Origin of the sequence: Ideonella sp. A 288, assembly GCF_002198735.1 — a bacterium.
Classification (GTDB): Bacteria; Pseudomonadota; Gammaproteobacteria; order Burkholderiales; family Burkholderiaceae_C; genus Pseudaquabacterium.
In genome coordinates, this window is record NZ_MWLO01000105.1 from 1 (window position 1) to 56891 (window position 56891).

The following is a 56891-nucleotide window of genomic DNA, read 5'->3' on the forward strand; positions in this document are numbered from 1 at the left end:
GCACTGGCGGCGGCGGCGGTGGTGGCCGCGGCGGCCGCCGGCGCGGCGGTCGCTGAGCCGGTCGTCCGAGCCGGGCTCTGCGCATCGAGACATCACACGGCCCGGCTAGAATGCCGGGTTTCACTTTTTCGAGTCTTTAGACCTCAGGAGAATTTCATGGCCATTGAACGCACGCTGTCGATCATCAAGCCCGATGCGGTTGCCAAGAACGTGATCGGACAGATCTATGCGCGCTTCGAGGGCGCCGGTCTCAAGATCATTGCAGCCAAGATGGCGCACCTGTCGCGCGGCGAGGCCGAGGCCTTCTACGCCGTCCACAAGGCCCGTCCGTTCTTCAAGGACCTGGTCGAGTTCATGATCTCCGGCCCGGTCATGATCCAGGCGCTCGAAGGTGAGGGCGCCATCGCCAAGAACCGCGAACTGATGGGCGCCACCGACCCGAAGAAGGCCGAGAAGGGCACCATCCGCGCCGATTTCGCCGACAGCATCGACGCCAACGCCGTGCACGGTTCGGACGCTCCCGAGACGGCCGCCGTCGAGGTGAGCTTCTTCTTCCCCGGCATGAACGTTTACAGCCGCTGACCGGCCGGGCTCCCGGAGTGGTCGTGGAGCGCCTCAACCTGCTCGACGTCGATCTCGACGGGCTCGTGGCGTTCTGCGGCGGGCTCGGCGAGAAGCGCTTCCGGGCCGTCCAACTGTTCCGCTGGATCCACCAGAAGGGCGAGCTCGAGTTCGATCGCATGACCGATCTCGCGCGTTCACTGCGCGAGAAACTGGTCGAGGTGGCCGAGGTGAGGCCCCTCACGGTCATCAGCGAGCACGTGTCGGCCGATGGCACGGTCAAGTGGCTGTTCGACGTCGGCCAGGGCAATGCGATCGAAACCGTCTTCATCCCCGAAGACGACCGCGGCACGCTGTGCGTGTCGTCGCAGGCCGGCTGCGCGGTGGGCTGCCGTTTCTGCTCCACCGGCCACCAGGGCTTCAGCCGCAACCTGAGCACCGGCGAGATCGTCGCGCAGTTGTGGCACGCCGAGCACCACCTGCGCGTGCGGCTGGGCCTGAAGGACGGCGAACGCGCCATCGACAACGTGGTGATGATGGGCATGGGCGAGCCGCTGCAGAACTATGCGGCGCTGGTGCCGGCGTTGCGCACCATGCTGGATGACCATGGCTACGGCCTGTCGCGCCGCCGGGTGACGGTGTCCACCTCGGGCATGGTCGGCATGATCGACAAGCTGCGCGACGATTGCCCCGTGGCCTTGGCCGTGTCGCTGCATGCGCCTGACGATGCCCTGCGCGACCAACTCGTTCCACTGAACCGCAAGGATGGCATTGCCGCGCTGATGCAGGCCTGCGTGCGCTACCTCGAGCGCGCGCCGCGCGACTTCATCACCTTCGAGTACTGCATGCTCGACGGCGTGAACGATTCGCCCGAGCAGGCGCGGCAGCTCGTGGATCTGGTGCAGGGCCGCGGGATGGCCGACGCGCCGCGCGTGTCCTGCAAGCTCAACGTCATTCCGTTCAACCCTTTCCCGGCGTCCGGCCTGAAGCGATCGCCGCGCGAGCAGGTGACGGCCTTCGCCAAGGTGCTGCAGGAAGCCGGCATCGTGACCACCATCCGCAAGACCCGCGGCGACGACATCGACGCCGCCTGCGGTCAACTGGCGGGCGAGGTGCAGGACCGCACCCAGGTCCAGGTGCGCATGATGCGTTCGCCCGTGCCCTCGCCACGCAGCCCGCGTGCGGTGCCATGATGCGCGTGCACCGTCGAAACCCTGCCCTGGTCGTGGTCACGGCCTTGCTGGCGGCATTGGCCGGCTGCGCCGCACCCGGACCGGACGGACAAGCGGTCGGTCGCGAGACGGTCACGGCATCCGAGCAAACCGATGCCGACCGCCGCGCACGGGTGCGCCTCGAATTGGCCACGGCCTACTTCTCGCGCGGCCAGCTCGAGACTGCGCTGGACGAACTCAAGCTGTCGCTGGCCGTCAAGCCCGATCAGGCCGAGGCCTACAACCTGCGCGGGCTGGTCTATGCCGCGCTCGGCGATGCCGCGGTGGCCGAGGCCAGTTTCCGCCGGGCGCTGCAGATCAATCCGCGCGATGCCGATGCGATGCACAACTATGGTTGGTTCCTGTGCCAGCAGCAGCGCTTCCCCGAATCGGTGGCGCAGTTCGGTCAGGCGCTCGAGCAGCCGCAGTACCGCGGCGCTGCCCGCACCCTCACGGCCCGTGGCCTGTGCCAGGCGAGGGCCGGCCAGTGGATGGAGGCCGAGGGCTCGCTGATGCGGTCATACGAGCTCGATCCGTCCAATCCGGCCACGGCCATGAACCTGACCGAAGTGCTGTACCGCCGAGCCGAGTACGAGCGCGCGCGGTTCTACATCGGCCGCGTCAACAGCCAGGCGAGCAGCGCCAATGCCCAGACGCTGTGGCTGGCCGCCCGCATCGAGCGCAAGCTGGGCGACATCCCGCGCATGCGCACGCTCGGCGACCAGCTCCGCGCGCGTTTCCCGCAATCGCCGGAAGCGCAGGCCTACGAACGTGGACAGTTCGATGAGTGAACCCGCTGCCACCGCCGACCGCCCCGCCGCTGCCAGAGTGGGCGCGGGTGCCATGCTCCGCTCGGCCCGCCAGGCGCAGGGTTTGCACATTGCGGCCCTGGCGGCATCGATCAAGGTGCCGCAGGCCAAGCTCGAGGCCCTCGAGGCAGAGCGCTATCAGGACCTGCCCGACGCCACCTTCGCGCGGGCCCTCGCCCAGACCGTTTGCCGCGCGCTCAAGATCGACCCGGGGCCTGTGCTTGCCGGCCTGCCGGCCGGCCACACCGATCGGCTGGAGCGGGTCGATGGCGGCCTGAATGCCCCGTTCCGCGAGCGGCCTGGCCACGCCGACCCGATGGACTGGCGCTGGATCAAGCGTCCCAGTTTCTGGGTCGTGGCGTTGCTGCTGGGCGCTGCGGCGGCGGTGTCCTTCCTGCCCATGACATGGTTTCAGTCGATGACCAAGGTGGTGGCCGCCATCGGCGGTCGTTCCGAGTCGGCCGACCCGGCCCGCGGCAATGCCATGCCGGCTGAGCTGCCGGCATCGGCGCTGGCGGGAGCCATCGTCGAACACGCGGACATGCGCACGGCAACGGTCACCACTGCTGCGGGCGATGCCGCGTCGGCGTCGGTGACCGGGCATGCGCCGCCTGCTGCGGTGGTGGTGGCGGCGTCGGTGCCGACCGTGGCGCCGGCTGCGCTCGCGTCGGCCACGCGCATCCGGGCGGTCCAGGCGTCGTGGGTGCAGGTCACCGATTCGCGGGGCCAGGTGCTGTTGTCGCGCGTGCTGGCCGCAGGCGAGGAGATCGGCTTCGACAACGAGCCGCCTCTCAAGCTTCGCATCGGCAATGCCAGTGGCACCGAGGTGCTGCGCAACGGCCAGCCCGTGGATCTGGCACCATCGACGCGCGACAACATCGCCAACCTCGAAATCCGATGAACACGCCCCCCGACGCCGCGCGCCTGCCGATGTCCGACGCCGCCGACGGCGACACGCCGATCATGCCGGCGCACCCTGCGCCGCGCCGATCGCGCCAAGCCCGGGTGACCTGGGGGCAGCGCGTCGTCACCGTGGGAGGCGACGCGCCGGTGCGGGTGCAGTCGATGACCAACACCGACACCGTCGATGCCATCGGCACGGCGATCCAGGTGAAGGAACTGGCGCAGGCCGGCTCCGAATTGGTGCGCATCACGGTGAACACGCCCGAGGCGGCAGAGGCCGTGCCGGCCATCCGCGACCAACTCGACCGCATGGGCATCGACGTGCCCCTGATCGGCGACTTCCATTACAACGGCCACCGCCTGCTCACCGACTTCCCGTCCTGCGCCCAGGCCTTGTCGAAGTACCGCATCAACCCCGGCAATGTCGGCAAGGGCGACAAGCGCGACCGGCAGTTTGCGCTGATGGTGGAAGCGGCCGCCCGGCATGACAAGGCCGTGCGCATCGGCGTCAACTGGGGCAGCCTCGACCAGGAGTTGCTGGCCTCGCTGATGGACCGCAATGCCGGCCGTCGCGTGCCCTGGGATGCGAAGCAGGTGATGTACCAGGCGCTGGTCGAGTCGGCCCTGCAGTCGGCCGACTGGGCGCGCGAGCTCGGGCTCGACCCCAACCAGATCATCATCAGCTGCAAGGTCAGTGGCGTGCAGGACCTGATCACGGTCTACCAGGCCCTGGCCAGCCGCTGCGACTATGCGCTGCACCTGGGCCTCACCGAGGCCGGCATGGGCACCAAGGGCACGGTGGCCTCGGCGGTGTCGCTGGGCCACCTGCTGCAACAGGGCATCGGCGACACGATCCGTGTGTCGCTGACGCCCCAGCCGGGCGAGGCGCGCACGCAGGAGGTGGTGGTCGCGCTCGAGATCCTGCAGGCGCTCGGGCTGCGCAGCTTCAACCCCAGCGTCACGGCCTGTCCGGGCTGCGGCCGCACCACCAGCACCACCTTCCAGGAGCTGGCCAAGCAGATCGACGACCACCTTCGCGCGATGATGCCCTCCTGGCGCGAACGCTACCCCGGCGTCGAGACCATGAAGGTGGCGGTGATGGGCTGCATCGTCAACGGGCCCGGCGAGAGCAAGCATGCCGACATCGGCATCAGCCTGCCCGGCACCGGCGAGGCACCCGCCGCGCCCGTGTACATCGATGGCGAGAAGGCTCTGACGCTGCGTGGCGATGGCATCGCGGCGGACTTCTTCCGCCTCGTCGAGGACTACATCGAACGCCGCTTCGGCAGCGTCACCAGCGGTCATTGACGCTCGCGTCCGCCTCGACCCGTCCGCTTCTCCACTGACTTTCAACGGGCGCCCCTCCGCGCCCGACATCTCATGGCCGAAAAACTCGTTGCCGTCAAAGGCATGAACGACATCCTGCCGCGCGGCGTCCCGCGCAAGGACAAGCTGCCCGATTCCGCCATCTGGCGCTGGTTCGAGCGCACCGTCGACACGGTGATGACCCGCCACGGCTACCATCACTTGATCACGCCCGTGGTCGAGCCCACATCGCTGTTCGTGCGTGGCATCGGAGAGGCCACCGACATCGTCGAGAAGGAGATGTACTCCTGGAAGGACTCGATGAACGGCGACGCGCTCACGCTGCGCCCCGAAATCACCGCCGGCATCGTGCGGGCGATGATCGAGCACAACGCGCTGTACAACGGCCCGCTGCGGGTCTGGTCCATCGGCCCGGTGTTCCGCCACGAGCGGCCGCAGAAGGGCCGCTACCGCCAATTTCACCAGCTCGACGTGGAGGCGCTGGGTTTCCCCGGCCCCGACGTCGATGCCGAGTTGATCCTGATGCTGCGCAGCCTGTGGCTGGCACTCGGCCTCGAGGTCGGCCCCCACGTCCGGCTCGAGCTCAACAGCCTGGGCCAGCCGGCCGAGCGGGCTGCCCACCGAGCGGCGCTGGTGACCTACTTCGAGCAGCATGCCGACCAGCTGGACGAAGACGGCAGGCGTCGCCTGCACACCAACCCGCTGCGCATCCTCGACACCAAGAACCCGGCGATGCAGGCCCTGGTCGAGGCCGCACCCAAGCTGGCCGACCACCTGGGCGAGGCCTCGCGCACGCACCTGGCCGCCGTGTGCGCGGTGCTGGATGCCGCCGGCCTGCCCTACCGCATCAACCCCCGCCTGGTGCGCGGGCTGGACTACTACAACCTCACGGTCTTCGAGTGGGTGACCGACCAGCTGGGTTCCCAGGGCACGGTGTGTGGCGGCGGCCGCTACGACGGCCTCTTCGAGCAGCTCGGTGGCAAGCCCACGCCGGCCATCGGCTTCGGACTCGGCATCGAGCGGCTGCTGCTTCTGTTGCAGGAGATCGGCGTGCCGGTGCCCGATCCCGCACCCGACGCCTATGCCGTGCTGCCCGATGCCGCTGCGCTGCCCCAGGTCCTGGTGGCGCTGGACGCGCTGCGGCGCGCAGGCTTGACGGTGCAGATGTACGCCGCGGGTGCGGGCGGTGGCGCCAGCCTGAAAGCCCAGCTCAAGCGTGCCGATGCCAGCGGAGCCCGGTTCGCGCTGATCTTTGGCGAAGACGAACTCGCGCAGGGCCTGGTCACCCTCAAGCCGCTGCGTGAGGCCGACGCCACGCAGCGAATGCGGCCTCTGGCACAGGTGGCCGATTGGGCGCAGGAACTGCGCAACGCATAATCCCCCTTTCGATACGAACAGTGGCCGACATGGCAAATCAACTCGACCTGCAGGAGCAGGAACAACTCGACGAATTCAAGGCCTTCTGGAAACAGTACGGCAATGCCATCACCTGGGTGGTGACGATTGCGCTGCTGGCCTTTGCCGGCTGGAACGGCTGGAATTGGTGGCAACGCGAGCAGGCCGCCAAGGCTGGTGCGCTTTTCGAGGTGTTGGACACCGCGGCACAGGCTGGCGATGCCGCGAAGACCTCTCAGGTGTTCGACGACCTGAAGGAGCGTCATCCGCGCACGGTCTTCGCGCAGCAGGCTGGTCTGCTGGCGGCCAAGGTTCAATACCAGGCCGGCGCGGTCGACCGCGCGCAGGCCATCCTGGGTTGGGTGGCCGACAAGGGCTCTGAAGACGAATACCGCACGCTGGCACGCTTGCGCCTGGCGGGCGTGTTGATGGACGCCAAGAAGTATGACGAGGCGCTCAAGCAACTCGATGCCGCCACGTCGCCCAGCTTCGCCGCCCTGGTGGCCGACCGCCGCGGTGACGTGTTGCTCGCGCAGGGCAAGCGGGAGGAGGCCAAGGCGGCGTTCGCGGCGTCCTACAAGGGTCTGGACGAGCGGCTCGAGTTCCGGAAGATCGTCGAGGCCAAGCTCACGGCGCTCGGCGTGGCCCCCGCCGCTTCGGGGGCCGCCCCGTGATGGGGGAGGGTGGTCTGCGCACGGCAGCGGTCGTTCTGGCACTGGCGCTCGCCGGCTGTGCGGCCGAAAAGCCGAAGCCGACGCCCCTGGTGCCGTTGACGGCCAAGATTGCGGGTCGGCAGATCTGGAGCGCGCGGGTCGACGGCATCCGCATGCCGCTGAACCTGCCGGTGCGCGATGGCGCGGTGACCGTGGCTGGCGCCGACGGCACGGTGATGGCCCTCGACCTGCAGACCGGGCGCGAGCAATGGCGCGGGCAGGCCGGCGCCAGGCTGTCGGCTGGCGTGGGCACCGACGGGCGGTGGGCCGCGGTGGTCACCGTCGGCAGCGAACTCGTGGTGCTGGAGCGGGGTGTGCGAAAGTGGTCTGCGCGCCTGGATTCGAGCACCATCACCGCGCCCCTGGTGGCCGGTGAGCGGGTCTTCGTGATGGGGGTCGACCGCATCGTCCATGCCTTCGACGCCGTCGACGGTCGCCGCCTGTGGTCGTACTCGCGCACCGGCGAGGCGCTCACGCTGGCGCAGCCCGGCGTCCTCGTGGCCTACAAGGACACGTTGGTCGTGGGACAGGGTGCCTCGCTCGTCGGCATCGATCCCACCAAGGGCAGCGTGCGCTGGGAGACGGCCATCACCTCGCCACGCGGCACCAACGAGGTCGAGCGCCTGAACGACCTGATCGGGCCGGCCCTGCGCCTGGGCGATCTGGTGTGTGCCCGCGCCTTCCAGACTGCGGTGGGCTGCGTGGCCGCCAACAACGCCACATTGAAGTGGAGCCGGCTCGTCGGCGGCCTGCAGGCCCTGGGAGGCGATGCCGACCTGCTGTTCGGCGCCGACGCATCCGACCGCATCACCGCCTGGCGCACGCCCAGCGGCGAGACGGCCTGGACCAACGAGACGCTGCTGTACCGCGGCCTCAGCGGGCCGGCCGTCGCGGGGCGCACCGTGATCTTCGGCGACGCCGAGGGCCAGGTGCATTTCCTCGATCGCCAGACGGGCGAAGCGCTGCTGCGCCAGACCACCGATGGCTCAGCGGTGATCGCGCCGCCCGTGGTGGTGGGCACCACGGTGCTCGTGGCCACGCGCAACGGCGGCATCTTCGCCTTCCGCCCCGAGTGAGCGCCTTGCAGAGTCCGCAAGGCCCCGGGTCGCGCCGATGAAGCCGGTCATCGCGCTGGTCGGCCGCCCCAATGTCGGCAAGTCGACCCTGTTCAACCGGTTGACGAAGAGCCGCGACGCCATCGTCGCCGACTTCGCCGGCCTCACGCGCGACCGCCACTACGGTGACGGCCGGCACGGCCGGCAGGAGTTCATCGCGGTCGACACTGGCGGCTTCGAACCCCAGAAACCCACCGGCGTGGTGGCGATGATGGCGCGCCAGACCAAGCAGGCCGTGGCCGAGGCCGATGTGGTGATCTTCGTCGTCGACGCCCGCACCGGCGTGTCGGGGCAGGACCACGACATCGCGCGCTACCTCCGCACGTCGGGCAAGTTGGTGCTGCTGGCGGTGAACAAGGCCGAGGGCCTGATCGAATCGCCCAAGCTGGCCGAGTTCCACGAACTGGGCATCGGCGAGCCGCACCCGATCTCGGCATCGCATGGCCAGGGCATCCGCAGCCTGCTCGATGCGGCGCTGCAGGCGTTTCCTGAGCCGGCCGAGGACGACGAGGCCGACGACGAGGCCAAGCCGATCCGCCTGGCCGTGGCTGGCCGCCCGAACGCGGGCAAGTCCACGCTCATCAACACCTGGCTGGGCGAGGAGCGCCTGGTGGCCTTCGACCAGCCAGGCACCACGCGCGATGCCATCAGCGTGCCTTTCGAGCAGGGCGGGCAGCGCTTCGAACTGATCGACACGGCGGGCCTGCGCCGCAAGGGCAAGGTGTTCGAGGCGGTCGAGAAGTTCTCGGTTGTCAAGACCTTGCAGGCCATTGCGGATGCCAACGTGGTGGTGCTGCTGATCGACGCCACACAGGGCATCAGCGACCAGGATGCCCACATTGCCGGCTACATCCTGGAGGCCGGTCGCGCCGTCGTCATCGCCGTCAACAAGTGGGAGGCGATCGACACCTACCAGCGCCAGATGCTCGAGCGATCGGTCGAACAGCGCCTGCCCTTCCTGAAGTTCGCCCAGGTGCTGTACATCTCGGCGCTGCAGCGCAAGGGCCTGGGCCCGCTGTGGAAGGCCATCGTCGATGCGCACCGCTCGGCCACCGCCAAGTTGCCCACGCCGGTGCTCACTCGGCTGCTGCAGGAGGCCGTCACGCACCAGGCCCCCAAGCGGTCGGGCATGTCCCGGCCCAAGCTGCGCTATGCGCACCAGGGCGGCATGAACCCGCCGATCGTGGTCATCCACGGCAATGCGCTGGAGCACGTCACCGAGTCCTACAAGCGATTCCTCGAGGCGCGGGTGCGCGAGCACTTCAAGCTGACGGGCACACCACTGCGCATCGAGTTCCGCTCGTCGCGCAATCCGTTCGACGACGCGAAGAATTGAGGACGCCCCGGAACCGAGGGCTTTCCCGGTGTGTTAAGGTCCATCGCTTGTGAACTCTCAACACGGAGCATATCGTGTCAAACAAAGGGCAACTCCTACAAGACCCCTTCCTCAACCTGCTGCGCAAGGAGCATGTTCCGGTCTCGATCTATCTCGTCAATGGCATCAAGCTCCAGGGCCACATCGAGTCGTTCGACCAGTACGTCGTGCTGTTGCGCAACACGGTCACGCAGATGGTCTACAAGCATGCCATCTCCACGGTGGTACCGGGCCGGCCGGTGAACTTCCACGCCAACGAACCGGGCGAGCAGGCCTGAGCCCGCGCCACCGAACGCGACCCGTCGCGGCCCGATCTTGAGTTCCGACGTGAGCGGCCCGCAAGGGTCGTCCGAGGGCGGGCCCTCCCGGGCCGTGCTGGTCGGTGTCGATTTCGGCACGGGACACTCCTTCGACCCCACCCTCGACGAACTGGCGCTGCTGGCGAGTTCGGCGGGGGACGAGACCGTCGCCCGTGTCATCGCGCGTCGCAGCGCGCCCGATGCAGCGTTGTTCATCGGCTCCGGCAAGGCGGACGAGGTCAAGGCCCTGGTAGTGCTGCATGGTGCCGACGGCGTGCTGTTCGACCAGGCTCTGTCGCCGGCCCAGCAGCGCAACCTCGAACGCCACCTGGGCGTGCCCGTGGCCGATCGCACCGCGCTGATCCTCGAGATCTTCGCGCGCCGTGCCAAGAGCCATGAAGGCAAGCTGCAGGTCGAACTGGCCCGGCTGCAATACCTGTCCACCCGGCTGGTGAGGCGTTGGTCTCACCTCGAGCGCCAGCGGGGCGGTGTCGGCCATCGCGGTGGCCCGGGCGAGGCGCAGATCGAACTCGATCGCCGCATGCTGGGTGAGCGCATCAAGACGCTCCGGGCCCGCCTCGAGAAGGTCAAGCGCCAGCGTGGCACGCAGCGCCGCGCCCGCGAGCGCAGCGGTTCGTTCCGCGTCTCGCTCGTCGGCTACACCAACGCAGGCAAGTCGACGCTGTTCAACGCCCTGGTGAAGGCGCAGGCCTATGCCGCCGACCAGCTGTTCGCCACGCTCGACACCACCACCCGGTCGATGTACCTCGAAGCACTGGGCACCAGTGTCTCGCTGTCCGACACCGTGGGCTTCATTCGCGACCTGCCGCACAAGCTGGTAGAGGCCTTCGAGGCCACCTTGCAGGAGGCAGCAGAGGCCGACCTGCTGTTGCATGTGGTCGATGCCAGCAGCCCGGTCTTGCAGGAGCAGCGCGACGAGGTCGAGCGCGTGCTGCAGGAGATCGGCGCCGGCGATGTGCCGCAAGTTCTCGTGTACAACAAGATCGACCGCCTCGATCCGCTGCCTCGGCAGGCGCACGACTGGATCGAACGCAGCCCCGGGCACTGGGTACCTCGTGTGTTCGTTGGAGCGCTGCACGGCCAGGGCCTCGACGTGCTGCGTGGCCTGATTGCGCGGGCGGCGTCTCCCGAGGGCTTGAATCCGCCGCTCTCGGCGCCATCTCCTGACCTGACTCCGGAATCCTCTCTCGGCTCGGCGTTACCATTCCCCCCCTGATGAGCATGCAACCCACTTCCCGCGGCCCGATCGACCCATCCATCCCGCCGCGCGGCTGGATCGCACGCCAGTGGCATCGCCTCTGGATGTCCAATGGGCGAAATGACGGACCACCCGATCTCGACGAGTTGTGGCGAGACTTCAATCGTCGGCTCAGCGGCTTGTTCTCCGGCAAGGGCGGTGGCGGCCCCGGGTCCAACGATGGCGGCAGCAGCGGGGGCGGTGGCGGGGGAGGTGGCCTGCAGCCCGACGCGCGCAGTGCCGGCATCGGCCTCGGCCTGATCGCCCTGGTGGCGGCCATCGTGTGGGGCGGCAGCGGCTTCTTCATCGTGCAGGAAGGCCAGCAGGCCATCATCACCACCTTCGGGCGTTACAGCGCCACGGTGGACGCCGGCTTCCAGTGGCGGTTTCCGTACCCGTTCCAGGCGCATGAGACCGTGTCGGTCACCCAATTGCGCACCGTGGATGTGGGTCGCAACAACGTGGCTCAGACCACGGGGTTGCGCGAATCGTCGATGCTCACCCAGGACGAGAACATCATCGACATCCGTTTCACCGTGCAGTTCAGGCTGAAGGACGCCAAGCTGTACCTGTTCGAGAACCGTGACCCCGACAAGGCCGTCGAGCAGGCCAGCGAATCGGCTGTGCGCGAGATTGTCGGGCGCAGCAAGGTCGATTCGGTGCTCTACGAGCAGCGCGATGCGATCTCCGCGGATTTGGTGAAGTCGATCCAGAACCAGCTCGACCGACTGAAAGCGGGCATCCTCGTGGTCAACGTCAATGTGCAGCATGTGCAGGTGCCCGAACAGGTGCAGGCTGCGTTCAACGACGCCGTCAAGGCCGGTGCCGACCGTGACCGCTTCAAGAACGAGGGTCAGGCTTACGCCAGCGACGTGATCCCCAAGGCCCGCGGCACGGCTGCGCGACTGCGCGAAGAGGCCGACGGCTACGGACAGCGCGTGGTGGCACAGGCCGAGGGTGATGCGCAGCGTTTCCGTGCCGTGCTCACCGAGTACCAGAAGGCCCCCACGGTCACCCGCGACCGGATGTACATCGACACCATGCAGCAGGTCTACTCCAATGTCAGCAAAGTGATGGTCGACAGCCGTGCCGGGTCCAACCTGCTGTACTTGCCGCTCGACAAGTTGCTGCAGCAGCAGGGTGCCACCGCCGCAGTGACGGCTCCCACCCCGCCGAGCAGTTCCGTCCCCGAGAGCCTGGCCACGACCGGCGCCAATGATGCGCGCTCGCGCGACGGTGGTCGCAGCCGCGACCGCGACGGCCGGTGATCGGGGGCACGACATGAATCGAATCGGACTTGCCGTCGCCAGCCTGCTCATCGCGGTGATGCTGGCCACCTCCACCTTGTTCGTCGTCGACCAGCGCCAGGTCGCGGTGGTCTACGCCCTCGGTGAAATCAAGGAAGTCGTGACCGAGCCGGGGCTGAAGTTCAAGCTGCCGCCGCCGTTCCAGAACGTGGTCTTCCTCGACAAGCGCATCCAGACCCTGGACAGCCCCGAAACACGGCCGATCTTCACGGCCGAGAAGAAGAGCCTGATCATCGACTGGCTGATCAAGTGGCGCATCACCGAGCCGAGACAGTTCATCCGCAACAACGGCACCGACCAGCGCACGCTCGAGCCGCGCCTGAGCCCCATCGTGCAGGCGGCGTTCAACGAAGAGATCACCAAGCGCACCGTGCGTGGCGTGTTGTCCGCCGAGCGTGACAAGGTCATGCAGGACGTGCGCAACCGCCTCGTCGACGAGGCCAAGGCCTTCGGCATCGAGATCGTCGACGTGCGCATCAAGCGCGTCGACTTCGTCGCCGACATCACCGACTCGGTGTATCGGCGCATGGAATCCGAGCGCAAGCAGGTGGCCAATGAGTTGCGCTCACAAGGCGCGGCCGAAGGCGAGAAGATTCGTGCCGACGCCGACAAGCAGCGCGAGGTGATCATCGCCGAGGCCTACCGCGATGCGCAAAAGGTCAAGGGCGAGGGCGACGCAAAAGCCTCGGCGCTGTATGCGGATGCGTTTGGACGAGACGCGTCATTCGCGCAGTTCTACCGCAGCCTCGAGGCTTATCGGGCCACCTTCCGCAACCGCAACGACGTGATGGTGCTCGACAGTTCCAGTGACTTTTTCAAGGCCATGCGCGGCGGCTCGTTGGCGCCGTCGCCTGCCCCTGCGGCTGGCAAGCGCTGACGGGTCGGCGGCCGCTCCATGGGCGACCTGATCCCGACCGCCCTGGCGCTGATGCTGGTCATCGAAGGGGTCCTGCCCTTCCTGAGCCCCGGCCTGTGGCGCCAGGTCTTCGAGCGGGCCACGCGCATGAGCGACGGCCAGATCCGGTTCGTCGGGCTGTCGAGCATGCTGGTTGGGCTGCTGCTCCTGCTGGCCTGGAACTGACGGCATCGGCGCCTGCGCGGCGCCCGCTTCTAAGGCGGGCCGCGCCGGAGCCGCCGGTACAATGCCACTTTCAATCCCCGGTGGTTTTCATGTCCTCTGCTTGGCTGCTGCCCGAGCACATTGCCGATGTCTTGCCGGCCGAGGCGCGACACATCGAAGAGCTGCGCCGTGCCTGGCTGGAGATGGCGCGCGGCTATGGTTTCGAGTTGGTCATGCCGCCGATGCTCGAACACCTGGATTCGCTGCTCACGGGCACAGGCCATGAGCTCGACCTGAGGACCTTCAAGCTGGTCGATCAGCTGAGCGGCCGCACGCTGGGCGTGCGTGCCGACAGCACGCCCCAGGTGGCGCGCATCGATGCGCACCTGCTCAATCGCCAGGGCGTCACGCGGCTGTGCTACTGCGGCCCTGTGCTGCACACGCAGCCGCAGGGCCCGCGCGCCAGCCGCGAACCGCTGCAATTGGGCGCCGAGATCTATGGCCACGCCGGGCTGGAAGCCGACCTCGAGGTCCAGGAGCTGGCCCTCGACGGCCTGCGGGCGGCAGGCGTCGCCGGGCCCGTGCTCGACCTGGCCGACGCGCGCGTGCTGCGCGGCGTGATGGCCGGGCAGTCCGTGCCGCAGGCGCAGATGGACGACATCGTCTCCGCTCTGGCCGCCAAAGACCGCGCGCGGCTGCAAGCCCTTGGCGCGGGCCTGTCGGACACGTCTCGTGCCGGCCTGCTGGCCCTGCCCGATCTGTACGGCAATCACGAGATCCTTGCCGTGGCGCGCAGTCGGCTGCCGGGCAGTCCGCTGATCGATGCCGCACTCGCCGACCTGGCCTGGATCGCGCGCCACGTGGCCAAGGCCTATCCCGAGGTGCAGGTCGGGTTCGATCTCTCTGACCTCGGCGGCTACGCCTACTACAGCGGCACCCGCTATGCCGTGTACGCACCGGGCAGCGCCGACGCCGTGCTGCGCGGCGGCCGCTACGACGAAGTGGGGGCGGTGTTCGGTCGCAATCGCCCGGCGGTGGGCTTCAGCACCGATCTGAAGGCGCTGGTGGCCTGCGCCGCGGCGCCGACCCGCCGAACCGCGGTGCGCGCGCCGTGGAGCGAGGATGCCGGCCTGCGGGCGGCCGTCCGCCGCCTGCGAGAGCAGGGCGAGATCGTGGTGTGCGTGCTGCCCGGGCATGAGCACGAGGGAGAAGAGTTCGATTGCGATCGGGAACTGGTCGCGGTCGGTGGTCAATGGGTGCTTCGCTCGCTCTGAGCGTGCGTGGGCCCGATGGAAAGATGGCAAGGCATGAAGACTGAAAACCGGGCCGCAGGCGGCCGCAACGTGGTGGTCGTTGGCACCCAATGGGGCGACGAGGGCAAAGGAAAGGTGGTCGACTGGCTGACCGACCATGCACAAGGGGTGGTGCGCTTCCAGGGCGGTCACAACGCGGGCCACACGCTGGTCATCAAGGGCCGCAAGACCGCGCTGCAGCTCATCCCGTCGGGCATCATGCGCGACGGCGTGCCGTGCTACATCGGCAACGGCGTGGTCGTCGACCCGACGCATCTGCTGGGCGAGATCGAGCGGCTCGAGGCCATCGGTGTCGAGGTGCGCTCTCGGCTCTACATCAGCGAATCGTGCCCGTTGATCCTGCCCTTCCATGTCGAGGTCGACCGCGCCCGCGAGGCACTGCGCGAAACCAGTGGCGCCGGCAAGATCGGCACCACCGGCAAGGGCATCGGCCCGGCCTACGAAGACAAGGTGGCGCGTCGCGCATTGCGGGTCCAGGACCTGAAGCACCCAGAGCGCTTCGCGGCCAAGCTGCGCGAACTGCTGGCGCTGCACAACTTCGCGCTCGGGGGCTACCTGAAGGGCACGGTGCTCGAATTCCAGCCGATCTTCGATCAGGCCATGAAGATGGCCGAGCAGTTGGCGCCAATGATGGCCGACGTGGGCTACCGCGTGCACAACGCCCACCGCGCGGGGGCGAACATCCTGTTCGAGGGCGCGCAGGGCACCCTGCTGGACATCGACCACGGCACCTACCCCTATGTCACCTCCAGCAACTGCGTGGCGGGCAATGCGGCAGCGGGCGCGGGCGTCGGGCCCGACTTGTTGCACTACATCCTGGGCATCACCAAGGCGTACACCACGCGGGTGGGCAGCGGGCCGTTCCCGACCGAACTGCCGATGGACGAGCCGGGCACCGTCGGTCACCACCTGTCCACTGTCGGCCAGGAGCGTGGCACCGTCACGGGCCGGCCGCGTCGCTGTGGCTGGCTCGATGCCGCGGCGCTGAAGCGCTCGGTCATCATCAATGGCATTTCCGGTCTGTGCATCACCAAGCTCGACGTGCTCGACGGACTGGCCGAAATCAAGGTGTGCGTGGGCTACCGCTTGAACGGCAGGCCCATCGACATCCTGCCGCTCGACGCCGACGACATCGCGGCGTGCGAGCCCGTGTTCGAGACCTTCCCCGGTTGGACGGAGACGACCTTCGGCCGCACCGAGTGGGCGCAACTGCCGACCAATGCACGCGCCTATCTGGAGCGTGTGCAGGCCCTGATGGATGTGCCGATCGACATGGTCTCCACCGGCCCCGACCGCGAGCACACCATCGTGCTGCGGCATCCCTACACCCGCTGACAGCGCACCGACGCAGCGCCGACGACAAGGAGACTTTCACATGCTGACCGACGACGGCAAGCACCTCTACGTGTCCTGGGACGAGTACCACATGCTGATCGAGCGCCTGGCGCTCAAGGTGGCCCATTCGGGCTGGGCCTTCGACCAGATCCTGTGCCTGGCCCGCGGCGGCATGCGCCCGGGCGACGTCCTGTCCCGCGTGTTCGACAAGCCATTGGCCATCATGTCGACCAGTTCGTACCGCGCCGAGGCCGGCACGATCCAGGGGCGCCTGGACATGGCCAAGTACATCACGATGCCCAAGGGCGAACTGGCGGGCCGCGTGCTGCTGGTGGACGATCTCGCCGACTCGGGCGTCACGCTCAAGGCGGTGGTCGATCGCCTTCGCGGCGTCCCCGCGATCTCGGAGTTGCGCACCGCGGTGGTCTGGCTCAAGGGGATGTCGACCTACACGCCAGAGTACTTCGTCGAGCACCTGCCGACGAGTCCGTGGATCCACCAGCCGTTCGAAGAGTACGACAACCTTCGGCCGGAAGAACTGGCCAAGAAGTTCGTCATTTGATGGATGTCGGCGCACTCGCCCTGAGGTGCCTCGGCACCCACGGCGCGACTGTCCGCCCCCGGTGCCACGTGGCATCCGGCAATGCGCCCGGCACCGATCCCATTTGCCCGCTCGACGTTCGAGCCGGCACCCGTTCATTGGCGTGGCCCGACAACGAAAAAGGCCGACACTTGCGTGTCGGCCTTTTTACAGTTTTTGGTGCCCAGGAGAGGACTCGAACCTCCACGCCGCTAAGCGCTAGTACCTGAAACTAGTGCGTCTACCAATTCCGCCACCTGGGCAGGTACAGCTTTGGAGTCTAGCATAAACAAAAGCCAATCAGCAAGCGCCGCCCCCCTGGGCGCCGCGCTCATGAGCGAGGTCGAGGGCACGGTCCTGGGACATCGCGACGGTCACGGTTTCGTCCGCCGCGACGACAACGAACCCGACATCTATCTCGCGCCGCAGGAGATGCGCGCCGTGCTGCACCGCGACCGCGTGCGCGTGCGCGTGGTGCGCTACGACCGCAAGGGCCGACCCGAGGGCAGGGTGCTCGACATCATCGAACGCCGCAAGTCGCCCATCATCGGCCGCCTGCTGCACGAGAACGGCGCGTGGGTCGTGGCCCCTGAGGACAGGCGTTATGGACAGGACATCCTGATTCCCAAGAACGCCATCGCCAATGCCGCCGTGGGGCAGGTCGTCGCCATCGAGCTGACCGAGGCGCCGTCGATGTACTCGCAGCCCGTCGGGCGGGTCACCGAGGTGCTCGGGGAGATCGACGACCCGGGCATGGAGATCGAGATTGCCGTGCGCAAGTACGAGGTGCCGCACCGGTTCTCGGCCGAGACGCTGGCGCAGGCAGCGGGCCTGCCCGACCGCATTCGCCCGATCGACAAACGCCATCGCATCGACATCACCGACGTGCCGCTGGTCACCATCGACGGCGAGGATGCGCGCGACTTCGACGATGCGGTCTACAGCGAGCCGTTCCAGCGCGGCCGTGGCAAGGGTGCGTTCAACGGCTGGCGCCTGGTGGTGGCCATCGCCGACGTGAGCCACTACGTGAAGCCCGGCGAGCCGATCGACGACGATGCCTACGAGCGCGCCACGTCGGTGTACTTCCCGCGTCGCGTCATCCCGATGCTGCCCGAGAAGCTGTCCAACGGCCTGTGCTCGCTGAACCCTGATGAAGAGCGCCTGTGCATGGTCTGCGACATGCTGGTCCGCGAGGACGGCGAGATCGAGGCCTACCAGTTCTTCCCGGCGGTGATGCGTTCGCACGCGCGGCTCACCTACACCGAGGTGGCGGCCGTGCTGGCGAACACCCGCGGGGTCGAGGCCCAACGCCGGCGAGACCTGGTGCCGCACCTGCTGCACCTGCACGAGGTGTACCGCGCGCTGCTCAAGCGCCGCAGCCATCGCGGTGCCATCGACTTCGAGACCACCGAGACGCAGATCGTCTGCGACGACAACGGTCGCATCGAGAAGATCGTGCCCCGCACCCGCACCGAGGCGCACCGGCTGATCGAGGAGGCCATGCTGGCCGCCAACGTCTGCTCGGCCGACTTCATCGAGACGCACAAGCACCCCGCGCTTTACCGCGTGCATGAGGGGCCCACGCCCGAGAAGCGCGTGACCCTGCAGAACTACCTGCGCGCGCTCGGCCTGGGGCTGTCGATCAGCGACGATCCTGCACCGTCAGAGATGCAGGCCATCGCCGAGGCCACGAAGGACCGGCCCGATGCGGCGCAGATCCATTCGATGCTCCTGCGCTCGATGCAGCAGGCCATCTACACCGCTACCAACAGCGGCCACTTCGGCCTGGCCTACGAGGCCTACACGCACTTCACCAGCCCGATCCGCCGCTACCCCGACCTGCTGGTGCACCGTGTCATCAAGTCGCTGTTGCTGGGCAAGCGCTACCACCTGGCGCCGGCACCGGCCGGCATGCCCGAGGCGGCACCGCCCACGCGGCGCGCCGGCAAGCCGGTGGCCAAGCCGGGCGGGCAGCACCAGGAAGCCGAGCGCTGGGAGAGCGCCGGTGCGCACTGCAGCGCCAACGAGCGCCGGGCCGACGAGGCCTCACGCGACGTCGAGGCCTGGCTCAAGTGCCGCTTCATGCGCGACCACCTGGGCGAGGAGTACGCCGGCAATGTGACCGCAGTCACCAGTTTCGGCGTGTTCGTCACGCTCGACGAGTTGTATGTCGAGGGGCTGGTCCACATCACCGAACTCGGCGGCGAGTACTTCCGCTACGACGAGACGCGGGCCGAGCTTCGCGGCGAACAGAGCGGCGTGCGCTATGCCGTCGGATCGCGGGTGCGGGTGCAGGTCAGCCGTGTCGACCTGGATGGGCGCAAGATCGACTTTCGCATGGTTCGCGAAGGCGGCGAGGGCGAGCCGCTGCTGGCCAAGGGCCGCAAGTCGGCCTCGGCCGTCGAGGCGCTGAAGGCGGTCAAGGCCCAGGATCGCGAAGTCAAGAAGGGACGGGGCAAGTCGGCGACGGGCCGGGGGGCACCGGCCAAGGCAGGCAAGGGCGCGAGGTCAGGCCGCAGCAGCCGTCGCTGAGTGCATCGCGCCTGGGTCGGCATGCCTCAGGGCATGGGCCGCACCAGGGCCCGGCGTGCCAGCGCCTCGATGAGATCGCCCGCCCGCAGGGCCAGGTCCGGCGGGTGATCGTCGGCTGCGCGGCCATGTGCCCACACCCCCGCGCAGGCCACGTCCATGGACGCGTCAGCGGGTTGTTGTGACCAGAGCCCGCCCAACCATCCTGCCAGCACGTCGCCGGTGCCGGCAGTGGCCAGTCGGGCGCTTCCCGTGGGGTTGATCGCGGTGATCATGCCGGGCGAAGCCAACACGCTGCCCGAGCCCTTGAGCACGACGGTGCACTGCGCCTTCTGAGCCAAGGCTTCTGCATGGCGCAGGCGGTCGGACTGCACTGTGGCCGTGTCGGTGCCTAGCCAGCGGGATGCCTCCAGCGGGTGCGGCGTGGCCACCGTGGCCAGGCCGTGGGAGGCACGAGCCCGAAGCGCTGCCTGCAAGGACGGGGAGATGGCGATGGCGTTCAATGCATCGGCGTCCAGCACCAGCCGCGCGGCATGGTGAACAAGCACCGGCAGGCAATCCGCCACCGCGTCGCCACCGCCACAGCCGCACACCACGGTGGATTGTCCCAGCAGGCCCGGGCGCAGTACGTCGGCAAGCTGGCGAGGCATAAGTTCGGGTCGGCCGGGGTCGGGGGCGGTGTTGCCGTCCAGGCGCGCCAGATAAACGCGTCCGGCACCTGCGGTCAGGGCCGCACGGGCGGCGAGCATCGCGGCACCACCCATGCCCTGGGCGCCGCCGACGACGATGACGTCGCCGAAGCTGCCCTTGTGTTGCGAGTGGCGGCGCAGCACCTGGACCGGTGGGCCGATCAATCGGGCGGTGGCGGCGGCCTCGTTCCCGTCGAGTCCGAGCGTGTCAAGCCAGATGCTGCCGCAGTGATCGCGGCCCTCGGCGGTGAACAGGCCTGGCTTGAGTGTCAGCAGCGACAGCGTGTGCGTGGCCCGCACCGCTTCGTCGCCGAGGCATTGGCCACGGTCGGCGGACAGACCCGAGGGCAGGTCGACGGCCAGCACCGGCGCGCCCGCGGCATTCAGCAGGCGGATGGCTGCGGCGATGTCGCCGGCCGGCGCCCGACTGGCGCCCAGGCCCAGCAGGGCGTCGATGGACAGGTCGAACGACGCCGCATCCGGCAGGTCGCGACCGATCGGAACGCCGGCCTGGAGCGCCTGCGCATGGGCATCGCGGGCGTCGTCGGGCAGGCGCTGCGGGTCGCCCAGCAGGCTGACGCGCACCGATCGACCGGCCTGATGCAGCCACCGGGCCGCCACCAGACCGTCGCCGCCGTTGTTGCCCGGGCCCGCCGCGATCCAGAGTCGTCGCGCATGCGGCGCGACGGCCAGCGCCAGGCGGGCCAGGGCCAAGCCCGCCCTCTGCATCAGCGCATGGGGTGGCAGCGCCTGCAGGGCGGCGCGCTCGATGCCACGGGTGGCCGCTGCGTCGTGAAGTGGCCAGGCCCGGATCGAGGGCAGCACGGCGACGGTGGTGGGGCGCTGGCGCATGCGTCGGGCTTGCGGGTTCGCCGCATGGAGAGGGGTCGTTCGATTGTGCTCTACTGCCCGTGGGCGGCCCACCGGACGGGCCGCTCGCGACCCCCAGGAGATGTCACCCATGAAGCGTTTGTTCGTCGCGGCGCTGGCCGCCTTCGCGCTGGCCGGCACGGTCCAGGCCCAGCAGTTCTTCCGCATCGGCACCGGCGGCACGGCAGGCACCTACTACCCGGTCGGCGGCATGATCGCCAATGCGGTGTCGCAGCCCGGCAAGATCGTCGTCACCGCGCAGGCCAGCAACGGGTCGGTGGCCAACGTCACCGGCATCGCCGGCGGCGCGATGGAGTCGGGCTTCTCGCAGGCCGACGTGGCCAGCTGGGCCTACACCGGCAAGGGCATCTACGAGGGCAAGCCCAATGTGCCCGGCCTGCGCCTGATCGCCAACCTGTACCCTGAGAGCGTTCACCTGGTGGCGCGCAAGGGCTCGGGCATCAAGACCGTGGCCGACCTGAAGGGCAAGCGGGTGGCGCTCGACGAACCGGGCTCGGGCACGCTGGTCAATGCCCGCATCGTCCTGGCTGCCTATGGCCTGAAGGAAGCGGACATCAAGCCCGAGTACGTCAAGCCCAACCAGGCGGGCGACAAGCTCAAGGACGGCGCGCTCGACGCCTTCTTCTTCGTGGGTGGCGCGCCGGCCGGCGCCATTGCCGAACTGGCATCGTCGGGCGCTGGCATCGAGTTGGTGCCGATCGACGGGCCCCAGGCCGATGCCATCCGCCAGAAGGACGGGTTCTTCGCGCCGGACCTGATCGCTGCCGACACCTACAAGGGCGTCGGTGCCGTCAAGACCCTGGCCGTTGGCGCCCAGTGGGTCACCAGCGACAAGGCCGATGCCAACACGGTGTACGAGATCACCAAGGCCCTGTTCGGCGATGCCGCCCAGAAGACGCTGGCCGCCGGCCATGCCAAGGGCAAGTTCATCAACAAGGACAATGCCGTCAAGGGTGCGGGCATCCCGTTCCACCCGGGCGCCGAGCGCTACTACAAGGAAGCCGGCCTGCTGAAGTGACGGCATGACCGCCGCAGCCCTGCCCGACGAGCGCACGCTGCAGGCGCTCGAGCAAAAGTTCGACCCCGAGATGCGCTTCCGGCCGCTGGTGCGGCCGGCCAGCACCCTGGTGGGCGCGTTGCTGATCCTGCTGTCGGCGTTTCATTACTACACGGCGGGGTTCGGGCTGCTGCAGGAGGTCACGCACCGTGGCGTGCACCTGGCCTTCGTGCTGGGCCTGATTTTCCTGGTCTTTCCGCACCGCCAGGCGCTGCTCGAGCGCGCGGCGGTGCACCGCTGGCACTCGCCGGGCGGCGTGCCTTGGTTCGATTGGCTGCTGGCCGTGGCCATCGCCGCCGCGGTGCTGTACATCCCCTGGATCTTCGAGGACCTGGCATTCCGCGTGGGCAACCCCGGCCTGGTGGATGTCGCGATGGGCTCGATCCTGATCGTCGCCCTCCTCGAGGCCACGCGACGCAGCATGGGGTGGCCGCTGCCCATCATTGCCATCCTTTTCATGGGTTATGCATTGGCCGGGCCGGTGTTCCCGGGGCTGCTCCAGCACGCGGGTGCCAGTTGGAGCCAACTGGTCAACCACCAGTACCTCACCAGCCAGGGCATCTACGGCGTGGCCGTGGGCGTGGTGGCCACCTACGTCTTCCACTTCGTGCTGTTCGGCGTGCTGGCCACCCGCATCGGGCTGGGGCAGTTGTTCCTCGACGTGGCCTCCAGCGTGGCCGGTCGCTATGCGGGCGGGCCGGCCAAGGTCAGCGTGTTCGGCTCGGCGATGTTCGGCATGCTGTCGGGTTCGTCGGTGGCCAATGCCGTGACGGTGGGCTCGCTCACCATCCCCGCGATGATCCGGGTGGGCTACCGGCGCGAGTTCGCCGGGGCCGTGGAGGCGGCCTCGTCAACCGGCGGGCAGATCACGCCGCCGGTGCTGGGCGCGGCGGCCTTCCTGATGATCGAGTTCCTGGCCGTGCCCTACAAGACCATCATCGCCGCGGCCGCCATCCCGGCCTTCATGCACTTCTTCGGTGTCTTCATGCAGGTGCATTTCGAGGCGCGGCGCTTCGGCCTGCGCGGCCTCACCGACGAGGAGATGCCGCGGCTGCGCGAATCGTTCCGCGACCGCTGGCCGACGCTGATCCCGCTCGTCCTGCTGGTCAGCGTGCTGGTCAACGGGCGCACGCCCTACATGGCGGCGTTTGCCGGCATCTCGTCCTGCGCCATCGTCGGCCTGGTCACGTCGGCCCGCGGCAACCGCCCCGTGCAGTGGGTGCTTCTGGCCGTGTTGCATGCCGTGCTGCTGGCGCTGGTGTACGGCGGCATCGAGAACGACAGCGTGCGCATCGGCCTGTTCGTGGCGGCGGTGGTGGCCACGCCGCTGTTGTTGCGCGGGTTGCGCATCGAGGGCCGCATCGCGCCGGGGGCCATGGTCGAGGCCTTCGAGACCGGGGCCAAGTACGCGCTGGCCGTCGGTGCCGCAGCGGCGACGGTCGGCCTGGTGATCGGCGTGGTCACGCTCACCGGTGTGGGCTTCAAGCTCAGCAGCATCATCACCGGCGCGGCGCAGGCCGTGGCCGGCGGCGTGGCCGACTGGCTGCCAGCATGGCTGATGTCGCAGCAGTCGCTCGCGCTCACGGTGGCGCTGGTGATGACCGGCCTGGTGTGCATCCTGCTGGGTTGCGGCATCCCCACCACCGCCAACTACATCATCATGGTCACGGTGGCCGCGCCCACACTGGTGCTGATGGGCGTGGAGCCGCTGGTGGCGCACTTCTTCGTCTTCTATTACGGTGTGCTGGCCGACATCACGCCGCCAGTGGCGCTGGCCGCCTATGCGGCCGCGGGCATGGCCGGCAGTGATCCGTTCAAGACCGGCAACATGGCCTTCCGCCTGGGCCTGGCCAAGGCGCTGGTGCCCTTCGTGTTCGTGTTCTCGCCGTCGCTGCTGCTGGTGGCCAAGGGCTTCACGCTGTATGACTTCGTGGTCACCTTCACCGGCTGCATCATCGGCATCACTTTCCTGGCGGCGGCGCTGTCGAAGTTCATGCTGGTCGAGATGCGCCGCTGGGAGCAGGCCGTGGCTGGCTTGGGTGCCGTGCTGATGGTGGCGCCGGGCCTGGTCAGCGGCCTGATCGGTCTGGCGGTGGTGTCGCCGGTGGTGCTGGCGCAGCTGGCACGGCGGCGTGTGCTGTCAGCCTCGCAGCCGGCCCAGGTCTAGGCCCTCGACGTCGATGGCCGGCGCCTTGCCGGCCACCAGGTCGGCCAGCACGCGGGCCGAGCCGCAGCCCAGGGCCCAGCCGCTGGAGCCATGGCCGAGGTTGAGCCACACGCCCGGGGCGCCGCTGGCGCCCAGCACCGGTGGCCCGTCGGGCAGCATCGGCCGCGCGCCCTTCCATTGCTGCACCTGGGCCATCTGGGCGCATCCTGGGTACCAGTCGTCCAGCACCTTGTAGAGGGTGGCCAGGGCGGATTCGCTGGTGCGGTCGAGCCGCCCGCCGAGTTCGGCCCCGCCGGCCACGCGCACCCGCGCGCCGAGCCGGCTGATCGCCACCTTGTAGGCCTCGTCCATCACGCCGGATCTCGGGCCGATGTCGGGGTAGCCCTCGACGATGCGCAGCGGTGCGGTGATCGAGCAGCCGTGCACGGCCGCCAGCGGCAGCCGCAGGCCCAAGGGCGAAAGCAGCGGGGCCGCGCCCATGGCGGCACAGACGATCACCGCGTCGAATTCGTCGGTGCGCGCGGGCTCGGCGGTGTCGCCCGTCGCCTGCAGCGCCCGGTGCACGACCTGCGGCCGCGGGCCGGGCACGATGCGCTGCACGTCGCGCTGGAACTGGAACGCGGCCGACAGCCGCTGCGCCTCGCCGCGCAGCAGGTGCGCGAACTGACGGCAGTTGCCGACTTCGTCGTCGGGCAGGTGCACTGCGGCATGCAAGGGGCTGTCGGCGCCCAGTCCGGGTTCGATGGCACGTGCCTTGGCCGCGTCGATCAGGTGGAAGTTCACGCCCAGCTCGGCGAGCATGCGGATGCTGCCGCGGGCCAGCTTCAGGTCCTTGGGCGACCGCAGCAGCACCATGTAGCCCTGGGCCTGCTCGTAGTCGAGCCGCAGGTCGTGCGCCAGCGCGCGCAGGCGGGCCTGACTGTAGCGGGCCAGGCGGTGCATGCGGCCGCGGTTGGCCTGGAAGCGCGCCGCGCTGCAGGCCCGCCACCAGCGCCACATCCAGCGCCAATGGCTCGGCCCCAAGGGCTGCGACAGGCGCACCGGCGCGTGGGTGGACAGCAGGTGCATCAGCACCTTGGTCGGCATGCCCGGCGCGGCCCAGGGAGTGACATAGCCCGGCGCGACGATGCCGGCATTGGCGAAGCTGGTCTCCTCGGCGACGCTGCTGCGCCGCTCGAACACGGTGACCTGGTGGCCATCGACCGCCAGTTCATAAGCAGTCGTGACGCCGACGATGCCGGCGCCGATCACGGCAATCCGCATGTCAGCCTCGCTCGGCCGCCCGAAGGGGCTGACGCGCCCCTCGGGGGCTGCGAACGCAGTGAGCTTGGGGTCGATTCATGTCAGCTGACCCCGGCGAGTGCCGTTTCGATGGCCAGCGACGCGGACAGCACGGCGTCGTCGCTCATCGCCGGGCCCCAGACCATCAGGCCAACGGGCAGGCCACCATCGATCGGGCAGGGCAGCGAGAGCGCGCAGCCGTCCAGCATGTTCACCGCCGACGGGTTGCGCAACAGCAGCCCATTGGTGGCGAAGAAGCGCTCGTCGCTGGCCAGCAGCGGGGCGATCGCCGGCGCCACCATGGGCAGCGTGGGCGACAGCAGGGCGTCGAAGCCCTCGACCGCGCGCTCGATGCGGGCGATCCAGTCGGCGCGGGCACGGTGCAGGTCGAGGTAGTCGGCGGCGGACATGGCCGCGCCACGGCGGATGCGCAGCGCCACGCGCGGGTCGTACAGCGCCTCGCGCTCGCCGAGGCGCCGGCGATGCCAGGCCCAGCTTTCCGGCGCGGCGAAGCCGCCTTGCGCCATCAGCGAGGACAACTCGGCGAGTGGGGGCAGGTCGATGTCGACAACGTGGGCACCGGCCCGGGCGATGGCGTCGATCGCGCGGTCGATGGCGCCCGCCACCGCCGGTTCCAGGCCATCGAGCATCAACGTGCGCGGCATGGCAAACCGAAACGCGGCCAGCGGCTTGGGCGACAGCCTGGGTGCGCGTCCGGACAACACGCCATGCAGCAGCACCGCGTCGCCGACGCTGCGCGTGATCGCGCAGGCCGTGTCCAGCGTGGTGGACAGCGGGATCGAGCCGTCCAGGGGCGTCAGCCGCTGGGTGTTCTTGAAGCCGACCAGGCCCTGCAGCGCGGCCGGGATGCGGATCGAACCGCCCGTGTCCGACCCCAGCGCGGCGAAGGCCACGCCCAGCGCCACCGACACGGCGCCGCCGGAGGTGGAGCCGCCAGGGATCAGCGCCTCGCCGGGGGGCGACGCCGGGTTCACAGGCGTGCCATGGTGCGGGTTGATGCCGACACCGGAAAAGGCGAATTCGCTCAGGTTGGAGTGGCCCAGCAGCACCGCGCCGGCCTGCCGCAGGCGGGCCACCACCGGGCAGTCGGCCGCGGCGGGCGCGGCGTCGTCCATGGCGCGCGAGGCGCCGGTGGTGGGATGGCCCGCGACATCGAACAGGTCCTTCACCGTCACCGGCATGCCGGCCAGGGGCGGCATCGGCACGCCGGCAGACCTCGCCAGGTCGATGGCCGACGCGGTGGCATGGGACTGCCGGTCGAAGCGGCGGACGAAGACGTGGGTGGCGGCCGGGCCGTCGGCCCGGGACAGGGCGAGGCGGGTGGCATCGGCGGCGGTGACGGCGCCTGATGCTAGAATCTTTGGGTTTATCTGGATGTCCATGCGTTCAAAGCTGTTCACTGCGCGGGACGACAGATCAACCACTCGCGAACCGGCCATCAAGAGGTGTCGTCGGGGGGCTTGCAGCCTCCACGCGATTCGCGCCGGATTCTAGATCCAACCTTCGGAGCAACTCCATGTCAGTCACCATGCGTGAAATGCTGGAAGCGGGCGTCCATTTCGGACACCAGACCCGCTTCTGGAACCCCAAGATGGCCCCCTTCATCTACGGCCATCGCAACAAGATCCACATCATCAACCTCGAGAAGACGCTGCCCAAGTTCGAGGAGGCGATGAAGTTCGTGCGCAACCTCGCATCCAAGCGCGGCACGATCCTGATGGTGGGCACCAAGCGCCAGGCGCGCGACGTCATCGCGATGGAAGCGGCACGCTCCGGCCAGCCCTTCGTCGACCAGCGCTGGCTCGGCGGCATGCTGACCAACTTCAAGACCGTCAAGGGGTCGCTGAAGAAGCTCAAGGACATGCAGGCCACCAAGGAAGCCGGCATGGACACGCTGTCCAAGAAGGAAGCGCTGATGTTCGAGCGCGAGCTGACCAAGCTCGAGAAGGACATCGGCGGCATCCAGGACCTGAGCGCGCTGCCGGACGCCATGTTCGTCATCGACGTCGGCTACCACAAGATCGCGGTCGCCGAAGCCAAGAAGCTGGGCATCCCGGTGATCGGCATCGTCGACACCAACCACTCGCCCGAGGGGATCGACTACATCATCCCGGGCAACGACGACTCGGCCAAGGCGGTGGCGCTGTATGCGCGTGCCGTGGCCGACGCGGTGCTCGAAGGCAAGTCGAACGCCGTCAACGAGGTGGTGCAGGCTGCTGCAGGCACCGATGAATTCGTGGAAGTCAGCGAAGGCGCCTGACGCCTGGCCGACCCCTGGAACGAGGGGCTGATTCAGCCCCTTTTTCGCAAACGTCCGGAGATTTTTGAGATGGCAGCAATCACTGCAAGCATGGTCGGCGAACTTCGCGCCAAGACCGATGCCCCGATGATGGAATGCAAGAAGGCCCTGACCGAGGCCGACGGCGACATGGCGCGCGCCGAAGAGATCCTTCGCGTCAAGCTGGGCAACAAGGCCGGCAAGGCCGCGTCGCGCGTGACGGCCGAAGGCGTGATCGCCATCGCCAGCAACGGCAGCACCGGCGCGATCGTCGAGGTCAACTGCGAGACCGACTTCGTCTCCAAGAACGAGTCCTTCCTCGCCTTCACCAAGGCCTGCGCCGACCTGGTGGCCAGCAGCAACCCGGCCGACGTGGCCGCGCTGTCGGCCCTGCCCCTGGCGCAGGACGGCTTCGGCCCCACGGTCGAGGACGTGCGCAAGGGCCTGATCGGCAAGATCGGCGAGAACATGTCGATCCGCCGCTTCAAGCGTTTCGCCGGTAACGCCAAGCTGGCCACCTACCTGCACGGCACCGGCATCGGCGTGGTCGTCGAGTTCGACGGCAGCGACGTGGCCGCCAAGGACGTGGCCATGCAGATCGCCGCGTCCACCAAGGGCACGCGCGTCCTGGCCATCGACGTCAAGGGCGTGCCGGCCGACCTGATCGAGAACGAGCGCAAGATCGCCGCCGAGAAGGCCGCCGAGAGCGGCAAGCCGGCCGAGATCGTGACCAAGATGGTCGAAGGCGCGGTGCAGAAGTACCTCAAGGAAGTCAGCCTTCTCAACCAGGTCTTCGTCAAGGCCGCCGATGGCAAGCAGACCGTCGAGCAGATGCTCAAGGCCGCCAGTACCGCGGTGACGGGCTTCACGCTCTACGTGGTCGGCGAAGGCATCGAGAAGAAGGTCGACGACTTCGCGGCCGAAGTGGCCGCGCAGGTGGCGGCTGCCAAGGGCCAGTGACACGGAGCGGGCTCACGCCCGCTTCATCACGGGCGCCTCGGCGTCCCTCGAGCCCACTTAAACTCGTCACCTTGCCCACCCTCCCGAGGAGCCCCACTGCATGCCGGCCTACAAGCGCATTCTTCTGAAGCTCTCCGGTGAAGCCTTGATGGGCGACGATGCCTATGGCATCAACCGGGCCACGATCGTGCGCATGGTGCGCGAAGTGCAGGAGGTCACGGCGCTGGGTTGCGAGGTGGCCGTGGTCATCGGCGGGGGCAACATCTTCCGTGGCGTGGCCGGCGGCTCGGTCGGGATGGACCGGGCCACGGCCGACTACATGGGCATGCTGGCCACCGTGATGAACTCGCTGGCGCTGGCCGACACCATGCGGCAGGAAGGCATGACCGCCCGCGTGATGTCGGCCATCAGCATCGAGCAGGTGGTCGAGCCCTACGTGCGGCCCAAGGCCTTGCAGTACCTGGAAGAAGGCAAGGTGGTGGTCTTCGCGGCCGGCACCGGCAACCCGTTTTTCACCACCGACACGGCCGCCGCGCTGCGTGGCGCCGAGATCGGTGCAGAGGTGGTGCTGAAAGCCACCAAGGTCGACGGTGTCTACACCGCCGACCCCAAGAAGGATCCGACGGCCACGCGCTATTCCACCGTGAGCTTCGACGAAGCCATCGCCCGCAACCTGCAGGTGATGGACGCGACCGCCTTTGCGCTGTGTCGCGACCAGAAACTGCCGATCAAGGTGTTCTCGATCGTCAAGCCGGGCGCCCTCAAGCGCGTGGTGCTCGGTGAGGACGAAGGCACGCTCGTCCATGTCTGAGGAACTGATGCCATCATGACCATTGCCGACATCAAGAAAACCGCCGAAACCAAGATGGCCAAGTCCGTCGAGGCCTTCAAGGGCGAGTTGCAGAAGATCCGCACCGGCCGGGCCCATCCGGGCCTGCTCGATCAGGTGCACGTGGACTATTACGGCTCCATGGTGCCGATCAGCCAGGTTGCCAATGTGACCCTGCTCGACGCGCGCACCATCAGCGTCCAGCCCTGGGAAAAGGGCATGGCCCAGAAGATCGAGAAGGCCATCCGCGAAAGCGACCTCGGTCTCAATCCGGCGTCGCAGGGTGATCTCTTGCGCGTGCCCATGCCTGCGCTGACCGAAGAGCGCCGCCGCGATCTGACCAAGGTGGTGCGCCACGCCGGCGAGGAATGCAAGATCGCCGTGCGCAATCTGCGTCGCGACGCCATCGAGCACCTGAAGAAGTTGCTCAAGGACAAGCTGGTCGCCGAGGACGAGGAGCGCCGCGCGCAAGACGACGTGCAGAAGCTCACCGACCGCACCGTTGCCGAGGTCGACAAACTCGTGCACGCCAAGGAAGCCGAGATCCTGGCGGTTTGAGCCCCTGCGGCTCGAACGGCACTGGTCGACTTCCCTCGATGCAATCGCCCGACACCGTGCCACGCCATGTCGCCATCGTGATGGACGGCAACGGGCGTTGGGCTAAGAAGCGCTACCTGCCCCGGTTCTTCGGCCACAAGGCCGGCGTCGACACGCTGGTGCGCGTGATCGACAGTTGCCGCAGCCGTGGCATCCGCTACCTCACGGTGTACGCGTTCTCGTCCGAGAACTGGCGGCGTCCCGAGGACGAGGTGTCCGGCCTGATGGGCCTGGTGATCGTCGCGGTCACCAAGTACCTGGCGAAGTTGGCCGGTGACGGGGTGCGCATCGTCATCATCGGTGACCGCGAGTCGGTGTCCGATCGCCTGCGCAAGGCCTGGGACGAGGCCGAGGCGCTGACCCGCGACAACACGGGCCTCACGCTGTCGGTGGCCTTCAACTACGGTGGACGCTGGGACATCGTCCAGGCCTGCCGGCGCGCTGTGGCCGCGGGCCTGCGCGAAGACCAGATCGACGAGCAGTCGCTGAGCCGCTTCATGGCCACCGCCCACGCACCCGATCCCGACCTGCTGATCCGCACCGGCGGCGAAATGCGCATCAGCAATTTCCTGCTTTGGCAGATGGCCTACACCGAGATGGTGTTCTCCGACTGCCTGTGGCCCGACTTCGGCGAGGCCGAACTCGATCAGGCCCTGGCCTCGTTCGCCGGCCGCGAGCGCCGCTTCGGCGACGTCGGCGCGATGGCCGCGCGCTGACAGGCATCGACATGCTCCTGCCGCGAATCCTCACCGCGCTGGCACTGCTGGCGGTGCTATTGCCGGCCCTGGCGGCCGACAGCCCGTTGCCGTTCCAATGGCTGACGCTCGTGCTGATCGGCGCGGCCGGATGGGAATGGGCCCGTCTGAACCACCCGACGGGTGGGGCGGTTGCGGTGGCCGTCGGCATCGGCCTGGCGCTCGGTTGCTGGGCGGTGTTGGGCCTTCTGACGAACCCTGCCTCGCTCGCGCCGCTGTGGTGGCTGGCGACGCTGGCCTGGGTGGTCGGTGCCGGCGCGGCCTTGCGCGGCGGACCGTCGCGCTGGCCGACGCTGCCGTGGGGCGTCCGCTGGGTGCTGGGCGTGCTGCTGCTGGGCACCGCGTGGCTGGCCATGGTGGGCGCGCATGCCAAGGGCGTGAACTTCCTGCTGTCGGCGATGTGCGTGGTCTGGATGGCCGACATCGCCGCCTACTTCGGTGGCCGCGCCTTCGGCAAGCGCAAGCTGGCCCCGACCATCAGCCCCGGCAAGAGCTGGGCCGGGGTCTACAGCGGCGCCATCGGGGTGGGGCTGCTGGCGGTGGCCTGGCTGATCGCGGATGTGCGCCTGGGCGCGGCCAACCCCAGCCTGTTCACCGTGCTGTGGCACCGCCTGGGTCCGGTGGGTTTCGCGCTGTCGCTGGTCGGCTTGACGGCATTGAGCGTGGTCGGCGATCTGTTCGAGTCGCTGGTCAAGCGCGCCGCCGGCGCCAAGGACTCGAGCCGCCTGCTGCCCGGGCATGGTGGCGTGCTCGACCGCGTCGATGCGTTGCTGCCGGTGCTGCCCGCTGCGATGGCGCTGGCCAGCCTGTGATCCGGGGCCACTCCATGACCCACCGGCAACGCATCTGCATCCTCGGCGCCACCGGCTCGGTCGGGCTGAGCACGCTCGACGTGATCGCCCGCCACCCCGAGCGCTACGAGGTGCTGGCGCTCACCGCCCACCAGCGGGTCGACGCGCTGGTCGAGCTTTGCACTCGCTGGCGGCCGCGCTATGCCGTGCTGGGCACGGCGGCGGATGCGGCGCGGGCGCGCGACCTGCTGCAGGCCGCCGGCGTGACCACGACCGTGCTGCACGGCGACGACGCGCTGGTGCAGATGGCCTCGCACCCGGAGGTCGACGCCGTGATGGCCGCCATCGTCGGCGCCGCGGGCCTGGCCCCGTGCATGGCCGCGGCGCAGGCCGGCAAGCGCCTGATGCTGGCCAACAAGGAGGCGCTCGTCGTCGGTGGGCGCCTGTTCATGGACGCGGTCAAGTGCGGTGGGGCCACGCTGCTGCCGATCGACAGCGAACACTCCGCCATCTTCCAGTGCCTGCCGGACGACCCCGCCGCCTGGGCGGCGCGCATCGATCACATCGTGCTCACCGCCTCGGGCGGGCCGTTCCGCACCCGCGACCCGGCCACCCTCACCGAGGTCACCCCGGAACAGGCCTGCGCGCACCCCAACTGGGTGATGGGCCGCAAGATCTCGGTCGACTCGGCGACGATGATGAACAAGGCCCTCGAGGTCATCGAGGCCCGCTGGCTGTTCGACCTCGAGCCCTCGCGCATCCGCGTTGTGCTGCACCCGCAGAGCATCATCCACTCGATGGTGGTGTGCCGCGACGCGTCGGTGCTGGCGCAACTGGGCACGCCCGACATGCGCGTGCCCATTGCCGTGGGCCTGGCCCATCCGCAGCGCATCGAATCCGGTGCCGAGCGTCTGGATTTCCTGGCGCTCGGGGCGCTGACCTTCGAGGCCCCGGACGACGCGCGTTTCCCGGGCCTGGGCCTGGCCTACGCGGCGCTCCGGGGCCCGGACGGCGCCACCGCCGTGCTCAATGCCGCCAATGAGGTGGCCGTGGCCGCCTTCCTCGACCGCCGCATCCGCTTCACCGACATCCACCGCGTCAACGCCCGCACCATCGACTCGGTGCGGCCCGAGGCTGGCGATGCCTCGTCGGTCGGGGCGCTGCTGGCGCTCGACGGGCGAGCCCGCCGTGCCGCCGAATCCGTCGTGCAGGAGGTCCTCCGATGATCACCACCGTGCTGGCCTTCCTTCTCACGCTGGGCGTGCTCATCGTCGTGCACGAGTACGGCCACTACCGCGTCGCGGTGGCCTGCGGCGTGAAGGTGCTGCGCTTCTCGGTCGGCTTCGGCCGGGTGCTGTGGCGCCGGCAGGCGTCGCCCGATCACACCGAGTTCGTGCTCTGCGCCCTGCCGCTGGGTGGCTATGTGCGCATGCTCGACGAGCGCGAGGGTGACGTGCCTGCGGGCCAGGTCGAGCAGGCTTTCAACCGCCAGTCGCTGTGGAAGCGCACGGCCATCGTGTCGGCCGGCCCGATTGCCAACCTACTGTTGGCCGTGCTGCTGTATGCGGCGGCGCATGGCATCGGCATGGACGAACCCAAGGCGCTGCTCGGCGCGCCGGCGCAGGGCAGCGTGGCCGAATCGGCTGGCATGCGCAGCGGTGATTGGGTGCAGGCCTGGCAGGACCCGCAGGGCGAATGGCACGACGTGCAGTCGATCAGCGACGTGCGCTGGCAACTCACCCAGCACGCCATGAACGGGCAGACGCTGGTGCTGGCGGTCACCGACGCCAAGGGCCATGGCCGGCGCGAGCTTCGCCTGGCGCTCGACGCCATCGACAGTCGCCAGGTCGACGCGACGCTGGTGCGGCGCATCGGCCTGGGCGCACCCTACAGCGAGCCCGTGATCGGCGAAGTGAAGGCCGCCGGACCGGCCGAGTTGGCGGGCCTGCGCAGCGGCGACCGCGTGCTGCTCGTCGATGGCCAACCGGTCACCGACGCCCAGGCCTTGCGCGAACGCATCCGCGCCGCCGGGGCGGCCACGCCCATCGCGCCGATGGCTTGGCAGGTGGAACGCGCCGGCCGCAGGATCGACATCGCGATCACCCCGCGCCTGGCGCGCGACGGTGAGCGCCAGGTCGGGCGCATCGATGCCTTCGTCGGCCAGCCGCCGGCCATGGTCAATGTGCGCCTCGGCCCGATCGATGCGTTGGCCAAGGGCATCGAACGCACCTGGGAGGTGTCGGCGCTGACGGTGCGCATGCTCGGCCGCATGCTCATCGGCGAAGCCTCGGTGCGCAACCTGAGCGGCCCGCTGACCATCGCAGACTACGCCGGCCAGTCGGTCAACCAGGGCCTGGTGTACTACCTGGGTTTCCTGGCCCTGGTGAGCGTCAGCCTGGGCGTGCTGAACCTGCTTCCGCTGCCGATGCTCGACGGTGGGCACCTGATGTATTATCTTTTCGAGGGCCTGACCGGCCGCCCGGTTTCGGACCTGTGGCTCGCGCGCCTCCAGCGCGGCGGCATCGCAGTGCTCCTCGCGATGATGTCCGTGGCCCTCTTCAACGACGTGGCTCGCTTGCTGGGCCTGCACTGACCCATCGATGACCTCCCTCTTTCCGACGACCTTGTTCCGTCCTGCGGCCGCCGTCGTGGCCATTGCCGCGGCACTGGCGCCGATGGTGTCACTGGCCGCCGAGCCCTTCGTGCTGCAGGACATCCGTGTCGAAGGCCTGCAGCGCACGGACCCCGGCACGGTGTTCGCCGCGCTGCCGTTCCGCGTCGGTGAAACCTACACCGACGACAAGGCCGCGGCCGCGCTGCGTGCCTTGTTCGCCACCGGCCTGTTCAAGGACGTGCGCATCGAGATCGACGGCAAGGTGGCCATCGTCATCGTCGAGGAGCGGCCGGTCATCCAGTCGGTCAACTTCGTCGGCCTGAAAGAGTTCGACAAGGACGTGCTGATCAAGTCCTTGCGCGACGCCGGCATCGGCGAGGGCCTGCCCTTCGACAAGGCCCTGGTCGATCGCGCAGAGCAGGAAATCAAACGCCAATACCTGTCGCGCAGCCTGTACGGCGCCGAGGTGGTGACCACCATCACCCCCACCGACCGCAACCGGGTGAACGTCAGCTTCACGATGACCGAGGGCGATGCCGCCAAGATCAAGGAGATCCGCATCGTCGGCACCAAGGCCTTCGGCGAATCGACGCTGAAGGACCTGATGGACCTCACCGCGGGCGGCTGGCTCACCTGGTACACCAAGAACGACCGCTATTCGCGCGCCAAGCTCAATGCCGACCTGGACACCATCCGGGCCTATTACCTGAACCGCGGCTACCTCGAGTTCGCCATCACCTCCACCCAGGTGACGATCTCGCCCGACAAGCAGGACATCTCGATCACCATCACCGTGCAGGAGGGCCAGCCCTACACCGTGACGGCGGTGCGGCTGCAGGGCGAGTATTTCGGCCGCGAGGATCAGTTCCGCAGCCTGGTCACCGTCCGTCCTGGCGAGGCCTATCAGGCCTCGGGCGTGGCCGCCACCGTGAAGGCCTTCACCGACCTGTTCGCCACCTATGGACACGCCTTCGCCCGCGTCGAACCCCGCACCGAGGTCGACCGCGCCACCGGCCAGGTGGCCCTGACGCTGGTGGCCGATCCGCAGCGCCGCGTCTACGTGCGCCGCATCGACGTGGCCGGCAACACCCGCACGCGCGACGAAGTCGTGCGCCGCGAGTTCCGCCAGCTCGAGTCGTCGTGGTACGACGGCGAGCGCATCAAGCTCTCGCGCGACCGTGTCGACCGGCTGGGCTACTTCAAGGAAGTGGCCGTCGAGACCAACGAGGTGGCCAATTCGCCCGACCAGGTCGACCTGGTGGTCAACGTCACCGAAAAGCCCACCGGCAATCTGCAGGTCGGCATGAGCTTTTCCAGCGCCGACCGCCTGGCCTTCTCGGCCTCGGTGCGGCAGGACAACGTGTTCGGCTCGGGCAACTACCTGGGCCTCGAACTCAACACCAGCAAGAACGCCCGCAGTCTGGTGTTCAGCACCATGGACCCGTACTTCACGGTCGATGGCATCTCGCGCAGCATCGACCTGTTCTATCGCACCTCGCGGCCCTACAACAGCCTGGGCGACCAGTACCAGATCTCCAACCCCGGCGGCTCGGTCCGCTTCGGCGTGCCGTTCACCGAGTACGACACCGTCTTCTTCGGCATCGGCCTCGAGCAGACCAACATCGGCGCCACGGCCGGCATCCCGAACCAGTATTTCGACTACCGCTTCCGCTACGGGCCGCGCAGCACGTCGCTGCCGCTGACCATCGGCTGGGCACGCGATCAGCGCGACAGTGCCCTCACGCCCACCGCCGGCCGCTACCAGCGCGTCAACCTCGAATGGAGCGCCGGCGGCGACGTGCGCTACCTGCGGTCCAACCTGCAGTACCAGCAGTTCTTCCCGATCGGCAGCAAGCTCACGCTGGGCTTGAACGCCGAACTGGGCTATGGCAAGGGCCTCGGCGGCCGACCGTATCCGGTGTTCAAGAACTTCTACGGTGGCGGCCTGGGCTCGGTGCGCGTCTTCGAGCAGGGGTCGCTGGGGGTCATCGACCCCACTGGCGCCTACATCGGCGGGGCGAGCAAGTTCAACCTCAACAGCGAGTTGTATTTCCCGGTGCCGGGCACCGGCAACGACAAGTCGCTGCGCATCTTTGCGTTTGCCGACATGGGCAATGTCTGGCGCGAAGGCGAGCGCCTGGACGCCAAGAGCCTGCGCGCCTCGGCCGGCTTCGGCCTGTCCTGGATCTCTCCGGTGGGCCCGCTCAAGCTGAGCTGGGGTACGCCGTTGCGCAGCCAGCCCACGGATAGAATCCAACGCTTCCAATTCCAGATCGGGACCGCGTTCTGATGAAGACCACCTTGTTCAAGTCCGTCGTCCTCGTGGCCTGCTCCCTGGCCGCTGTTGGCGCGTCGGTGGCGCAGGAGTTGAAGATCGGCTACGTCAACAGCGAACGTGTGCTGCGCGAGGCCACGCCTGCCAAGGCCGCCCTGGCGCGGATGGAGTCCGACTTCACCAAGCGCGACAAGGACCTCAACGACCAGGCGGGCCGCCTGAAGGCCGCTGCCGACAAGCTGGAGAAGGACGCCCCGACGCTGTCCGAGGCCGAGCGCAACCGCCGCCAGCGCGACCTGGTCGAGCAGGACCGCGACCTGCAACGCAAGCGCCGTGAGTTCCAGGAAGACCTCAACCAGCGCCGCAACGAAGAAACCGCCGGGCTCGTCGAGCGGGCCAACAAGGTCATCAAGCAGATCTTCGACGCCGAGAAGTACGACCTGATCCTGCAGGACGTCGTGTTCGCCGGCCCGCGCGTCGACATCACCGAGAAGGTGATCAAGGCGTTGAACGCGGCCCCTGCCGCGCGCTGAAGGCCCGTGGCCGTGCCCGCCGAGGTGCGGCTGGCCGACATCGTCGCCGCGCTCGGCGGCACGCTGAGCGGCGATCCCCGGCTGGTCATCGATCGCCTGGCGCCGCTGGAGTCGGCCGATGCCGCCAGCCTGAGCTTCCTGTCCAACCCGCGCTACGCCGCCCAGCTGGGGTCCACGGCGGCGGCGTGCGTGATCGTCTCGCCCGCGATGCGCGAGGCGGCCGTGGCTCGCGGCGCGGCGATCGTCGCCGACGACCCTTACCTCTATTTCGCGCGACTCACCCAGTGGTGGGCGGCTCGGCGGCGCGCGGTCGCCACGCCCGGCATCCACCCCAGCGCGGTGGTCGAAGCCGGGGCACTTGTCGATGCGTCGGCCTCGGTGGGCGCACTGTCCTACGTGGCCAGCGGCGCCATCATCGGCTCAGGGGCTGTGATCGGCAGCCACGCACACATCGGCCCCGGGGCCCAGGTGGGCGAGTGCACGCGCCTGGCCCCCAGGGTGACGCTGGGCGATGCCTGCCGCATCGGCGCGCGTGGCATCGTGCATGGCGGCGTGGTGATCGGCGCCGACGGCTTCGGCTTCGCGCCCACGCAGGGCCGCTGGGAGAAGATCGAGCAACTCGGGGCGGTGCGCATCGGCGACGACGTCGAGATCGGCGCCAACACCTGCATCGACCGTGGTGCCCTAGACGACACGGTGATCGAGGACGGCGTCAAGCTCGACAACCTGATCCAGGTGGGCCACAACGTGCGCATCGGGGCGCACAGCGCCATGGCCGGATGCGTGGGCATCGCCGGCAGCGCGGTCATCGGACGCCATTGCACCGCGGGCGGCGGCGCCATCATCCTCGGCCACCTGCAACTGGTCGACCATGTGCACATCACGGCGGCCACGGTGGTCACCCGGTCGATCCTCAAGCCGGGCCAGTACAGCGGCCTGTTTCCCTTCGACGACAATGCGTCGTGGGAGAAGAATGCCGCCACGCTGAAACAGCTGCACACCCTGCGCGACCGGCTGCGCGCCCTCGAGAAGAAATCATGACCGCACCCGTGCTCGACATCCACAAGATCCTCAAGAAGCTGCCGCACCGGTACCCGATCCTGCTGGTCGACCGGGTGATCGCGCTCGAAAAGGACAAGTCCATCAAGGCGCTGAAGAACGTCACGATCAACGAGCCGTTCTTCACCGGCCATTTTCCGAATCGGCCGGTGATGCCGGGCGTGCTGATGCTCGAAGCGCTGGCGCAGGCCGCCGCGCTGTTGTCGTTCGAGTCGATGGGCGGCGAACTCGACGACGACATGGTGGTGTACTTCGTCGGCATCGACGGCGCGCGCTTCAAGCGTGTGGTCGAGCCCGGCGACCAACTCATCCTCGAAGCCTCCATCGATCGCGTCAAGGGCGGCATCTACAAGTACAAGGCGCGCGCCAGCGTCGACGGCGAGACCGCCGTCGAGGCCGAGCTGATGTGCACGATGCGCCGCGTGACCTGACGGAGCGGGCGATGGCGAAGGTCCATGCCACCGCGATCGTCGACGCGGGTGCGGAATTGGCCGATGACGTCGAGATCGGCCCCTACGCCGTCATCGGTGCGCAGGTGCGCATCGGTGCTGGCAGCGTCGTCGGCGCGCACTGCGTGATCGACGGCCGCACCACCATCGGCCGCGACAACCGCTTCCACCCGTTCAGTTCGATCGGCGGCATGCCGCAGGACATGAGCCACGGCGGCGAAGTCACCGAACTGGTGATCGGCGACCGCAACACGGTGCGCGAGTTCTGCACCTTCAACACTGGCACCTTCAAGGAGCAGGGTGTCACGCGCATCGGCAGCGACAACTGGGTGATGGCCTATGTGCACATCGCCCACGACGTGCAACTGGGCAGCCACACCATCCTGGCCAACAACGCCACGCTGGCCGGCCATGTGCGCGTGGGCGACTGGGCGGTGATCGGCGGGCTGACGGGCGTGCACCAGTTCGTGAAGATCGGCGCGCACGCCATGGTCGGCTTCCAGGGGCACGTCGCCCAGGACGTGGCCCCCTTCATGACGGTGGACGGCAACCCGCTGGCCACCCGTGCGGTGAACGTCACCGGCCTCAAGCGCCGGGATTTCAGCCCCGGGCGGATCGCGCTGATCCGCAGGATGCACAAGCTCATCTTCCGCGACTCGCTCCCGCTGGAACAGGCCCGCGCCCGGATCGAGTCCTTGCGCGGCCAGGGCGACCCCGCGGCCGATGGTGACGTGCAGGTGATGCTGGAATTCCTGGCTGCGTCCACCCGCGGCCTGGTCCGCTGACGCTCGCATGACCGATGCGGCGCCGCGGCTGGCGATGGTCGCCGGCGAGGCCTCCGGCGACCTGCTTGCCGGCCTGTTGCTGCGCGGCGTGCGCGCCCGCTGGCCGGGTAGCCGGTCGATGGGCATCGGCGGGCCTCGCATGGCCGAGCAGGGCTTCGAGGCGTGGTGGCCGCACGAGCGCCTGTCGGTTTTCGGCTATGTCGACGCGCTGGCGCGTCTGCCCGAGTTGCTGCGCATCCGCCGCCATTTGGCGCAGCGCCTGCTGCAAGACCGTCCCTCGGCCTTCATCGGCGTCGACGCGCCGGACTTCAATTTCGGGCTCGAGACCCGTCTGCGCGAGGCGGGCATCAAGACGCTTCATTTCGTCTGCCCGTCGATCTGGGCCTGGCGCCGCGAGCGGGTGCACAAGCTCGCCCGTGCGGCAGATCATGTGCTGTGCCTGTTCCCGTTCGAGCCCGCGCTGCTGCACGCGCACGGCATCGCGGCCACCTTCGTCGGCCACCCGCTGGCCGACGCGATCCCGATCGATCCTCCCCGATCCGCGGCGCGCGTGGCGCTCGGCCTGTCCGACCGCGCGCAGGTCGTGGCCTTGCTGCCCGGCAGCCGCCACAGCGAGATCGCGCAGATCGCGCCACGCATCGCGGCGGCGGCGGCGCTGATGCACGGCCTGCGTCCGCATCTCGACTTCGTGCTGCCCGTGTCGCCCGGGCTGAGGCCGCTGGTGGAGCCCCTGCTGGCCCGACATGCGCCCAGCGTGCCCATCCGCCTGCTCGACGGCCGTTCGCACGAGGCGCTGGCCGCTTGCGACGTGACCCTGATCGCCAGTGGCACCGCCACGCTGGAGGCGGCACTCTTCAAGCGGCCGATGGTCATCACCTACCATCTGGCCTGGCTGAACTGGCAGCGCATGAAGCGCATGAGCTACCAGCCCTGGTTCGGCCTGCCCAACATCCTCTGCCGCGAATTCGTTGTGCCCGAACTCATCCAGGAGGCCGCCACGCCCGAGGCGCTGGCTCGCGATACGCTGGCCTGGCTCGACGACGCGCCCCGCGTGAGCGCATTGCAGCGGCGCTTTCTCGATCTGCACCATCAACTTCGCCAGGACACCGCCCGGCGCGCCACCGATGCCATCGCGCAAGTCCTCGGCGCTTGACCTGCGCACGCTCGGCCCCGGCTGGGATGCACCCGGCCTGGTGGCCGGCGTCGACGAGGCCGGGCGCGGCCCGCTGGCGGGCCCGGTGGTGGCTGCGGCCGTGATCCTGGACGACCTGCATCGCATCGAGGGCTTGGCCGATTCGAAGGCCCTGACGGCCCGCCGCCGAGACCAGCTGTACGACGAGGTCCGCGCCAAGGCGCTGGCTTGCTGCGTCGCCGAGGCCAGCGTCGAGGAGATCGACCGCCTGAACATCCTGCAAGCCACGCTGCTGGCCATGCAGCGTGCGGTGGCCGGCCTGCGGCTGGTGCCCAAGCGGGTGGTGGTCGATGGCAATCGCCTGCCGACCTTGCCGATGCAGGCGGCGGCCGTGGTCAAGGGGGATGCGCGGGTGGCGGCCATCTCGGCCGCATCGATCCTGGCCAAGGTGCACCGTGACCGCCTGTGCGAAGGTCTGCACGACGCGCACCCCGCCTACGGCTTTGCCGTCCACAAGGGCTACCCGACGGCCCAGCACCTGGCGGTGCTGCGGCAGATCGGCCCATGTGTTGCGCACCGTGTGAGTTATGCGCCGGTGCGCGAGGCGCTCGCGTGCAGGACCTCCTCAGACCTGCCGGACGGCATGGCCCGGGCCGTTGGACGCGCACCGTGACCGAACCGGTGCTTGTCAGTTCGCGCGACAACCCGCTGTTGCAGCGCCTGCGCAAGATGGCCCGCGACCCGACGGCCTACCGCCGGCTTGGCGAGGCCTGGCTCGAAGGCGAGCACCTGTGCAGCGCCCTGTGCCAGCACGGCGGCCGGCCGGCGCAGGCGGTGGTGTCCGACTCTGCCTGGCAGCAGCCGGCGCTGCGGGCTCTGGCGGCCTCGGCAGCGCGCATCGTGGTGGTGCCCGATGCCCTGTTCGACTCGGTCAGCACGCTCGGCTCGCCGGGGAGGCTCGGCTTCCTGGTGGCGCTGCCCGTCGGTCAGGCCCTGCGGCCCGATGCCGCCAGCGTCGTGCTCGACCGCGTGCAGGACGCCGGCAACGTCGGCAGCATCCTGCGCAGCGCGGCAGCCTTCGGCGTGGCCCAGGTGCTGGCCCTGCAAGGCACGGCCGGGCTGTGGTCGCCCAAGGTGCTGCGCGCCGGCATGGGTGCGCATTTCGGCCTGCACCTGGTCGAAGGCCTGGACTCCGCCGACCTGTCGGCCCTGGCCGTGCCCTGGATCGGCACCAGCCTGCGCACCGATCGCCTGCTGCCGCAGGCGAAGCTGCCTTGGCCCTGCGCCTGGCTGGTGGGGCACGAAGGGCAGGGCGTCGACGAGGCACTGCTGTCACGCTGCAGCCAAGTGGTGCGCATCCCGCAGCCGGGGGGCGAGGAATCGCTCAACGTCGCCGCCGCCGCCGCGGTCTGCCTCTACGAGTCGCAGCGCCAGCGCGGTTGACCGCGTCGGCGCGGCCCGGCCAGGCTCAGTAGATCAAGCGGTCCGGCCGGATGTCGCGCAGGATGGTGGTGGCGATCTCCTCGATCGACTTGTGCGTCGAACTCAGCCACGACACGCCGTGGCGTCGCATCATGGCTTCGGCCTCGTTCACCTCGTAGCGGCAGTTTTCGATCGACGCGTACTTGCTGCCCTGGCGGCGCTCGTTGCGGATCTGCGAAAGCCGCTCGGGGTCGATGGTCAGGCCGAAGCACTTGCTCAGGTGCTCGTTCACCGACTTGGGCAGCTTGCCGCGCTCGAAGTCCTCGGGCACCAGCGGGTAGTTCGCGGCCTTGATGCCGTGTTGCATGGCCAGGTACAGCGAGGTCGGCGTCTTGCCACAGCGGCTGACGCCGAGCAGGATCACGTCGGCACTGTCCAGGTTGCGCGACGACTGGCCGTCGTCGTGGGCCAGCGAGAAGTTGATGGCCTCGATGCGGTCGTTGTACTCGGAGCTCTTGGCCGCATCGGAAAAGCGCCCGACGCGGTGGTTGCTCTTCATGCCGAACTCCACTTCCAGCGGCTCGACGAAGGCACGGAACATGTCCAGCGCCATGCCCAGGCAGTCGGGCGAGGTGACGATGCTGCGCACCTCGTCGTTCACCAGCGTGATGAAGACGATCGGACGGCAGCCTTCCGCCCGCGCCACCTGGTTGATCTCGCCGACCACCGCGCGGGCCTTCTCGACCGTGTCGATGAAGGGCCGCCGCACATGGCGGGGCTTGGCCGAGAACTGGGCCAGGATGGAATTGCCGAAGGTCTCGGCGGTGATGCCGGTGCCGTCCGATACAAAGAACACGCTTCGATGGGGCATGGGAACTTCCCGTTGCTCGGCCTTCAGCCGATCTTCAGGGATCATAGGCGCATCGTCCGTAGAATCGACGACAACGCGCCCGATGCAGCGACACCCGCGATGACCCCGTTCCGCCCCTCCCCCGATGGCCGCCGTGTGGCGGTGGGGAGCCGTGTCGCTTTCCAGGCCACCCCGGTTTCTCACCATCACGGAGCTTTCCCATGTCAACCCTTCCTCTGGCGACCGCCCTGGTCGTTCCGTTCGAACAACTGAGGATGACCGATGTCGAGGTGGTCGGCGGCAAGAACGCCAGCCTCGGCGAAATGATCAGCCAGCTGGCTGCCTCCGGGGTGCGTGTGCCCGGCGGGTTCGCCACCACGGCCCACGCCTTTCGCGAGTTCCTGCACCACGGTGGTCTCACCGACCGCATCAGCGCGCGCCTGTCGGCGTTGGACACCGATGACGTCAAGGCGCTGGCCCAGGCCGGCGCCGAGATCCGCGGCTGGGTCGTCGACGCGCCGTTCCCGGCCGATTTCGAGGCGGCGGTGCGGCAGTCGTTTGCCGACCTCACCCGCGACAACGCCGACGCCAGCTTCGCCGTGCGCTCGTCGGCCACCGCCGAGGACATGCCGGACGCGTCCTTTGCCGGCCAGCAGGAGACCTTCCTCAACGTGCATGGCATCGACGACGTGCTGCACAAGATGAAGGAGGTGTTTGCCTCGCTCTACAACGACCGCGCCATCAGCTACCGCGTGCACAAGGGCTATGCCCACCACGACGTGGCGCTGTCGGCCGGCGTGCAGCGCATGGTGCGCTCCGACCTCGGTGCCGCCGGCGTGATGTTCACCATCGACACCGAGTCTGGCTTCGAGGACGTGGTCTTCATCACCGCCAGCTACGGCCTGGGCGAGACGGTGGTGCAGGGCGCCGTCAACCCCGACGAGTTCTACGTGCACAAGCCCGGGCTGAAGGCCGGCCGGCTACCGATCATCCGCCGTTCGCTGGGTTCCAAGCTCATCCGCATGGAGTTTGCCAGTGACCAGGACCGCCTGGCCACCGGCCGCCTGGTGCGCACCGTCGACACGCCGCCCGAACTGCGCAACCGCTATTCGCTGGTCGACGCCGACGTCATCGAGCTGGCCCGCTACGCACTCGTCATCGAGCAGCACTACGGCCGCGCGATGGACATCGAGTGGGGCAAAGATGGTGTCGACGGCAAGCTCTACATCCTGCAGGCCCGGCCCGAGACCGTGAAGAGCCAGTCGGCGTCGCAGGTGGAGCACAAGTACCGCCTGAAGGGCAATGCCGGCCGCACGTCCACGCTGCTGGCCGAAGGCCGGGCCATCGGCCAGAAGATCGGCACCGGCCCCGTGCGGCTGGTGCACTCGATCGCCGAGATGGACCGCGTGCAGCCCGGCGATGTGCTGGTCACCGACATGACCGATCCCAACTGGGAGCCGGTGATGAAGCGCGCCTCGGCCATCGTCACCAACCGTGGCGGCCGCACCTGCCATGCGGCCATCATCGCGCGCGAACTGGGCATCCCGGCGGTGGTGGGCTGCGGCGACGCCACCGAGCGACTGGCCGACGGTGCCCTCGTCACCGTGGTGTGCAGCGAGGGCGACACCGGCTTCATCTACGACGGCCTGCTCGAGACCGAGATCTCCGAGGTGCGGCGCGGCGAGATGCCCTACAGCCCGATCAAGATCATGATGAACGTCGGCAACCCGACGCTGGCCTTCGACTTCGCGCAGATCCCGAATTCGGGCGTCGGCCTGGCGCGGCTCGAGTTCATCATCAACAACAACATCGGCGTGCACCCGAAGGCGATCCTCGACTACCCCAACGTCGACCCCGACCTGAAGAAGGCCGTCGAGTCGGTGGCCCGCGGCCACGCGTCGCCGCGCGCGTTCTACGTCGACAAGCTCGTCGAGGGCGTGGCCACCATCGCCGCCGCGTTCTGGCCCAAGACGGTGATCGTGCGGCTGTCCGACTTCAAATCCAACGAGTACCGCAAGCTCATCGGCGGCAAGCGCTACGAGCCGGACGAAGAAAATCCGATGCTGGGCTTCCGCGGCGCGTCGCGCTACATCAGCGGCGACTTCGCCGATGCCTTCGGCATGGAATGCGAAGCCCTCAAGCGCGTGCGCAACGAGATGGGCCTGACGAACGTCGAGATCATGGTGCCCTTCGTGCGCACCGTGCGCCAGGCCGAGCGGGTGACGCAACTGCTGGCTGGCCGTGGCCTGGCGCGTGGCCAGAACGGCCTGCGCCTGATCATGATGTGCGAGGTGCCGAGCAACGCGATCCTGGCCGACCAGTTCCTCGAGTACTTCGACGGCATGTCGATCGGCTCGAACGACCTGACGCAGCTGACGCTGGGCCTGGACCGCGACTCCGGCCTGGCCCAGTTGGCCGAGGACTTCGACGAACGCGACCCCGCCGTCAAGGCGCTGATCTCGCGGGCCATTGCGGCCTGCCGCGCCACCGGCAAGTACATCGGCATCTGCGGACAGGGCCCCAGCGACCACCCCGACTTCGCCGACTGGCTGGCCGCGGAAGGCATCGTGTCCATCTCCCTCAACCCGGACAGCGTGGTGGACACCTGGGTGCGGCTGGCCGGCGCCTGACCGCCTGACGAGGGCCTCGTCACGGCGCCCGGAGCCTTTGGCGATCGGGTGATGCCCCGGGAGGCACGGCGTCCTGGGGCGGTATGCTCGGGCGCCGATGGCTGCCCGACAACCGCCCACAGAACTGATCAGCCGAGTGTTCCGCGACCGGCTGAACCGGCGCTATGCGCTGTTCGCCGTGGCGGTGGTGCTGTTCGTGATCGCACTGGCCTTGCTCGAACGCAGCGGCTGGCCCCGAAGCTGGATCAGTGCCAGCTTCCTGATCGCCACGGTGCTGGTCTATGCCGGCATCGGGCTGGCCAGCCGCACGACCATCGAGGCCGAGTACTACGTGGCAGGCCGGCGCGTGCCGGCGATGTACAACGGCATGGCCACCGCCGCCGACTGGATGTCGGCGGCCTCGTTCATCGGCACGGCGGGCGTGATCTACCTGCAGGGGTTCAGCGGGCTGGCCTACATCCTCGGCTGGACCGGAGGGTTCTGCCTCGTCGCGCTGCTGCTGGCACCGTATCTGCGGCGGTTCGGTCGCTTCACGGTGCCCGATTTCCTCGGCGCCCGCTATGGCGGCCGCATGCCGCGCCTCATCGGTGTGGCGGCCACGGTGCTGGTGAGCTTCGTGTATGTCGTCGTGCAGGTCTACGGCATCGGCCTGATCACCTCGCACCTCACCGGCTTCAATTTCGAGATCGGCATCTTCGTCGGCCTGGGCGGGGTGCTGGTGTGCTCGTTCCTGGGCGGCATGCGCGCCGTCACCTGGACGCAGGTGGCGCAGTACATCGTGCTGATCCTCGCCTACATGGTGCCGGTGCTGTGGCTGAACGTGAACCAGAACGGTTCCTGGGCACCGCTGTTCAGCTACGACAAGCAACTGCAGATCGTCACCGAACGAGAAGCCCAACTGCTCATCGACACCCGGGAGATCGAAGTCCGGCGCATCCTGGAAGGGCGGGCCGTCACCCTGCGAGGCAAGCTGGCCGACCCGTCCGCCGCGCTGACCGAGGAGCGCGCGCAGCTCGAGCGCGAGATCCAGTTGCTCCGGGCGCAGAACACCTCGTCGCTGGGCCTGCAGCAGTTGCAGCGCCGCCTGGAGCGCTTGCCGCGCAATGAATCGGAGGCGCGCGCGCAGTACCAGCGCGAGCTCGACCAGACACTGGTCCAGGCGGCGCCCCTGGCAGGACTGGCTCCCCAGGTGAAGCCCTATCCGGTCGAGGACAGCGTCGAGGCCATTTCCGGCATCGACCGGCGCAACTTCCTGGCGCTGGTGTTCTGCCTGATGCTGGGCACCGCAGCCATGCCGCACGTGCTGATGCGCTACTACACCTCTCCGTCGGTGGCCTCGGCACGCAACTCGGTGGGCTGGTCGCTGTTCTTCATCGCCATGCTTTACCTCAGCGCACCGGCGTTTGCGGTGATGGTGAAGTACGAGGTCTTCACGGAGATCGTCGGCATGCCGTTTGCCGATCTGCCGGCCTGGATCCGGCGCTGGTCCAAGATCGATCCGTCGCAGGTCGGCGTCCAAGACATCAACGGCGATGGCTTCCTGCAACTGGCCGAACTGCGCCTGGGCGGCGACCTCATCGTGCTGGCAGCACCTGAGATCGGTGGGCTGCCCGTGGTGGTGACCTACCTGGTGGCCGCCGGCGGGCTGGCGGCGGCGCTGTCCACGGCCGACGGCCTGCTGCTCACCATTGCCAGCGCGCTGTCCTACGACCTGTACTACCGCGAGATCAATCCGAAGGCTTCGCCGATCCGTCGGGTGATGCTGTCGAAGATGCTGGTGCTGCTGGTCGCGATCATGGCGGCCTGGGCCGCGTCGGCGCGCATGGCCGGCATCCTGCCCTTCGTGACGACCGCCTTTTCGTTGGCGGCTGCGGCCTTCTTCCCGGCGCTGGTGGCGGGCATCTTCTGGCGCCGTGCCAACCGGGCCGGCGCGGTCGCCGGCATGTTCGTGGGCCTGGCGGTGTGCATCGGCTACATCGTGGCCAACCTGCCGGTCGTGCAGCGGGCATGGGGCCTGGCCTCCGGCACGCTGGCGACGCGCTGGTTCAACATCGACCCCATCGCCGCCGGCGTGTTCGGCGTGCCGGCCGGCCTGCTGGCGCTGGTCGTGGTCAGCCTGTTGACCGCGCCACCCGGCCCCGACGAGATGGAATTGCTGCGCCACCTGCGCAGCCCCGAAGCCCAGCCTGGCACCGGCCGGTCGGGCGGTTCGACGCGAAGGCTATAATCGCCGGCTTTTCACCGGACGGTGCATTCCTGTGCCGTCCACTTGCCGCACCGGCGTGTCGACGCTTGCCGGGCGGCTTCCGATCTTCGGAAACCTCAAGGAGCGTTCATGCGTCATTACGAGATCGTGCTCGTGATCCATCCGGATCAAAGCGAGCAGGTTCCAGCCATGCTGGAACGGTACAAAGGCATCGTCACCGCCGCGGGCGGCAAGGTGCATCGGGTCGAGGACTGGGGCCGCCGCCAGATGGCCTACCAGATTCAGAAGCTCGCCAAGGCGCACTATGTGTGCCTGAACATCGAGTGCAGCAAGGAAACCCTGGCTGAGATCGAGACCGGCTTCCGCTTCAACGACGCCGTGTTGCGCCACCTCACCGTGTCGCGACCCAAGGCAGACACCAACCCGTCCGTCATGATGAAGATGGTCGAGAAGGAAGAAGCCCGCAAGTCGAACCAGGAAACCAGCGCCTGACAGACGAACACGCCGCCACGCCCGACCGCGCACCGTCGAACCGGCTGGTTCTGACGGCGCAACTGGTCGAACGAGGTGCCGTGCGATACACCCCCGCCGGCCTTCCGGCCCTCGACCTGATGCTCAAGCACGAGTCGACGGTCACCGAGGACGGCCAGCCCCGCAAGGTCTCGATGGAGATCAAGGCGGTGGCGATCGGGGCGATCACACGGGCCCTCGGCGAGCTGCTTCTTGGAACATCCGCCGGATTCGCCGGGTTCCTCACAGCAGCACGCAACGGACGCGGCCTGTCGTTCCATGTCACGTCGCTCGACACCGATTCACCGCACACCGCAATCTAGATTGAAAGAGGTTCACCATGCCCCCGCCACGTGGTAAAGGTAAGTTCTCCAAGGACCGCAAGCCCAAGCGCAACCAGCAATCGCTGCTGTTCAAGCGCAAGCGCTTCTGCCGCTTCACCGTCGCCAACGTCGAAGAGATCGACTACAAGGACGTCGACACGCTGCGCGACTTCATCGGCGAGAACGGCAAGATCACGCCGGCCCGCCTGACCGGCACGCGCGCGTTCTACCAACGCCAGCTCACCGTGGCCATCAAGCGTGCGCGCTTCCTGGCCCTGGTGCCGTACAGCGACCAGCATCGCGTCTGAAGGAGCCAAGACCATGCAAGTGATCCTGCTCGACAAAGTCGCCAACCTGGGCAACCTGGGTGATGTGGTCAAGGTCAAGGACGGCTACGCCCGCAACTTCCTGATCCCGACCAAGCGCGCCCGTCGCGCCACGGCCGTGGCCATCAAGGAGTTCGAGGGTCGCCGCGCCGAACTCGAGAAGACCGCCGCCGAGAAGCTGGCCGCGGCGCAAGCCGTCGGCGAGAAGCTCGCCGGCAAGACCGTCACCATCGCCCAGAAGGCCGGCGTGGATGGCCGCCTGTTCGGCTCGGTGACCAACTTCGACGTGGCCGAAGGCCTGAAGAAGCTGGGCTTCGACATCCCGAAGGCCAACGTTCGCATGCCGAACGGCCCGCTGAAGACCGTGGGAGAGCACCCGGTCCAGGTGGCGGCGCACACCGACGTGGTGGTCGAGGTCACGGTGCACGTGGTGCCCGAGGCCGACTGATCCACCCGCTGCGCGTTCATCGCGACGAGGGCCGGCTCTGCCGGCCCTTTTTCTTTTCTCCAGCCGCATTTCAACAGCCGGCCCCCCGCTTCTCCACAGGCTTGCCCACAGGCCTGCGGGTGACCCCGATTTATCATCGCCCGGACATGTCAGCAGTCTTCAATCCCCCAGGCGCTCCCACCACCGACGACGAGGTCTCGCGCCTGCGCGTGCCCCCGCATTCCAACGAGGCCGAGCAGAGCGTGCTGGGCGGCCTGCTGATCGACAACCTGGCCTGGGACCGCGCCGGCGACCAGATCACCGACAGCGACTTCTACCGCTTCGAGCACCGCGAGATCTTCATCGCGATCTCGGCCCTGATCGCCGCCAGCAAGCCGGCGGACGTGATCACCGTGTTCGAGCAGTTGCAGAGCACCGGCAAGGCCGAGGCCTGCGGTGGCCTGTCGTACCTCAACGCCCTGGCGCAGAGCGTTCCCAGTGCCGCCAACCTGCGCCGTTATGCCGAGATCGTCCGCGAGCGCGCCATCCTGCGCAAGCTCATCTCGGCCAGCGACGAGATCGCCACCAACGCCTTCAACCCGCAGGGCCGCCCGGTCTCGCAGATCCTGGACGAGGCCGAGGGCCGCATCTTCAAGATCGGCGAGGAAGGCTCGCGCAACAAGCAGGGCTTCATCGGCATCGACCGGCTGACCATGCAGCTGATCGAGCGTGTGACCGAGCTGCACGAGAACGGCGCCGAAGACGTCACCGGCATCCGCACCGGCTTCTACGACATGGACAGCATGACGGCGGGCCTGCAGAAGGGCGACCTGATCATCCTGGCCGCGCGGCCGTCGATGGGCAAGACCGCCTTCGCGCTGAACATCGCCGAGAACGTGGCCGTGCGCGAGGGCCTGCCGGTGTTGGTGTTCTCGATGGAAATGGGCGCCGCGCAGCTGGCCTTGCGGATGGTCGGCTCGCTCGGCCGCATCGACCAGTCGCACCTGCGCACCGGGCGGCTCAAGGACGACGAATGGGGCCGGCTCACCGAGGCCGCCGAGTACCTGAGCAAGGCGCCGATGTACATCGACGAGACGCCGGCGCTGAACCCGGCCGAGCTGCGCGCGCGCTCTCGCCGCATGGCCCGGCAGTTCGGCGGCACGCTCGGCCTGATCGTGGTCGACTACCTGCAGCTGATGAGCGGCACCAGCAAGAGCGACGGCGAGAACCGCGCCACCGAGATCAGCGAGATCTCGCGTGGCCTGAAGGCGCTGGCCAAGGAACTGCAGTGCCCGGTGATCGCGCTGTCGCAGCTCAACCGCAGCGTCGAGACCCGCACCGACAAGCGGCCGATGATGAGCGACCTGCGCGAGTCGGGCGCCATCGAGCAGGACGCCGACATCATCATGTTCATCTACCGCGACGAGTACTACACCAAGGAGCAGTGCAAGGAGCCCGGCATCGCCGAGATCATCATCGGCAAGCAGCGCAACGGGCCGGTGGGCACTGTCAAGCTCACCTTCCTGAAACCGCTGACCAAGTTCGACAACCTGGCGCCGGGCAGCTCTGGCGGCGGGGAATACTGACCGGCCAGCCGACTTGGCAGACGGTCATTCCGGTGCCCTGGGAAGGGCCATTGGACGGGGGTGCGTGAACTGTATATATTCACAGTATGCGCACCGTGCCAATCGTTCCCGTTCCGTCCCAGCCCATGGGAGCGCCGGCCGAGCCGGTCAAGGGACGCGGCACGGGCTGGAACCTGCCCCATCGCTTCGAGCGCGTGCAGCGCGAGCCGGTCGACGACGGCTGGGGCGAGGTCGAGCAGGCCGTGCAGAGCGATGTGGTGCCGCCGCAGACCCAGGTGCTCGAAGAGCGCGTCAAGTCCATCCTGGCCAGCAACGATTCGCCCGACATCGGCTTCGACCTGTCGATCAACCCCTACCGGGGCTGTGAGCATGGGTGCATCTACTGCTACGCGCGCCCCACGCACAGCTACCTGAACCTCTCGCCCGGGCTCGATTTCGAGACCCGCATCGTCGCCAAGGTGAATGCCGCGCAGCGCCTGCGCGAGGCCTTCATGGCGCCGGGCTACGAGCCGCAGATGCTCAACATCGGCTCCGTCACCGACGCCTACCAGCCGGCCGAACGCCGCATGCGCATCACCCGCGGCGTGATCGAGGTGATGAGCGAGTTCTCGCATGGCTTTTCGCTGCTCACCAAGTCGTCGGGTGTCGAGCGCGACCTCGACCTCATCGCGCCGATGGCCGAGCAGCGCCTGGCCGCGGTCTACGTGTCGATCACCACGCTCGATGCCGCGCTGGCGCGGGTGCTCGAACCCCGTGCTGCGTCGCCCGAGCGGCGGCTGCGCACCATCCGCACGCTGGCGCAGGCCGGCGTGCCGGTGGGCGTGAGCGTGTCGCCGGTGATCCCGTTCATCAATGAACCCGAGCTCGAACGCATCCTCGAAGCCGCGCGCGACGCGGGTGCGTCGTCGGCGTTTTCGATCGTGCTGCGCCTGCCCTGGGAGGTGAACCCGCTGTTCCAGCAGTGGCTGCAGCAGCACTTCCCCGAGCGCGCCGATCGGGTGATGGCGCGGGTGCGCGAGATGCGCGGGGGCCGCGACAACGATAGCCAGTTCGGCAGCCGCATGACCGGGCAGGGCATCTGGGCCAGCCTGCTGCGCCAGCGTTTCGACAAGGCCACGCGGCGGTTGGGGCTGCAGAACGACCGTGCGGGACTCGACCTCAGCCGCTTCCGGCGGCCTGCTGTGCGGGGTGATGAGCGGCAGGGCCGCCTGTTCTGACACCGCCCACGGTCGGCGCATCACCGACCGTGGGCGGAGCGTCGATGGCAATGGCCCGGTGCCTGAGCCCCGGGGCCCTGCCGGCTCAGCGGCGCAGCAGCAGTCCGCCGGGCGACCGGCCGGTGCGCCGCACCCCGGCCAGGTGCGTGATCGGGTGGCAGAAGCGGCGCTGCAGGCTCGTGGTCTCTGTCAGCAGGTGGGCGCTGTCCTCGATGGTCTCGGCATGGCGCTGGGCCACCAGGCCCGCCATCTCGATGAGCTTGGCGTTCAGCGTGTCCGTGCCTTGCTGCAGCAGGGTTTGCACGGCCAGGCGGGGTTCGCCGCGCAGCGAGAAGCTCATCGCCTGTTCGGCCATGCCGGTGATCTCGGCGTGGCAGGCGCGGATGGTGGGTTCGAGCACCTCATGGTGTCCGGTGGCCGCCACCAGCATCTCGGTCACGGCCTTCGACACGCAGAAGCGCATGCCGATGTGGCGTCCGACCAGGGCCATGTCCTCGGTGCCCGAGGACACCGGCGGCAGGCGGCTCCACAGTGCCAGCACCACGGTGGCGGCCTCGAGGTCGAAGCCTTCCGCCTCGTAGCTTGCGGCCATCGCGCGCGCCGTGTCGGTGGCGTTCTGCGCATCGCGCCCTTGCAGCGCCAGCAGTGCCGCGGTGGCATCGTCGAATCGCTGCAGGCGGGTCGAGCCGGCATGGCGCTCGGCGTAGCGGCGGATCTGTTCGCGCACCGCGGCCAGGCCCTTGGTGTCTCCGCTGTCGTGGCGCAGCAGCGCCAGCAGCATCAGCGTCAGCGCATCGAAGAGCTTGCTGCGCAGGCCCATGGCCATGGTGCGTTCCAGCATGCGCAAGGCCTCGGCGTGTTCGCCCTGGTAGAACGCCAGGGTGCCGCAGTGCTGCAGGCGCAGCAGGCAGCCCGGGGTCAGCTGCGCCGCATTGCGGTAGGTCAGCAGAGCCTGGCCGAAGTCGCCCTGGTCGACGTGCACCCGGCCCAGCACGTCGTAGGCGTCGGCATGCTGCGGATGGTCGGTCAGCAGGGCTTCGATGGTGCGCCGGGCCGGCACCACTTCGCCGCCCGCCAACTGCGCGCGTGCGATGCCCAGCCGCGCCCAGGGTTGCGCCTTTTCCTTGGCCACGGCCTCGTAGATGCGCCGTGCATCGGACGAGCGGTTCAGCTTGAGCATCAGCTCGGCCGCCACGCGCCCGCAGAACTGCCAGTAGCTCTCGCGCTGGCTGAAGCGGTGGATGCACAGGCGCAGCGCGCGCTCGTTGTCCTGTCGCTCGAGGGCTTCGAAGATGTCCTTGAGCATGCGCTTGCGGCGCCGCGCCTCCATCAGTCGCTCGCCCAGCGAGGCGGCGGTGTAGGGCTTGAGCAGGTAGCTGTCCAGCGCCGATTCGGCGGCCTCGACGATCTTGGCGTAGGTGGCCTCGCCGGTGACCATGATGAACACCGTGGCGTGCGGCAGCAGGTTCTCGCGGCGCAGTTCGTCCAGCAGGTCCTGGCCGGACATGGCCGACGACTCGAAGTGGTAGTCGCACAGCACGATGTCGTAGGGCCGCCGTTCCAGCAGCAGCCGGGCATCGTTCACCCGGCCGGTTTGCTTGATGTGGCCGACCCCCAGGTCGCGCAGCTGAGCCGACATCACGCTGCGCGAGGTCGGGTTGCCGTCGATGACCAGCGCGTGCGCCTGGTCGATGTCGCGGTCGATCAGCATCGGGCGTCCCGCCGCTGGAAGGGGGGCGGCCGCGGGGCGGGCGAGCGATGGAAGGCGAGGAGGGGCATGCGCGGGCCTGGGCGGACTGCAGCGATGCCTTCATATCGGCCCCGCGCGGCGGGGCTTGAGCGCAGGGGCCGCCGGGCCTCTGCGGCGGCGACCTACTTGAACAGGTCCTTGACCCGGTCGGTCCAGCTCTTGGCCGTGGGCGAGTGCTTGTCGCCGCCCTTGCGCAGCGATTCGTCGAGCTCCTTGAACAGCTTGCGCTGGTGCTCGGTGAGCTTGACCGGCGTTTCCACCGAGACGTGGCAGTACAGGTCGCCCGGGTAGCTGGAGCGCAGCCCCTTGATGCCCTTGCCGCGCAGCCGGAAGGTCTTGCCGTGCTGGGTGCCCTCGGGCAGCTCGATCTCGGCCTTGCCGCCGAGGGTGGGCACCTCGATCGAGCCGCCCAGCGCCACCGTCGTCAGCGGCACCGGCACCTTGACGTGCAGGTCGTCGCCGTCGCGCTCGAAGAGGTCGTGCTCCTTGATGCGGATCTCGATGTACAGGTCGCCCGGGGGGCCGCCGTTGGTGCCCGGCTCGCCATTGCCGGCCGAACGGATGCGCATGCCTTCGTTGATGCCGGCGGGGATCTTCACCTCCAGCGTCTTCTGTCGCTTGATCTTGCCGGCGCCGTTGCAGGTGGTGCAGGGCTCGGGGATGATCTTGCCGCTGCCCTGGCAGTGCGGGCAGGTTTGCTGGATGCTGAAGAAGCCCTGGCGGATGTGCACCGTGCCCGAGCCATTGCAGGTGGTGCAGGTCTTGGCACTGGTGCCCGGCTTGGCGCCGGTGCCCTTGCAGGTCTCGCAGTTGTCCCAGGTGGGGATGCGGATCTGCGCGTCCTTGCCGTGGGCGGCTTCCTCGAGCGTGATCTCCATCGCGTAGCTCAGGTCCGAGCCGCGATAGACCTGCTGGCCGCCCCCGCGCCGGGCTCCGGCGGCGCCACCGAAGATGTCGCCGAAGATGTCGCCGAAGGCATCGGCGAAGCTGCCGCCGCCGCCGCCGCCGAACCCGCCCATGCCGGCGTTCGGGTCCACGCCCGCATGGCCGTGCTGGTCGTAGGCCGCCCGCTTCTGCGGGTCGGAAAGCATCTCGTAGGCCTCCTTGGCCTCCTTGAACTTCTCTTCCGACTTCTTGACGTCGTCACCCTGGTGGCGGTCGGGGTGGTGCTTGGCCGCCAGCCGCCGGTAGGCTTTCTTGATGTCGTCGTCGGAGGCGTTCTTGGGGACGCCGAGGATGTCGTAGAAGTCGCGCTTGGCCATGGACTAGCTCTCGAGGATGCGTGGCTCGGCCACCTTGCTTGACCCCCATGCCGGGGCGGTCCGGTCGATGCCGGGCCCCGGGGGTGCTCAGTACCGCTGAATGGAGATCGCCGCGCCGGGCCCCGGGGCAGGGCCCCGGAGGCTCGAACGCGGCGCGAAGACCGGACAGCCCCGAAGGGCTGTGCCGGAGATCACTTCTTGACTTCCTTGAACTCGGCGTCGACCACGTTCTCGTCGGCCGGCTTGGCATCGGCTTTCGGTGCCTCGCCCGCGCCTGGACCCGCGGCGCCACCGGCGGCAGCGGCCTGCTCGGCATAGACCTTCTCGCCCAGCTTCTGGCTGGCGGCCATCAGGGCCTCGGTCTTGGCGTCGAGGGCGGCCTTGTCGTCGCCCTTCAGCGCTTCCTCGGCGTCCTTCAGCGCGGCCTCGATCTTTTCCTTCTCGCCGGCGTCGAGCTTGTCGCCATGCTCGGCCAGGCTCTTCTTCACCGAGTGCACCATCGCGTCGGCCTGGTTGCGGGCCTGCACCAGTTCGAGCTTCTTGGCGTCCTCGGCCGCGTTGAGCTCGGCGTCCTTCACCATCTTCTGGATCTCTTCCTCGGTGAGGCCGGAGTTCGCCTTGATGGTGATCTTGTTTTCCTTGCCGGTGGCCTTGTCCTTGGCGCCGACGTGCAGGATGCCGTTGGCGTCGATGTCGAAGGTGACCTCGATCTGCGGCAGGCCGCGCGGCGACGGCGGGATGCCTTCGAGGTTGAACTCGCCCAGGCTCTTGTTGCCCGTGGCCATCTCGCGCTCGCCCTGGTAGACCTTGATCGTCACGGCCGGCTGGTTGTCGTCGGCGGTGGAGAACACCTGCGAGAACTTGGTCGGGATCGTGGTGTTCTTCTTGATCATCTTGGTCATCACGCCGCCGAGCGTCTCGATGCCCAGGCTCAGCGGGGTGACGTCCAGCAGCAGCACGTCCTTGCGCTCGCCGCCCAGCACCTGGCCCTGGATGGCCGCGCCCACGGCCACGGCCTCGTCCGGGTTGACGTCCTTGCGCGGTTCCTTGCCGAAGAACTCCTTCACCTTCTCCTGCACCTTGGGCATGCGGCTCATGCCACCGACCAGGATCACGTCGTCGATGTCGGTGAGCTTCACGCCGGCATCCTTCACGGCGATCTTGCAGGGTTCGATGGTGCGGGCGATCAGTTCGTCGACCAGCGACTCGAGCTTGGCGCGGGTGAGCTTGATGTTCAGGTGCCGCGGGCCGGTGGCATCGGCCGTGATGTACGGCAGGTTCACGTCGGTCTGCGTGCTGTTGGACAGCTCGATCTTGGCCTTCTCGGCCGCTTCCTTCAGGCGTTGCAGGGCGAGCACGTCCTTGGTCAGGTCGACGCCTTGCTCTTTCTTGAACTCGGTGACGATGTAGTCGATGATGCGCTGGTCGAAGTCTTCGCCGCCCAGGAAGGTGTCGCCGTTGGTCGACAGCACCTCGAACTGCTTTTCACCGTCGACGTCGGCGATCTCGATGATCGAGATGTCGAAGGTGCCGCCGCCCAGGTCGAACACCGCGATCTTGCGATCGCCCTTGCCGTGCTTGTCCAGGCCGAAGGCCAGGGCCGCGGCAGTGGGCTCGTTGATGATGCGCTTGACGTCCAGGCCCGCGATGCGGCCGGCGTCCTTCGTGGCCTGGCGCTGGCTGTCGTTGAAGTACGCGGGCACCGTGATCACGGCCTCGGTGACCTCTTCGCCCAGGTAGTCCTCGGCGGTCTTCTTCATCTTGCGCAGCACCTCGGCGCTGATCTGCGGCGGCGCGAGCTTCTTGCCGCGCACCTCGATCCAGGCGTCGCCGTTGTCGGCGGCCAGGATCTTGTAGGGCATCAGGTCGATGTCCTTCTGCACTTCCTTCTCGGTGAACTTGCGGCCGATCAGGCGCTTGGACGCGTAGACCGTGTTCTTCGGGTTGGTGACCGCCTGGCGCTTGGCCGAGGCGCCCACCAGCACTTCACCGTCTTCCTGGTAGGCGATGATCGACGGCGTGGTGCGCGCACCCTCGCTGTTCTCGATCACCTTGGTGGTGTTGCCTTCCATGATGGCCACGCACGAGTTCGTGGTGCCGAGGTCGATGCCGATGATCTTGCCCATGTGT

At 68.4% G+C, this 56891-nt stretch carries 51 protein-coding genes and 1 tRNA gene; 44 read left to right on the forward strand and 8 right to left on the reverse strand.

Annotated elements, in window-relative coordinates; all coding sequences use genetic code 11:
* The first annotated feature begins 156 nt into the window (after window positions 1-156).
* The 17 genes from ndk to EOINJALH_RS10235 all read left to right on the forward strand — a co-directional run bounded on the left by ndk (window position 157) and on the right by EOINJALH_RS10235 (window position 16542).
* Window positions 157-582, forward strand: a complete 426-nt coding sequence (gene ndk, locus EOINJALH_RS10155; RefSeq protein ID WP_088280243.1) for a nucleoside-diphosphate kinase — start codon at window positions 157-159, stop codon at window positions 580-582.
* Window positions 583-605: 23 nt separating this feature from the next.
* Complete coding sequence (gene rlmN, locus EOINJALH_RS10160) at window positions 606-1754, forward strand: 23S rRNA (adenine(2503)-C(2))-methyltransferase RlmN (protein ID WP_088280286.1); 1149 nt, start codon at window positions 606-608, stop codon at window positions 1752-1754.
* Window positions 1754-2563 carry a type IV pilus biogenesis/stability protein PilW gene (gene pilW, locus EOINJALH_RS32665; RefSeq protein WP_404872752.1) on the forward strand — a complete coding sequence of 270 codons (810 nt, stop codon included), beginning with the start codon at window positions 1754-1756 and terminating at the stop codon, window positions 2561-2563. The genes rlmN and pilW overlap by 1 nt, the downstream gene beginning before the upstream one ends.
* A gap of 52 nt (window positions 2564-2615) precedes the next feature.
* On the forward strand, window positions 2616-3482 hold the full coding sequence (locus tag EOINJALH_RS10170) for a RodZ domain-containing protein (protein ID WP_234413770.1): 867 nt from the start codon (window positions 2616-2618) through the stop codon (window positions 3480-3482).
* Window positions 3483-3511: 29 nt separating this feature from the next.
* Window positions 3512-4792, forward strand: a complete 1281-nt coding sequence (ispG, locus tag EOINJALH_RS10175) for a flavodoxin-dependent (E)-4-hydroxy-3-methylbut-2-enyl-diphosphate synthase (RefSeq protein WP_088280287.1) — start codon at window positions 3512-3514, stop codon at window positions 4790-4792.
* A gap of 72 nt (window positions 4793-4864) precedes the next feature.
* Window positions 4865-6187, forward strand: a complete 1323-nt coding sequence (hisS, locus tag EOINJALH_RS10180; RefSeq protein ID WP_088280246.1) for a histidine--tRNA ligase — start codon at window positions 4865-4867, stop codon at window positions 6185-6187.
* The gene (locus EOINJALH_RS10185) at window positions 6160-6879 is read left to right on the forward strand and encodes a tetratricopeptide repeat protein (RefSeq protein WP_310732300.1); all 720 of its coding nucleotides are present in this window, start codon (window positions 6160-6162) and stop codon (window positions 6877-6879) included. The genes hisS and EOINJALH_RS10185 overlap by 28 nt, the downstream gene beginning before the upstream one ends.
* Window positions 6879-7994: an outer membrane protein assembly factor BamB gene (gene bamB / locus EOINJALH_RS10190; RefSeq protein WP_088280248.1), complete on the forward strand. Its 1116-nt coding sequence runs from the start codon at window positions 6879-6881 to the stop codon at window positions 7992-7994. The genes EOINJALH_RS10185 and bamB overlap by 1 nt, the downstream gene beginning before the upstream one ends.
* Window positions 7995-8031: 37 nt before the next feature.
* On the forward strand, window positions 8032-9369 hold the full coding sequence (gene der / locus EOINJALH_RS10195; protein WP_088280249.1) for a ribosome biogenesis GTPase Der: 1338 nt from the start codon (window positions 8032-8034) through the stop codon (window positions 9367-9369).
* Between the two features lie 74 nt (window positions 9370-9443).
* On the forward strand, window positions 9444-9686 hold the full coding sequence (hfq, locus tag EOINJALH_RS10200; RefSeq protein WP_088280250.1) for an RNA chaperone Hfq: 243 nt from the start codon (window positions 9444-9446) through the stop codon (window positions 9684-9686).
* A 49-nt stretch (window positions 9687-9735) separates the two neighbouring features.
* A complete protein-coding gene (hflX, locus tag EOINJALH_RS10205; RefSeq protein WP_234413767.1) occupies window positions 9736-10944 on the forward strand; it encodes a GTPase HflX in 1209 nt (402 codons plus the stop codon).
* 86 nt (window positions 10945-11030) lie between these two features.
* Window positions 11031-12233: an FtsH protease activity modulator HflK gene (hflK, locus tag EOINJALH_RS10210; protein ID WP_234413771.1), complete on the forward strand. Its 1203-nt coding sequence runs from the start codon at window positions 11031-11033 to the stop codon at window positions 12231-12233.
* A gap of 13 nt (window positions 12234-12246) precedes the next feature.
* Window positions 12247-13149 (forward strand): protease modulator HflC, encoded by a 903-nt coding sequence (gene hflC, locus EOINJALH_RS10215; RefSeq protein WP_088280289.1) that lies wholly within the window; start codon window positions 12247-12249, stop codon window positions 13147-13149.
* An 18-nt stretch (window positions 13150-13167) separates the two neighbouring features.
* Complete coding sequence (locus tag EOINJALH_RS10220) at window positions 13168-13353, forward strand: DUF2065 domain-containing protein (protein WP_088280252.1); 186 nt, start codon at window positions 13168-13170, stop codon at window positions 13351-13353.
* A gap of 89 nt (window positions 13354-13442) precedes the next feature.
* Window positions 13443-14606: an ATP phosphoribosyltransferase regulatory subunit gene (locus EOINJALH_RS10225; protein WP_088280253.1), complete on the forward strand. Its 1164-nt coding sequence runs from the start codon at window positions 13443-13445 to the stop codon at window positions 14604-14606.
* Window positions 14607-14639: 33 nt separating this feature from the next.
* Complete coding sequence (locus EOINJALH_RS10230; protein ID WP_088280254.1) at window positions 14640-15980, forward strand: adenylosuccinate synthase; 1341 nt, start codon at window positions 14640-14642, stop codon at window positions 15978-15980.
* Window positions 15981-16020: 40 nt separating this feature from the next.
* Window positions 16021-16542: a phosphoribosyltransferase gene (locus EOINJALH_RS10235; protein WP_088280255.1), complete on the forward strand. Its 522-nt coding sequence runs from the start codon at window positions 16021-16023 to the stop codon at window positions 16540-16542.
* 196 nt (window positions 16543-16738) lie between these two features.
* Here EOINJALH_RS10235 and EOINJALH_RS10240 read toward each other — a convergent pair.
* Window positions 16739-16823 (reverse strand) — tRNA-Leu (locus EOINJALH_RS10240).
* 70 nt (window positions 16824-16893) lie between these two features.
* Between EOINJALH_RS10240 and rnr the strand changes: the two genes are divergently transcribed.
* Window positions 16894-19092: a ribonuclease R gene (gene rnr, locus EOINJALH_RS10245; RefSeq protein WP_088280256.1), complete on the forward strand. Its 2199-nt coding sequence runs from the start codon at window positions 16894-16896 to the stop codon at window positions 19090-19092.
* A 26-nt stretch (window positions 19093-19118) separates the two neighbouring features.
* On the opposite strand, the gene EOINJALH_RS10250 is transcribed toward rnr, so the two are convergent.
* Window positions 19119-20630, reverse strand: a complete 1512-nt coding sequence (locus tag EOINJALH_RS10250; protein ID WP_088280257.1) for an NAD(P)H-hydrate dehydratase — start codon at window positions 20628-20630, stop codon at window positions 19119-19121.
* A gap of 109 nt (window positions 20631-20739) precedes the next feature.
* On the opposite strand from EOINJALH_RS10250, the gene EOINJALH_RS10255 reads away from it, so the two are divergent.
* Window positions 20740-21687: a TAXI family TRAP transporter solute-binding subunit gene (locus EOINJALH_RS10255; protein ID WP_088280258.1), complete on the forward strand. Its 948-nt coding sequence runs from the start codon at window positions 20740-20742 to the stop codon at window positions 21685-21687.
* A gap of 4 nt (window positions 21688-21691) precedes the next feature.
* Entirely contained in the window at window positions 21692-23893 is a 2202-nt protein-coding gene (locus EOINJALH_RS10260) for a TRAP transporter permease (RefSeq protein ID WP_088280259.1), read from the forward strand.
* Here the strand turns inward: EOINJALH_RS10260 and EOINJALH_RS10265 are convergent.
* Window positions 23867-25156: a D-amino acid dehydrogenase gene (locus EOINJALH_RS10265; RefSeq protein WP_088280260.1), complete on the reverse strand. Its 1290-nt coding sequence runs from the start codon at window positions 25154-25156 to the stop codon at window positions 23867-23869. The two genes, EOINJALH_RS10260 and EOINJALH_RS10265, sit on opposite strands and share 27 nt — an antisense overlap.
* Window positions 25157-25236: 80 nt before the next feature.
* Window positions 25237-26577, reverse strand: a complete 1341-nt coding sequence (locus EOINJALH_RS10270; protein WP_088280261.1) for an amidase — start codon at window positions 26575-26577, stop codon at window positions 25237-25239.
* 134 nt (window positions 26578-26711) lie between these two features.
* On the opposite strand from EOINJALH_RS10270, the gene rpsB reads away from it, so the two are divergent.
* The 16 genes from rpsB to EOINJALH_RS10350 all read left to right on the forward strand — a co-directional run bounded on the left by rpsB (window position 26712) and on the right by EOINJALH_RS10350 (window position 41695).
* The gene (gene rpsB, locus EOINJALH_RS10275; protein ID WP_088280262.1) at window positions 26712-27455 is read left to right on the forward strand and encodes a 30S ribosomal protein S2; all 744 of its coding nucleotides are present in this window, start codon (window positions 26712-26714) and stop codon (window positions 27453-27455) included.
* 69 nt (window positions 27456-27524) lie between these two features.
* The gene (tsf, locus tag EOINJALH_RS10280; RefSeq protein ID WP_088280263.1) at window positions 27525-28433 is read left to right on the forward strand and encodes a translation elongation factor Ts; all 909 of its coding nucleotides are present in this window, start codon (window positions 27525-27527) and stop codon (window positions 28431-28433) included.
* A 100-nt stretch (window positions 28434-28533) separates the two neighbouring features.
* Entirely contained in the window at window positions 28534-29244 is a 711-nt protein-coding gene (gene pyrH, locus EOINJALH_RS10285; RefSeq protein ID WP_088280264.1) for a UMP kinase, read from the forward strand.
* 15 nt (window positions 29245-29259) lie between these two features.
* Window positions 29260-29820 carry a ribosome recycling factor gene (gene frr, locus EOINJALH_RS10290; RefSeq protein ID WP_088280265.1) on the forward strand — a complete coding sequence of 187 codons (561 nt, stop codon included), beginning with the start codon at window positions 29260-29262 and terminating at the stop codon, window positions 29818-29820.
* 38 nt (window positions 29821-29858) lie between these two features.
* Window positions 29859-30575 (forward strand): polyprenyl diphosphate synthase, encoded by a 717-nt coding sequence (gene uppS, locus EOINJALH_RS10295; protein ID WP_088280266.1) that lies wholly within the window; start codon window positions 29859-29861, stop codon window positions 30573-30575.
* A gap of 11 nt (window positions 30576-30586) precedes the next feature.
* Window positions 30587-31426, forward strand: coding sequence for a phosphatidate cytidylyltransferase (locus EOINJALH_RS10300; protein WP_088280267.1), 840 nt, complete (start codon window positions 30587-30589; stop codon window positions 31424-31426).
* Window positions 31427-31440: 14 nt separating this feature from the next.
* Window positions 31441-32631: a 1-deoxy-D-xylulose-5-phosphate reductoisomerase gene (gene ispC, locus EOINJALH_RS10305; RefSeq protein WP_088280268.1), complete on the forward strand. Its 1191-nt coding sequence runs from the start codon at window positions 31441-31443 to the stop codon at window positions 32629-32631.
* Window positions 32628-33998, forward strand: coding sequence for an RIP metalloprotease RseP (rseP, locus tag EOINJALH_RS10310; RefSeq protein WP_088280269.1), 1371 nt, complete (start codon window positions 32628-32630; stop codon window positions 33996-33998). The genes ispC and rseP overlap by 4 nt, the downstream gene beginning before the upstream one ends.
* 7 nt (window positions 33999-34005) lie before the next feature.
* On the forward strand, window positions 34006-36309 hold the full coding sequence (bamA, locus tag EOINJALH_RS10315; protein WP_088280270.1) for an outer membrane protein assembly factor BamA: 2304 nt from the start codon (window positions 34006-34008) through the stop codon (window positions 36307-36309).
* Window positions 36309-36827: an OmpH family outer membrane protein gene (locus EOINJALH_RS10320; RefSeq protein WP_088280271.1), complete on the forward strand. Its 519-nt coding sequence runs from the start codon at window positions 36309-36311 to the stop codon at window positions 36825-36827. Before bamA ends, EOINJALH_RS10320 begins: the two co-directional genes overlap by 1 nt.
* Before the next feature lie 12 nt (window positions 36828-36839).
* The gene (gene lpxD, locus EOINJALH_RS10325) at window positions 36840-37868 is read left to right on the forward strand and encodes a UDP-3-O-(3-hydroxymyristoyl)glucosamine N-acyltransferase (RefSeq protein WP_088280290.1); all 1029 of its coding nucleotides are present in this window, start codon (window positions 36840-36842) and stop codon (window positions 37866-37868) included.
* A gap of 8 nt (window positions 37869-37876) precedes the next feature.
* Entirely contained in the window at window positions 37877-38317 is a 441-nt protein-coding gene (gene fabZ, locus EOINJALH_RS10330) for a 3-hydroxyacyl-ACP dehydratase FabZ (RefSeq protein ID WP_088280291.1), read from the forward strand.
* Window positions 38318-38328: 11 nt separating this feature from the next.
* A complete protein-coding gene (gene lpxA, locus EOINJALH_RS10335) occupies window positions 38329-39120 on the forward strand; it encodes an acyl-ACP--UDP-N-acetylglucosamine O-acyltransferase (protein WP_088280292.1) in 792 nt (263 codons plus the stop codon).
* 7 nt (window positions 39121-39127) lie between these two features.
* Window positions 39128-40273 (forward strand): lipid-A-disaccharide synthase, encoded by a 1146-nt coding sequence (gene lpxB / locus EOINJALH_RS10340; RefSeq protein WP_088280272.1) that lies wholly within the window; start codon window positions 39128-39130, stop codon window positions 40271-40273.
* The gene (rnhB, locus tag EOINJALH_RS10345; RefSeq protein WP_088280293.1) at window positions 40245-40925 is read left to right on the forward strand and encodes a ribonuclease HII; all 681 of its coding nucleotides are present in this window, start codon (window positions 40245-40247) and stop codon (window positions 40923-40925) included. The genes lpxB and rnhB overlap by 29 nt, the downstream gene beginning before the upstream one ends.
* A complete protein-coding gene (locus EOINJALH_RS10350) occupies window positions 40922-41695 on the forward strand; it encodes a TrmH family RNA methyltransferase (protein ID WP_404872751.1) in 774 nt (257 codons plus the stop codon). Before rnhB ends, EOINJALH_RS10350 begins: the two co-directional genes overlap by 4 nt.
* A gap of 25 nt (window positions 41696-41720) precedes the next feature.
* Here the strand turns inward: EOINJALH_RS10350 and EOINJALH_RS10355 are convergent, their stop codons facing one another.
* Window positions 41721-42545, reverse strand: coding sequence for a pyruvate, water dikinase regulatory protein (locus EOINJALH_RS10355; RefSeq protein ID WP_088280274.1), 825 nt, complete (start codon window positions 42543-42545; stop codon window positions 41721-41723).
* 200 nt (window positions 42546-42745) lie between these two features.
* On the opposite strand from EOINJALH_RS10355, the gene ppsA reads away from it, so the two are divergent.
* The 8 genes from ppsA to EOINJALH_RS10395 all read left to right on the forward strand — a co-directional run bounded on the left by ppsA (window position 42746) and on the right by EOINJALH_RS10395 (window position 51749).
* On the forward strand, window positions 42746-45154 hold the full coding sequence (gene ppsA, locus EOINJALH_RS10360; RefSeq protein ID WP_088280275.1) for a phosphoenolpyruvate synthase: 2409 nt from the start codon (window positions 42746-42748) through the stop codon (window positions 45152-45154).
* Between the two features lie 97 nt (window positions 45155-45251).
* The gene (locus tag EOINJALH_RS10365; RefSeq protein WP_088280276.1) at window positions 45252-47381 is read left to right on the forward strand and encodes a VC_2705 family sodium/solute symporter; all 2130 of its coding nucleotides are present in this window, start codon (window positions 45252-45254) and stop codon (window positions 47379-47381) included.
* Between the two features lie 108 nt (window positions 47382-47489).
* Window positions 47490-47852 carry a 30S ribosomal protein S6 gene (gene rpsF, locus EOINJALH_RS10370; protein WP_088280277.1) on the forward strand — a complete coding sequence of 121 codons (363 nt, stop codon included), beginning with the start codon at window positions 47490-47492 and terminating at the stop codon, window positions 47850-47852.
* Window positions 47853-47902: 50 nt separating this feature from the next.
* Complete coding sequence (priB, locus tag EOINJALH_RS10375; protein ID WP_404872753.1) at window positions 47903-48193, forward strand: primosomal replication protein N; 291 nt, start codon at window positions 47903-47905, stop codon at window positions 48191-48193.
* Window positions 48194-48210: 17 nt separating this feature from the next.
* The gene (gene rpsR / locus EOINJALH_RS10380; RefSeq protein ID WP_088280279.1) at window positions 48211-48501 is read left to right on the forward strand and encodes a 30S ribosomal protein S18; all 291 of its coding nucleotides are present in this window, start codon (window positions 48211-48213) and stop codon (window positions 48499-48501) included.
* A 13-nt stretch (window positions 48502-48514) separates the two neighbouring features.
* Window positions 48515-48967 (forward strand): 50S ribosomal protein L9, encoded by a 453-nt coding sequence (gene rplI / locus EOINJALH_RS10385; protein WP_088280280.1) that lies wholly within the window; start codon window positions 48515-48517, stop codon window positions 48965-48967.
* A 146-nt stretch (window positions 48968-49113) separates the two neighbouring features.
* Window positions 49114-50532, forward strand: coding sequence for a replicative DNA helicase (gene dnaB, locus EOINJALH_RS10390; protein ID WP_088280281.1), 1419 nt, complete (start codon window positions 49114-49116; stop codon window positions 50530-50532).
* Window positions 50533-50657: 125 nt separating this feature from the next.
* Complete coding sequence (locus EOINJALH_RS10395; protein ID WP_234413769.1) at window positions 50658-51749, forward strand: PA0069 family radical SAM protein; 1092 nt, start codon at window positions 50658-50660, stop codon at window positions 51747-51749.
* Between the two features lie 85 nt (window positions 51750-51834).
* Here EOINJALH_RS10395 and EOINJALH_RS10400 read toward each other — a convergent pair whose 3' ends face one another.
* The 3 genes from EOINJALH_RS10400 to dnaK form a co-directional block, all read right to left on the reverse strand.
* Entirely contained in the window at window positions 51835-53460 is a 1626-nt protein-coding gene (locus tag EOINJALH_RS10400; protein ID WP_088280283.1) for a response regulator, read from the reverse strand.
* Between the two features lie 161 nt (window positions 53461-53621).
* The gene (gene dnaJ, locus EOINJALH_RS10405; RefSeq protein WP_088280284.1) at window positions 53622-54761 is read right to left on the reverse strand and encodes a molecular chaperone DnaJ; all 1140 of its coding nucleotides are present in this window, start codon (window positions 54759-54761) and stop codon (window positions 53622-53624) included.
* A 191-nt stretch (window positions 54762-54952) separates the two neighbouring features.
* Window positions 54953-56887, reverse strand: a complete 1935-nt coding sequence (gene dnaK, locus EOINJALH_RS10410) for a molecular chaperone DnaK (protein ID WP_088280285.1) — start codon at window positions 56885-56887, stop codon at window positions 54953-54955.
* Window positions 56888-56891: the final 4 nt, after the last annotated feature.

Coding starts and splice junctions, on each gene's coding strand:
- ndk (WP_088280243.1), top strand. CDS start 157: ATGGCCATTGAACGCACGCTGTCGATCATCAAGCCCGATGCGGTTGCC.
- pilW (WP_404872752.1), top strand. CDS start 1,754: ATGCGCGTGCACCGTCGAAACCCTGCCCTGGTCGTGGTCACGGCCTTG.
- EOINJALH_RS10170 (WP_234413770.1), top strand. CDS start 2,616: ATGCTCCGCTCGGCCCGCCAGGCGCAGGGTTTGCACATTGCGGCCCTG.
- ispG (WP_088280287.1), top strand. CDS start 3,512: ATGTCCGACGCCGCCGACGGCGACACGCCGATCATGCCGGCGCACCCT.
- hisS (WP_088280246.1), top strand. CDS start 4,865: ATGGCCGAAAAACTCGTTGCCGTCAAAGGCATGAACGACATCCTGCCG.
- bamB (WP_088280248.1), top strand. CDS start 6,879: ATGGGGGAGGGTGGTCTGCGCACGGCAGCGGTCGTTCTGGCACTGGCG.
- der (WP_088280249.1), top strand. CDS start 8,032: ATGAAGCCGGTCATCGCGCTGGTCGGCCGCCCCAATGTCGGCAAGTCG.
- hflK (WP_234413771.1), top strand. CDS start 11,031: ATGTCCAATGGGCGAAATGACGGACCACCCGATCTCGACGAGTTGTGG.
- hflC (WP_088280289.1), top strand. CDS start 12,247: ATGAATCGAATCGGACTTGCCGTCGCCAGCCTGCTCATCGCGGTGATG.
- EOINJALH_RS10220 (WP_088280252.1), top strand. CDS start 13,168: ATGGGCGACCTGATCCCGACCGCCCTGGCGCTGATGCTGGTCATCGAA.
- EOINJALH_RS10225 (WP_088280253.1), top strand. CDS start 13,443: ATGTCCTCTGCTTGGCTGCTGCCCGAGCACATTGCCGATGTCTTGCCG.
- EOINJALH_RS10230 (WP_088280254.1), top strand. CDS start 14,640: ATGAAGACTGAAAACCGGGCCGCAGGCGGCCGCAACGTGGTGGTCGTT.
- EOINJALH_RS10235 (WP_088280255.1), top strand. CDS start 16,021: ATGCTGACCGACGACGGCAAGCACCTCTACGTGTCCTGGGACGAGTAC.
- rnr (WP_088280256.1), top strand. CDS start 16,894: ATGAGCGAGGTCGAGGGCACGGTCCTGGGACATCGCGACGGTCACGGT.
- EOINJALH_RS10250 (WP_088280257.1), bottom strand. CDS start 20,630: ATGCGCCAGCGCCCCACCACCGTCGCCGTGCTGCCCTCGATCCGGGCC.
- EOINJALH_RS10255 (WP_088280258.1), top strand. CDS start 20,740: ATGAAGCGTTTGTTCGTCGCGGCGCTGGCCGCCTTCGCGCTGGCCGGC.
- EOINJALH_RS10260 (WP_088280259.1), top strand. CDS start 21,692: ATGACCGCCGCAGCCCTGCCCGACGAGCGCACGCTGCAGGCGCTCGAG.
- EOINJALH_RS10265 (WP_088280260.1), bottom strand. CDS start 25,156: ATGCGGATTGCCGTGATCGGCGCCGGCATCGTCGGCGTCACGACTGCT.
- EOINJALH_RS10270 (WP_088280261.1), bottom strand. CDS start 26,577: ATGGACATCCAGATAAACCCAAAGATTCTAGCATCAGGCGCCGTCACC.
- rpsB (WP_088280262.1), top strand. CDS start 26,712: ATGTCAGTCACCATGCGTGAAATGCTGGAAGCGGGCGTCCATTTCGGA.
- tsf (WP_088280263.1), top strand. CDS start 27,525: ATGGCAGCAATCACTGCAAGCATGGTCGGCGAACTTCGCGCCAAGACC.
- pyrH (WP_088280264.1), top strand. CDS start 28,534: ATGCCGGCCTACAAGCGCATTCTTCTGAAGCTCTCCGGTGAAGCCTTG.
- frr (WP_088280265.1), top strand. CDS start 29,260: ATGACCATTGCCGACATCAAGAAAACCGCCGAAACCAAGATGGCCAAG.
- uppS (WP_088280266.1), top strand. CDS start 29,859: ATGCAATCGCCCGACACCGTGCCACGCCATGTCGCCATCGTGATGGAC.
- EOINJALH_RS10300 (WP_088280267.1), top strand. CDS start 30,587: ATGCTCCTGCCGCGAATCCTCACCGCGCTGGCACTGCTGGCGGTGCTA.
- ispC (WP_088280268.1), top strand. CDS start 31,441: ATGACCCACCGGCAACGCATCTGCATCCTCGGCGCCACCGGCTCGGTC.
- rseP (WP_088280269.1), top strand. CDS start 32,628: ATGATCACCACCGTGCTGGCCTTCCTTCTCACGCTGGGCGTGCTCATC.
- bamA (WP_088280270.1), top strand. CDS start 34,006: ATGACCTCCCTCTTTCCGACGACCTTGTTCCGTCCTGCGGCCGCCGTC.
- EOINJALH_RS10320 (WP_088280271.1), top strand. CDS start 36,309: ATGAAGACCACCTTGTTCAAGTCCGTCGTCCTCGTGGCCTGCTCCCTG.
- lpxA (WP_088280292.1), top strand. CDS start 38,329: ATGGCGAAGGTCCATGCCACCGCGATCGTCGACGCGGGTGCGGAATTG.
- lpxB (WP_088280272.1), top strand. CDS start 39,128: ATGACCGATGCGGCGCCGCGGCTGGCGATGGTCGCCGGCGAGGCCTCC.
- rnhB (WP_088280293.1), top strand. CDS start 40,245: ATGCCATCGCGCAAGTCCTCGGCGCTTGACCTGCGCACGCTCGGCCCC.
- EOINJALH_RS10355 (WP_088280274.1), bottom strand. CDS start 42,545: ATGCCCCATCGAAGCGTGTTCTTTGTATCGGACGGCACCGGCATCACC.
- ppsA (WP_088280275.1), top strand. CDS start 42,746: ATGTCAACCCTTCCTCTGGCGACCGCCCTGGTCGTTCCGTTCGAACAA.
- EOINJALH_RS10365 (WP_088280276.1), top strand. CDS start 45,252: ATGGCTGCCCGACAACCGCCCACAGAACTGATCAGCCGAGTGTTCCGC.
- rpsF (WP_088280277.1), top strand. CDS start 47,490: ATGCGTCATTACGAGATCGTGCTCGTGATCCATCCGGATCAAAGCGAG.
- rpsR (WP_088280279.1), top strand. CDS start 48,211: ATGCCCCCGCCACGTGGTAAAGGTAAGTTCTCCAAGGACCGCAAGCCC.
- rplI (WP_088280280.1), top strand. CDS start 48,515: ATGCAAGTGATCCTGCTCGACAAAGTCGCCAACCTGGGCAACCTGGGT.
- dnaB (WP_088280281.1), top strand. CDS start 49,114: ATGTCAGCAGTCTTCAATCCCCCAGGCGCTCCCACCACCGACGACGAG.
- EOINJALH_RS10395 (WP_234413769.1), top strand. CDS start 50,658: ATGGGAGCGCCGGCCGAGCCGGTCAAGGGACGCGGCACGGGCTGGAAC.
- EOINJALH_RS10400 (WP_088280283.1), bottom strand. CDS start 53,460: ATGCTGATCGACCGCGACATCGACCAGGCGCACGCGCTGGTCATCGAC.
- dnaJ (WP_088280284.1), bottom strand. CDS start 54,761: ATGGCCAAGCGCGACTTCTACGACATCCTCGGCGTCCCCAAGAACGCC.
- dnaK (WP_088280285.1), bottom strand. CDS start 56,887: ATGGGCAAGATCATCGGCATCGACCTCGGCACCACGAACTCGTGCGTG.